We start from the raw sequence: 57671 nt of genomic DNA, 5'->3' as shown, positions 1-57671 counted from the left end.
CAGCCGTCCGGCGGCGTAGACGCCGGCCACGACGTAGCCGGCCGTCACGAGCATCGCCACCACGAAATGCCAGTACTGCGGGCCGAACATGGGGGTGAAGACCGCCTTCCAGATCTTCACGTCGACCGGGTCTCCCGCGGAGTCGAGGCGGAAGCCGCGCGGTGTGTTCATCCAGGAGTTGGCGGCCAGGATGCCGAAGGCGCCGAGCAGGGCCGCCGCCGGCAGGGGCAGGGCGAGCAGGAAGTGGGTCCGGGCGGGAAGCCGCCGCCAGCCGTAGAGGTAGATCGCGATCAGGACGGCCTCCAGGAAGAAGGCCCAGGCCTCGACGCCGAACCCGATCCCGAAGACGTCGCCCCATCTCCCCATCAGGCCCGGCCACAGGAGACCGAACTCGAAGGAGAGCACGGTGCCGGTGACCACCCCGATCGCGAACTGGACCGCCATCACCGCGGACCACCGGCGGGCGAGCAGCAGCGCCGTCCGGTCCCCGCGGCGCAGGCCGTAACCGTGCAGGACGAGCGTGATCAGCGGCAGCGCCACGCCCAGCGGTACGAGGATGATGTGGGAGGCGAGGGTGAAGGCCATCAGGGACCTCGCCGGGAGCAGTTGCGCGGGGGCGTCCGCCAGTGCCTGCAGCGTGCTGTGCATCGGATTCCGTTCGGAGGCGTCGCGCGCGCGGGGGTGGTGTCGGCCGGGTGTCAGCCGCCGGTGGCGAAGCCGGGGAAGAGGGTCATCCCGCCGTCCACGAAGAGCGTGGTGCCCACCACGTAGTCCATGAGGTCGGAGGCGAGGCCCACGACGGCGTGGGCGATGTCCTCGGGGTCGCCGACGCGGTCGTAGGGGATCAGCCGCAGAAGGTCCTCGCGGGCCTCGGGTGTCTCCCAGGCGCTGCGGTTGATGGGCGTCCTGACGGCTCCCGGGGCGACGGCGTTCACCCGGATCTTCTTCGGCGCGAGTTCCTGGGCGAGGGTCTCCATCATCATCTGCACACCGCCTTTGGAGGCGGCGTAGTTGACGTGCCCGGCCCACGGGATGACCTGGTGCACGGAGCTCATGCAGATGATCTTGCCGGCGGCACGCGACACCTCGGGGACGACTCCGCGGCGCAGGAACTCCTTCGTCGCCTCCCGCGCGCACAGGAACTGCCCGGTCAGGTTGACCTCGAGGACCTTCTGCCACTGGGCGAGCGTCATCTCGGTGAACGCGGCGTCCCGCTGCATCCCGGCGTTGGCGACCAGGATGTCGATCGTGCCGAACTCCTCGACCATCCGGTTCATCATGGCGACGACCTGGTCCTCGTCGGAGACGTCCGCCTGACAGGCCGCCGCCCGCACCCCGAAGGACCTGATCTTCTCCACCACCTTGTCGGCCTCTTCCCGGCCGGCCACGTAGTTCACGACCACGTCGGCCCCGGCCCGGCCCAGTGCGACCGCGGTCGCCAGGCCGATCCCGGAGTTCGCGCCGGTGACCAGGGCCTTCTGGCCCTGGAGCAGGTGGGCGGGGATCACGTCACGGGGCGCACCCTCGGTCGGACTCACGATGACTGTCTCCTCCACTGCGCGGCCGGGTCTCGCGGGGCTCACCTCACGGCCCCGGGGTCAGACATTCACCCAAGCACCGCGGTGGCCCGGGGGCGCGACACGGGGAGCGGTCTTGGGCCGACCGGGGGAGGAGGTTCGCCCACCGGAACGCGGGTGCCCGGGCTCGGTCCGCCCAGTCGTGTCACCAGGCCGCCCGCCCGCAGACCCTTCCCCGTGGCCGTCGACTCGTCCTGGAAGGCGCGCGGAGGCTTTCGACGGGGTCAGCCGAGGAGCTGACGCTTCTGTGCCGCGAACTCCTCCTCGGTGAGGACCCCTTGAGCCTTGAGGTCGGCGAGCTGCCTGAGCTGGTCGATCTTGGCGGTCATGTCGTCGGCGTGCGACTGCGCGGCGGGGGCAGGAGCGGGAGCGGGCGCGGTGGCCCGCTGGTCGACGTCCTGGCGGGCGGCGCTCTCCTGCTCGGCCCACCGGCCCGCCTGGCGCCTCGAGACCCGGTTGGACACGGCCGTGGCCGTGCCCGCGATCACGGCGGTGCGGGCCACACCGCGAAGAAGTCCTGGCATGTCACTCATCTCCCCAGTTCCGTGCTTCGTCGTGAGGACGCGCCGCGGGGGCGCGGGCGGTGTCAGCGGGCGGCCTCAGCGGGCGGTGACGGTTCCGCCGGGAGGACGCACCGCCTCGGTGGCGTCCAGCGACGCCAGCAGGGCGTCCACGGGGATGCGCCCCCCGGCCACCATCTCGGCGCCGCCGCGCCGTAGCGCACGTGCCAGCGGAGCGGCCCAGAGGTTCTCGTACACGATGACGGCCGCGGAGTTCCCGGGCTCCAGCGCGGCGCCGGCCTCGTCCAGGTCGCCCTGGTCGAGCAGACCGGAGGAGGCTCCCTCGAACACCGTCAGTTCGGCCCTGTCGCCGAGCTCCCTGAATTCCACTGCGGCGACCGATCCGTCGGTGCCCTTCTGGATGAAGACGAGGTCGAGGATGCGGATGACGCCGTCCTCGACCAGCTCGACGAGCAGGGGCATGCCCTCGCCCGTCATGCGGCTTCCGGGGAACTCGACGATCAGATAGTCGACGGGCCCCATGTCCGCGACGTCCTGTTGCATGGCCACTCCTCAGCGGTGGATCCGGCCCCGGCCGTGTCCCGCTGCGGTGTCGGTCGCCCGCGCTCGGGTCCGAGGGACGGTGCTCTTCCAGCCATTGCAGCACTCGGTCAGGGGCCCTGCATGTCCGGGACGCCCCGCATGCTCCGGACGCCCAAGATGGCCAGGACGCCGGGGACGCTGGGGGCGCCGCAGCCCTGTTCCTGATTCCGTTCCGAATCGTTTTGTGCGTTTAGTCCATGATCGCCCTATGCTGTTGTGCGGGAGAGCTCGAGCAGTCGACGTGCCGGCTCCTAGCCGGCGGGAAGCGGGCTTCCATGGCTGAGCGATTGAAAATGCACGGATTGGTCGGCGAACTGTCGGCCGAGTTCGTCGGCACCATGATTCTCATCCTCTTCGGCTGTGGCGTGGTGGCCCAGGTGGTCGCCGGCGGAGCGCTCACGACGCCGCCGGGAGGACTCGGAAACCACGACAGCATCGCCTGGGCCTGGGGCCTCGGCGTCACCCTGGGCGTCTACGTCGCGGCGCGACTGAGCGGCGCCCACCTCAATCCCGCGGTGACGGTCGCCCTGGCCACGTTCAAGGGCTTCCCGTGGCGCAAGGTCGCGCCGTACGCGGTGGCACAGACCGCCGGCGCCTTCGTGGCGGCCCTCATCGTGCGGTGGAACTACACCGAGGCACTGGCGAAGGCCGACCCGGGACACACCATCAAGACGCAGGGCGTGTTCTCCACGCTCCCCGCCAACGGCAATCCCAACCTGCCGGTCCACGAGTGGGGCGCGTTCCGCGACCAGATCATCGGCACTGCCATCCTGCTCCTGCTGATCCTCGCCGTCACGGACCTGCTGAACACGCCTCCTGGCGCCAACCTGGCCCCGTTCATCGTCGGTCTGATCGTCGTGGCCATCGGCATGGCGTGGGGCACCAACGCGGGGTACGCGATCAACCCGGCACGTGACTTCGGACCCAGACTGGCCAGCTTCTTCACGGGCTACGGCACAGCATGGCGAGATCAGTACGGGAACCTCTACTTCTGGGTGCCGATCGTCGGCCCCCTGATCGGCGGCCTGCTCGGCGCCGGGATCTACAAGACCTTCGTCGGCCGGTTCCTGCCGACGGCGGAGCCGGAGCCTCCCGGCCGTGTTCCGGCCCCCGAGGAATGACCCCCACAGCAGAGGCGGCAACTCATGGCTGACTTCGTGGGCGCGGTGGACCAAGGCACCACCAGCACCCGTTTCATGATCTTCGACCACTCCGGCAACGAGGTGGCGAAGCACCAGCTGGAGCACGCCCAGATCCTTCCGCGCTCGGGGTGGGTCGAACACGACCCGGTGGAGATCTGGGAGCGCACCAACTCCGTGATCCAGAACGCTCTGCGGCACGGCAACCTCTCACCCGAGGACCTGGCCGCGATCGGCATCACCAACCAGCGTGAGACCACAGTGGTGTGGGACCCGCGCAACGGGCGTCCCTACTACAACGCCATCGTGTGGCAGGACACCCGCACCGACTCCATCGCGGCTGCCCTGGAACGCTCCGGCAAGGGCGACGTCATTCGCCGCAAGGCGGGGCTGCCGCCGGCGACCTACTTCTCCGGCGGCAAGATCCAGTGGATTCTGGAGAACGTCGACGGCGTCCGCGAGGCGGCGGAGGCGGGCCACGCCCTCTTCGGCAACACCGACGCCTGGGTCCTGTGGAACCTCACCGGCGGCCCCGACGGCGGTGTCCACGCGACCGACGTGACCAACGCCAGCCGCACCATGCTGATGGACCTGGAGACCCTCGACTGGGACGACGAGCTGCTGGGCTTCTTCGGCGTCCCCCGCCAGATGCTGCCCACCATCAACCCGTCCTCCCACCGCGAGGCGTACGGGGTGACCCGCACCTCCCGGCCGCTTCGCGCCGCCATCCCCATCGCCGGAGTGCTGGGCGACCAGCAGGCGGCCACCGTGGGACAGGTCTGCTACGCGCCGGGCGAAGCCAAGAACACCTACGGCACGGGCAACTTCCTGGTCCTCAACACCGGTACCGAGCTGGTCCGTTCGCAGCACGGTCTGCTCACGACCGTGGCGTACCAGTTCGGCGACAGCCCGGCGATCTACGCCCTGGAGGGCTCCATCGCCGTCACCGGGTCGGCGGTGCAGTGGCTGCGCGACCAGATGAAGATCATCAAGGACGCGGCGGAGAGCGAGGCGCTGGCTCGCTCCGTCGAGGACAACGGCGGCATGTACTTCGTTCCCGCCTTCTCCGGCCTGTTCGCGCCGTACTGGCGCTCCGACGCACGCGGCGCGATCGTCGGTCTGGCCCGCTACAACGACAACGGCCACCTGGCCCGGGCGACCCTGGAGTCCATCTGCTATCAGAGCCGCGACGTCGTCGAGGCCATGGAGCAGGATTCCGGAGTCCATCTGGACGTGCTGAAGGTGGACGGCGGGGTCACGGCCAACGACCTGTGCATGCAGATCCAGGCCGACGTCCTAGGGGTGCCGGTCAGCCGTCCGGTCGTCGCCGAGACCACCGCGCTCGGCGCGGCCTACGCGGCGGGCCTGGCCACCGGATTCTGGCGCGACACCGACGAGCTGCGCACCCACTGGCAGGAGTCCAAGCGCTGGGAGCCCCAGTGGTCCGAAGACCAGCGCGCGGAAGGGTACGCGGGCTGGAAGAAGGCGGTGGAGCGCACGCTCGACTGGGCCAAGGTCGAGTAGCCCGACGAGAGCAGGCGCCGCCCGTGACAGCGGGCGGCGCCTGCGTGCATGCCCGGCCCCGGGGCACGCGGATCGCCGACGACCGCCCCCTCGCCGCCCGGGCGAAGTCAGCGGTGACTCGGCACACCTCCAGAGGGGAGCGGGGCGGTCCGCGCAGCCGTCCCGGGCGTGCTCACCCGCTCGGATGGATTCGTGCGTCCGGTGAGTGCAACGCCGCTCGTGGTGGCCGTCGCCGAGTGCGGGCGGCGGAAGGCTGTCGCGCATGTTCACACCACATGTACGACAGGCGCGACAGCGACACGGTGTCCGCCGGTCTTTTCCGGTCCGGGCTGGGACGGTCGTGGCGACCGTCCTGGCACTGGTCCTGACTCTTCCCGGCACCGCGGCCGCGGCCCCGGGCGGCCTGGACGTCACCTTCAGCGGTGACGGCAGGGTACTGACCGGCATCGCCGACGACGATCGTGCCGACGACGTGGCGGTACAGCCCGACGGGAAGATCGTCTCCGTCGGCGCCTCCGTCGATGAAGCGTCTGTGGAGAGCCGCTTCGCGCTGACCCGCCACAACCCCGACGGCACCCCGGACACCGGCTTCGGCGGTGACGGCACGGTGACGACCGCCATCAACAACATGGGCCCGAGCCTCCAGTGGAGCGAGGCGCACGCCGTGGCGCTGCAGGCCGACGGCAAGATCGTCGTGGCGGGCAGCAGCTGGCGGGACTACGAGGACTGCTGCTGGTTCGTGGTGGCCCGCTACAACCCGGACGGGACCCTGGACGACTCCTTCAGCGGCGACGGCCGGGTCTTCGCCGACTTCGACGGCCCGACCGAGGCCCTCGACGTGGCCGTCGACCCGGCAGGCAGGATCGTCGCGGCGGGCTATACCGGCGGACACATGGCGGTGCTCCGCCTCACGGGCAACGGCACCCCGGACACCACGTTCGGCGGCGACGGCACGGTGACCGCCAACCCGGCGGGCCCCGTTCCCCAGGAGGGCGGCGACGGCCGAGCCCTGGTGCTGCAGCCCGACGGCAAGATCGTCGTCGGCGGACAGGTCGGCTCGACCAGGTTCGACTTCGCGCTGATGCGCTTCAACGCGGACGGCAGCGTGGACACGGGTTTCGACGGCGACGGCATCGTCCGCACGGACTTCGGCGACTACGAGTCCGTGGAAGGACTCGCGCTCCAGCCCGACGGGAAGATCGTCGCCGCCGGTGCCAGCGGCACCAGGTACGCCCTGGCCCGCTATCTCCCCAACGGAGCCCTGGACACGAGCTTCGGCGGCAACGGCAGGGTGATCACTCCCGGCGGCGGAGCAGCGGACGTCAGGCTGCAGCCGAGCGACGGGCGGATCGTCGTCGCCGGGAGCAACGGACCCGGCGGCGATCTGTCCGTCCTGCGCTACAACCCCGACGGCAGCCAGGACACCGGCTTCGGCGTGGGCGGCCTGGCCACCGCGGACTTCGGCGGCAACGACTCCGCCCATGGGGTAGCCCTGCAGACGGACGGCAAGATCGTCGCCGCCGGCGGGGGCGGACCGGACAACGACTTCGCCCTGGCCCGCTTCGAGGGCGGCGGCTCCCCGCCGCCACCGGCCGGCGTGGACCTGTCGGTGACGAAGTCCGGTCCCACTACGGTCAGCATCGGTGACCGGGCCACCTACACGGTGCGGGTGACCAACAACAGCACCACTGTCTCCGCCACCGGCGTCTCCCTGTCCGACACGCTCAGCGGCGTCGCCGCCTCGGTCGTCTCGGCCACCACCGCTTCAGGCGCCTGCACCACCACCGCCACCACCGCGAACTGCTCCCTCGGCACCCTCGCCCCCGGCGCCGCTGCCACGGTGACGGTCGCCGCCGAGCCACGGGCCACCGGCATCCTCACCGACCGGGCCACGGTCGGCGCCTCCCAGACCGACCCGAGCACCGGCAACAACGCCGCCACGGCGACCACCACGGTCAACAACGCGCGCGGCTGCACCCGCATCGGCACCAGCGGAAACGACACCATCACCGGCACCTTCGGCAACGACGTGATCTGCGCCCTCGGCGGCGACGACACCGTCGACGCGGGCAGCGGCGACGACACCGTCCACGGCGGGTACGGCAATGACCGCCTCGACGGCGGCTTCGGCAACGACACCCTCACCGCAGGCCCCGGCAACGACAACCTCATCGGCAACTCCGGCACCGACAACCTGAACACCGTCGACAACGTGTCCGGCAACGACACCGCCAACGGCGGCCCCCAGACGGACACCTGCACCACGGACCCCGGCGACACACGCCTGAGCTGCCCCTGACCCGCACCACACCCCGCGACACGGGCCCCGCACACCGTGCGGAGCCCGTGCTCTGCCCGGGGCCCACGCTGAAGGCCAGGGATGCCCAGAGCGTGAGCGGAGCCGGTCGGCGGCAGCCGCCGCCGCGGAGCGGTATGTACGGCTCAGCACCTCGCAGATCGACAGACGCCGGTCATGAGTGTGAACACTCATAAGGATTCCAGGGCGGGCGAGCTGTCGAAGATCCCGTTCACTCCCTTGGGATTGCAAGGGAGTGAGCGGGATTGAGGGTGGCGGCGATTTCCTCTCGCCCGATCATCGTTCACATACTTGTCACCCGCAGGCGGTCGCCCTATCCTCCCGGAGGAGAAAGCGCTTTCCCGAAGCCACTGACCGTGTCGGGCGAGCGGCCCGCGGTATCGGCCGTGGGGCACGCCCGCGCGCCGCAATCGATCCGGCGCGGGGCTCAACCCCGGCCGACCGCACCGAGATGCCACCGCGCCGGAACTCAGGGGTGCACTCCGGGCTCGGTCTGCGCTCCGGGCAGTACTCCCAGCCGTACTCCGGAGCCCCGCCCCTTTCTCCGTGTGGGGCGGACGCGAGTCCCGCACCGAGCACCGGGCTCGAAGGGGTCTGCCGTCGCCAACATGGCATGCACACGACAGAACGACCGTGATCCCTACGGCCCGCGGCGCCGGGCGCGGACGCGTGCGTCACCACCGGCCCCCGATGACGAAAGACGAGGCGAGAATGAGAAAGCCAGTCGCTCTGCGACTCTCCGCGGCACTCGGCACGCTGGCCCTGGCGGCGGCGACAGGGATGGTCCTGTCGATGCCCACCGCGTCGGCGGCCGGCGCCGGCGCGACCGGGTTCGCCACCCAGAACGGCGGCACCACCGGCGGTGCCGGGGGGACGACGGTCAGGGCCACCACCGGCACCCAGATCCACCAGGCCCTGTGCGGCCGGGCCAGCAGCAGCACCCCGATCGTCATCCAGGTCGAGGGGACCGTCACCGTGGGCAACACGGCGAAGGTGTCGGGCGGCAGCTGCAACACCGCCGCCGGAGTGATCGAGTTGAAAGGCGTCAGCAACGTCACCCTCGTCGGCGTCGGCGGCGGGGCCGTGTTCGACCAGATCGGCATCCACCTCCGTCAGGCGAGCAACATCGTCGTGCAGAACGTGACCGTCCAGAACGTGAAGAAGTCCGGCTCGCCCACCTCCAACGGCGGCGATGCCATCGGCATGGAGAGCGACGTGCACAACGTCTGGGTCGACCACGCCACGCTGACCGCCTCCGGAGGTGAATCGGCGGGCTACGACGCTCTGTTCGACATGAAGGCCGGCACTCGTTACGTGACCCTGTCCTACAGCGTCCTGCGCAACTCAGGCCGCGGCGGCCTCGTCGGCTCCAGTGACGACGACCTGGGAAACGGCCCGGTCACCTTCCATCACAACCGGTACGAGAACATCGACTCCCGAACGCCCCTGCTGCGTGGCGCGACCGCGCACATCTACAACAACTACTACGTCGGCCTGAACGAATCGGGCATCAACCCACGGGCCGGCGGCAAGGCCAAGGTCGACAACAACTACTTCAAGAACTCCAAGGACGTCCTCGGCACCTTCTACACCGACCTGCCGGGCTACTGGCAGGTCAGCGGGAACGTCTTCGACAACGTGACCTGGACGCAGCCGGGCGAGGAGAACAACCCCGCAGGGCCGAACCCGACGTCGAACACGACCGTCAGCATCCCGTACGCCTACAGTCTCGACGCCGCGTCCTGCGTGCCGTCGATCGTGACGGCGACGGCGGGCGCCAACACCGGCCTCAAGGTGTCGGACGGCAACTGCGTCGCGACGACGCCCACCGCGACCGCGACCGCGACCGCCACCGCCAACCCCACGCCGACGTCCACGCCCACCGCGACGTCCACGCCCGCTGGCGTCAACCTGAGCCTCGCTGCCGCTGCCTCCGCCGATGGCTCCAGCAAGGCGTCCGGCACCAGCTACGGCAACGTCCGGGACGGCGACACGGGCACCTACTGGTCGCCGTCCGGCTCGACCGGATCCATCTCGATCAAGTGGGGCTCGGCGACCGCCATCTCCAAGGTCACCCTTCGGGAAGCCGCCGGAGCCACCGGCGACATCGGTTCCTGGCGGGTGCTCAACGGCGACACCGGGGCGGTGCTGACCTCGGGCAGCGGTGCGGGCGCGATCTCCTTCGCCTCCACCTCCCTGAAGAAGGTCACCTTCGAGATCACGGGCTCGAGCGCCACACCGAAGGTGGCGGAGTTCGAGACCTACGCCTGACCGAACGGCGACGCCGGTCCGGCCGCTCCGGCGGCCGGCCTGCCGACTCCTGGACCACGGCACCACGGCCCCCTCGGCTCACCCCGCCCGGACCCCGTGGCGTCCGGCCGGCGGGGCCGACTCCATGGCCGCTCTTCGGATGGCACGACGCTGAGCAGCAGTGGTGGCACCCCAGATCCCGTCGTCCTCGCCGTGCTCCAGGGCCCAGTCGCGGCAGGCGACGAGCACGGCGCAGCGGCGGCAGACCGCCCGGGCCAGGGACGCCTCCGCGCCGGGGGCCGCGACGTCCGCGAGGGGGAAGAAGATCTCGGGATCCTCTCCGACGCATGCGGCGCGGTCACGCCAGTCGGACGATTCCGGGTATTCGCAACATGAGCCGGTCACGGTGCACCTCTCAAGGCCGCCCGAGGGCAGGACGAGCGATGGTCACGGCACGCCACAGCGCCGCGACTCCGGCAGAGGTTCCGAGCATCTTAGGCTTTTATGTCTTGTTTGCGGTAGGGGGTGAAGAAGGGTGGCGGTGTGAACGGCGGCGCGTGAGGCCGACGGGGCCGCTCCGGGACCCGCCGTCCGCCGGTGATCACGGGGCACGGATCATTCGGCTTCACCCCCGGGCGCAGGGCCTTGCGTCTCCCGTAAGGGGAGGCGGGAGAGTGGTCACATGGACGGCATCACGCTCTGCCCGATCGGCGAACTCGCCCGCCGAACCGGTCTCACGGTCAAGACCATCCGGTTCTACTCCGATCGCGGGATCGTCACGCCGACGAACCGCACCCCGGCCGGCCACCGCCTGTACGGCACGGACGCCGTCGCACGCCTGCAGCTCGTGCGGACCTTGCGCGAGCTGGGAGTGGACCTTCCCACGATCCGCAAGGTCGTGGACGAGGAGCTCTCCCTCGCGGAGGTCGCCGCGGCGCACGCCGAAGCGCTCGCCGTACAGATCCGCGTGCTGCGACTGCGGCGAGCGGTGATGACGGCGGTGGCGACCCGCGGCTCGACACCTGAGGAGACGGAAATGATCCACCACCTCGCCCGACTCTCCGTGGACGAACGCCGCCGTCTGACCGGCGAATTCCTCGACGCCGTCTTCGGCGGTCCCGGCATCGCCGACGCCATGACCGGAGTGATGCGCTCGCTCACCCCCGAGCTGCCCGACGACCCGGGGGCCAACCAGGTCCGGGCGTGGGTGGAGCTGGCCGAACTCTCCCTGGACCCGGAATTCCGTTCCGTCATGCGGCGGTTGGTCGAGGACCTGGCATCGGACGTGGCCCGGAGCGACGTCACGACACCCCGCCGGGACCTCGTGGCAACCGTGCGTGACCACGTCGCGCCGGCCCTGACCGCAGGTGTCGACCCGGCCTCGCCCGAGGCCGAGCGCATCGTCGCGGCCTTCACAGCCGACTGTGCCCACCTCCTCGGCCGCCCCGACGATCCCGAACTCCGCCGCCTGTTGTCCGCTCGGCTGGCGAGTACGAACGACCCCCGCAGGGAGAGGTACGCCCGACTGCTCGCAGTGATCAACGGCTGGCCGGTTCCGGAGAGTCTGGCACCGGTTCTCGGCTGGGGCGTCGAGGCCCTGCGCACAGGGACACCGCGATGACGACACCGCCCCAAGTCCACCACCGCGCAACAGGTCTGACGTGTGGTGAGCACACTGTCGGATATGGTCGGCGGGTGATCACCCCTGTCGTCCTGCAGGTTGCCGCGACGCCGACGGCTCCCGCGCTCGTTCTTCGCCTCTGGAGCCTGGAGGACGCGGCGCCACTGGTCGAGGTGTTCCGCGACGCCGAACTGCGCCGCTGGACGAGCCATACCGTGGAGAACGAAGCAGACGGGACGCGGTGGGTGCGCTCCCAGCGGCAGAGCTGGTCGGCGGGGGACCGGTTCAGCTTCGCCGTCCTCGAGGCGCAACCCGACGGCCGTTGCGGGCGGTTGCTCGCAGGCGTGGTCCTCAAGGGCGTCGCTGCCGGGGAACCGGCTGCCGAGGTGGGCTACTGGACCGCCGCGCACGCCCGTGGGAAAGGCGTGGCCTCGCGCGCCGTGGAGGCACTCACCGAATGGGCCTTCGACGCCTTCGAAGCCGGCGGGCTGGAACGTCTCGAGCTCCTGCACCAGGAGGACAACCGGGCGTCGTGCCGGGTCGCGGAGAAGAGCCGGTACGACTTTCACCGGGTGCTGCCGGCCGCACCGCCCTCCTTCCCCCGAGCGGGTCACCTGCACGTACGGCGCACGAGCCACTGACACCCACTCCCTCGTCCGCAGGTGAGTCGGCGGACCCTCAGGTGGGCAGGTCGTGGTCGCCGATCGGATGGCGACAGCTGCCGCGCTTGCATGCTCCGAGCGGGCCGCCGGCCTGGAAGTCTGGGCACGGGCAGGACAGACAGCGGATGTGGTCGCCCGGGTCGTGTCCACCCAGCCCGCTGTCCGTCAGTCTCACCCGGGCGGTCTCCCGGACGCGGCCCAGGTGCTCGTCGAGGCTGCGGAAATCGGCCTCGTTCTCTGCAAAGGCCTTCTTCTGGGCCTCCGTTGGGTCGTACGGCATGGTGCCTCCAGGCGTGCAGGCGACGGCGACGGCGTTGCGCCCCTCCCCCCAAGATGACCCGGCGTGCTCCCGCTCGCATGTCGAGCGTGAGCGGGGTCACGGGCGCCCCACCCACTCCCCGCGGGTGACGGCCCATCTCCGCCGACGGCCGACCACGGAGCCGGGGTTCACTCCGCGTCGAGCCGGTGGTCGGCCCAGACGTAGGTTTCGGGCAGCAGCTCGGTGATGAGGACGGTTCGGACGCGGTCGGCATTGCCGACGATGACCTTGAGGGCGGGGAAGTAGTCGAGGAGGACCTGCCGGCACCGGCCGCACGGCGGGATCACTCCGCGCTCGCGGTCGCCCACGGCGACGATCGTGTCCAGTTCGTAGGCTCCCTGGCCGGCCGCCGTGCCGATGAGGACGAGTTCGGCGCAGGGGCCTCCCGTGAAGTGGTACGCGTTCACCGCGGTGATGATCCGGCCGTCCCGGTCGCGGGCCGCGGCTGCCACGGTGTGGTTGTCGCCCCGACAGTGACTGCGGGCGACCTGCGCTGCGGCCCGGATGAGCTCGTGGTCGACGGGACGGGTCTGCGTGGTCATCTACTTCGCCTTCGTCAGGTGCCAGGTGCCAGGTGCCAATTGTCAGTGGTCAGGTGACGTTGAACTGTGCGCGGAGCGTGCGCAAGCGGCGGCGGTGGCGCCAGATGGTCTATTCGATCGCATGTGCAGATCCTGCCGTGCACAATCGGCGGATGCCGAACACTGCGGAGCAACTGCTGTCCGCCCTCGAACCGCTGCCGTTCCCCGCACGCCTGACCCTGACGGCGCGGACCGCACGCGGGCTCGCGGACGACGGGACACTCGCCCCACTGGTGTCCGAGCTGGACGGCCGTGGGCCGTACGAGCGGCGGCTGGCGGCGTTGGCGGCCCTGGTCGGACGGGACGCCACGTTCCTCGCCGAGCGGTTGGCCGACCCTGACCCGATCGTCGCCGGCTACGCGCGGCGCGGCGTTCGGGACCTGCCCGTACCGGACGAGGCGGTGGAGGCGGCGTACGCCGACGCACCGGCCGCGCTGCGCAGTCGGCTGGCCCGTCTGATCGCCCGCGGTGACCGTCGTGCACTGGCCGAGCGGCTGGTGACGCGCATGCGTGAACAGTGGGGCGACGCCGAGGCCGCACGGCTGCTTCCGGCCTGCTCCGCCCCCTTCGTGGCACGGGAGTTGCCGGGGCTGGCCCATGCCGTCGCCGACTGGACACGACTGGCCTGCCGGCATCCCGACCCGGTACTGGATCACGCCGAGCGGACCCTGGCGGTCCGGGCCGGCGGAGAGCCGCGGGACGAGTGGTGGCGTCGGCACGCCACCATGGTCGCCGCACTCGCGCCGCTGCGCCCCGAGCGGGTGTTGACCCTGCTGGAGCGGCAAGGTCCCGGCAGTCTGCCGCCCGCGCTGAACCGGGGACTCGGCCCCCTGGTGACAGCCGACGCCGACCGCGTGATCCGCTGGATCACCTCTGCCGATCGCCGGCAGCAACGCTACGAGCCGATGCCGCCGCCCGGGGTGCTGCACCGGCTCGTGCGGGCGGCCTCCCCCTCGTCGCTGGCGGCGCTCGGCCGTCACTGGCTCGTCCGCGGCGATCACTTCACCGCGCTGGTGAAGGCGATCGCGCCCGGTCGGCGGGCCGCGCTCGTCGACGCGGTCGCCGACAGGGCGACCGGCCGGGACCCGGCGCTGAGCGTCCTGCGGCTGCTGCCGCGTGAGCGCCGCTGGGCCGAAGTCCGGCGGGCGGCGGCCGCGTTCGACGGCACCGACTACTGGTTCGAGGACCTGGACATCCTCGCCAACGGTCCGATCGACGAGGCCCGTCCCGCGCTGCTCGCCGGGATCGGGCGGTCCGACGCCGACGACCGGGCCGCCGCCTGGCCGATGTTCGTGGCCTGCGCCGCCCGGGACGGCGGCCGGGAGGCCGTCACCGAGCTGCTGACCACGGCGGCCCGGCGTCTGCGCAACGATCGGGACCCGGTGCGCGCCGAGGCGCTCGGCGCACTCGCCGAGACGCACCCAGGGCTCTTCCACTCCGACGACGTCCCGCTCCTGGACGCGATCGCCACCGGCGCGCTGGAGGCACGGGACACGTCGGCCGAGACCCTCACGGCCCTGCGCACCCTCGCCGTACGCGTCCTCGTCGAGCACGTCCAGGCTGCGGCGACGGACCTGCGGGACTGGGCGCTCGGCACCCTGGAGCGCATCACGGGCCGAGTCGGCGTCCCCGACTTCGGTCCGCTGCACCGTGTCCTGCGGCGGGGCCAGGAACACGAGGTGTTCGAGGCTCTGCGCCCCTGGCTCGACGCCGGGGCCGGGCGAGCCGACCACCGGCTCCTGCTGGGGCTGGCCACCGCACTGGGACCGCGCGCCCGGCGGATGCCCGAAGTGCAGGAGAGACTGGCCACGGCCCTGGAACGCGGTGACGACGCGACGTTCCGGGCGGCGGCCCGACTGTGGCTGGCCGCACCGACGACCCGCGACGAACGGGTCGCCAGGATCGTCGCGCTCGAACCGTCGTCGGTCGCCCTGCCGTCCGTGCGGCGAGCGCTCTCCCGGCGGCGCACGGACCTGCTGGACGTCCTGCTCGACGCGGCGCCGCCGTACGGCCGCTTCCTGGTGAACGGGGCCCGGCGCCCGCTGCCGGACCTCGGCGACAGCGACCGCTGGCTGCCGCGCCAGCAGCGGGCGGCGGTCGGGCTGGTACAGGCGGCGGTCGCGGACGCCTCGCTTCCGCTCGACGAACGAGCCGCCCTCATCCGGGCCGCTGCCCCGGTCCCCGAGTTCGGACGGGCTCTGGCGCTCGCGCACAAGGACGACCCGGAGGTGGTCGTCGCCGAGGCGGCGCTCGGCGCGCTGCCGTGGACCGACCGGCCCCATGCCGTCCTGCCGGCGCTGCTGGAGCAGGCGGGCGGTGACCGTGCCAGGGTCGCCGTGTACGCGGCCTCCCGCGCCGCCCGCTTCACCGCCCCGTCCGAACTCGCCCTGGCTCTCGACGCGTTGCTCACCGGAGAGCGGCCCGTGAAGGTCACCTCCCGCAAGGAGGCCGTACGGCTCGCCGCGAGGTTCCTGCCGCCCCGGCGCGCGGTGTCCCTGCTGACGAACGCCTTCCACGCCCCCGACCGCCACCCGGACGTGCGCGCAGCCGTCGTGCGCGCACTGCCGCCGCTGCTGGACGAGCCGGAGGCCTGGCGCCTGCTCGACGACGTCGCGCGCGGCGATTCCCACCCCGTGCACGAAGCTCTCGTGTTCGTCACTCCCTGGGAGCTGGCCGAGACGCACCGTCGTGCCTACGCCGCGGTGATCGTGGCGGTGTACGACGCAGCCTTGGGCCTCACAGAGGGCTTCGGGGGCGACTACTTCCTGCTGCGCGCCATGGAGGTATGGTGCCGCGCCTCGTCCGAACTGGCCGTACGCATATCCCGTACCGTCTGCGACCTCGGCGAGCGCGCGCACTGGCAGACGGCCGGGTCGGTGCTGCGCGATCTGGCGGTCTCCGGGCTGCCGCACCCCGTGGGCGGCACCGCGCCGGGAAGCATCTATCACGGCGCGGTGGCCGAGTTGCTGGCGGCGATGCGCACCGCGCAGGGCGGCTGTCAGGCCCAGGAAGGCCGGGACCTGCCGGCACTCCAGCGACTGCGGACCCTGACGTACCTGGGCCATGTCGGCCGCGTGCACGCCGAGTTGCTCGAACCGCTCGCCGAGCAGCTGGCGCCGGAGCCCTTGCTGGTCACTGAACGGGCTTATCTGCTGGTCGGGTTGGTCGATCAGGCCGCGGAGCCGGACGTTCTGCGCGAACGGCTGCAGAGCCTCGCGGACGCCCTCGAAGGCGCCGGCGTGACCGTCGCCGCGCACGTGTCCGAACAGTTGTGGACGTCCTCGGCGTCGCGTGTCCTGGCGTGGCGCGCCGACACCCTGCTGGCCACGGCCGACCGGTTCGCCCGCGACGGCGGCACCACCACGGGCCTGCTGGCGGTCGGCCTCGCCAGGGGAACCGGTCGTGAGCTCGGCTGGCCCGGGCCATGGCGCTCGCTGCTGCGCCGACTGCGCACGCACACGAGCGGGGACGTACGCCACGAAGCGCACAAAGTCATGACGGAGAACGAATGACCGCTCCGCGCCGCGGTTGAGCGGCGCCGGAACGCCGCCCTCCGCCGACGCCGCCACGCCGCCCCTCCGCCGACGGCGGCCCGGGTTCGGCGTCCCGTGAGGTCGGCGCCGGGCGGTTCAGGGCCGAGGACCGGCCAGGCGGCGGAGCAGGGACACCGCCTCGTCGACGGGCACCGGCTCGAAGAACCGTGCGTCGGCGAGCTCGACGGCGGCGATCGCGCGCGGGGCCAGTTCGGCCCCGGTGTCGGTGACGCGCAGGCGCTTGGCGCGGGTGTCGCCCGGGTCGGTCTCGCGCTCGACGAGCCCCTTGCGTTCCAGGGTGCGCAGGACCTGGGAGGTCATCTTGACGTCGGTCCCCGCCTGCCGGGCCAGGGCGAGCTGGTTGGGGTGCTCGCCCTGGGAGTTGAGCCACCAGGTGCAGGCCAGCAGCACGAACTGCACGTGGGTGAGCTCGAGGGGGGCCAGCGTGGCGGCGATGTCGCGCTGCCAGCGCAGTGTGGCGTGCCAGAGCAGCAGTCCTGGGCTGTCCTCGGGGCGCAGAGGCATCAGCGCAGCGCCAGTGCGACCAGCGAGGCCATGGTGTCGGGCCAGTCGGCGGTGATCCCCGGCCCGATGTGGGCGCCGGCCTCGTCGGCCCCGGGGCCGGTGATCTCCATCCGGTACACCACGCGGATCCGGTCGTGGTCGATGGGTTCGATCCGGTGGACGGTGCGCAACAGCAGGTCGCCGAAGCGGGCTTCGTCGACGAACAGCTCGTCCGGCCGGGCTTCGGCGATACGCAGCACGATCGGGTCGTCCCCGGGCGGTGTCATCGTGATCCGGGCGCCCGCCGTGAACGGGCCGCTGATCTCGATCTTCTCGATCTCCGCGTTCCAGGCGATCCAGTTGTCGACGTCGGCCCAGAGCCGCCAGATCGCCTCAGGGGTGGCGCCGGTCTCGATGCCGTGCTCGTACTCCCACATGCGTGCCTCCTCGGCAAGATGATGTGTCCACAGATTATCTGTGCGCAGACCATCTGTCGAGGGAGGCCGCCGGCCCGTTCACCAGTCGTCGTGCGCCGCCGCCGCCGGCGGCGGCGGTCAGGTCGGGGTGGGGATGCCGAGAGCGGTTCCGTACAGGCGGGACACCCGGATCACGATGGTCACGCGCCGGTCGGGGAGCGGCTGCTCGCCGGGGGCCGCGTCGTCGGCGGGGTCGACGATCCGGGCCTCGCCCTCCGCCACGGCGAACGACCACACGTCCGGGCCGCTCACGTGCAGTGAGGTGTGCGGGTCGCGGCGCAGTTGGCGGACCTTGAGCCGGTCGGCGGTCGAGGAGACGCGCAGCAGGCGCTCTTCGGCGTCCCAGTCGTACAGGACGGTCGACAGGTGTGGGTGGCCGGTGCTCCTGACGCTCGCGAGCACTCCGAACCGCTGCTGCGTCAGCAGCCGGGAGAGTTCCTCGCCGGAGAGGGCGCGGGGTGCGGGCCCGTCGTTCTCTGTGGTGCCGGTGTTCGCGTCGGTGACGCCGGTGGTGGTCCCGTCGGCGGCGTGGTCGCTCATGGGGATCGGCCTTTCGGTGGGCGGAGGTTCGGTGACGGGGCGAGCGGTCAGACGCCCGCTGCGTGCGTGGGTGCCGGCGGGCCGGCGACCGGCTCGACGGCGGGCCGGCCGCCGGGGCGGCGCAGCATCGTGAACGCGAGGGCGAAGGCGATGACCAGGAGCCCCGCTCCCACCGCGAAGGCGAGCCGGTAGCCGCCGGTCAGCGCCTCGGCCGTGGTGCGTCCGCTCGCTGCGAGACTCCGGGTGCGGGAGGCGGCCAGGGTCGACAGGACCGCGACGCCGAGGGCCATGCCGATCTGCTGGGTGGTGTTGAAGAGACCGGACGCGAGACCGGCGTCCTCCTCGTCGGCGCCGGACATGGCCAGTGCGGTCAACGCCGGCAGTGCGAGACCGAAGCCCGCGGCGAGCAGCATGGCGGGCAGGAGGTCGACGGCGTAACCGGCCTGCACGGGGAGACGACTGAGGAGGGCGAGGACGCCGACGAGGGCGACGATGCCCGCCAGCAGGATGTTGCGCTCGCCGAACCGGGCGCCCAGCCGGGCGGACACCCCCAGCGAGACGGCGCCGATGACGGCGGCCGCCGGGAGCATCGCGAGGCCGGTCTCGGCGGCTCCGTATCCGAGGACCTGCTGGAGATAGAGGGCGACGAGGATCTGGAAGGAGAAGAGCGCGGCGACCATCAGGATCTGGACCAGGTTGGCGGCCAGGACGCTGCGCGAGCGGAAGATCCGCAGGGGCATCAAGGGGTTCTTCGCGGTGGCCTGACGGACGAGGAACGCGGTGAGCAGCACGGCGGCGAGGGCGCCGAGGCCCAGGGTCCGCCCCGACGTCCAGCCGTGTTCCTCGACCTTGACGACGGCGTAGATGCCCAGCATCAGGCCGGCGGTGACCAGGGCGGCGCCCAGCGCGTCCGCGCCCGCTGCGAGACCCAGGCCTGCGTCGCGCGGCAGTACGCGTACGGCGGTCGAGAGGACGGCGACGCCGATCGGCAGGTTGATGAAGAAGATCCAGTGCCAGTCGAGCGCGTCGGTGAGTACGCCGCCCGCGACCTGGCCGATGGATGCGCCGGCCGCGCCGGTGAAGCTGAAGACGGCGATGGCCCTGGCGCGCTCCCGGGATTCGGTGAACAGCGTCACGAGGATGCCCAGGCTGACGGCGGAGGCCATCGCGCTGCCGATGCCCTGGAGGAAGCGGGCGGCGATCAGCGCCGCGGGCGAGGTGGCCAGGCCGGCCAGCAGCGAGGCGAGGGTGAAGACGGCGGTGCCGGCCAGGAACATACGCCTGCGGCCGATCAGGTCGCCGAGCCGGCCTGCCAGCAGGAGAAGGCTGCCGAACGCGATGAGGTAGGCGTTCACGACCCAGCTCAGACCGGCGGGGGTGAACCCCAGGTCGCCCTGGACGGCCGGCATCGCCACGGTGACGATCGAGCCGTCGAGGACGATCATCAGCATTCCGGTGGCGACGACGGCGAGCGCGAGTCGGCGCGAGTGCGCGGCGGCGGGTGAGCGGGCGGAGCTGAATGCGGTGGGCACGACATGTCTCCTGTCGGTCGGAAGGGACGACAGGAGAGACCGTAACAGATAGTTCCGTTGCAGACTATTTCTTTCGGTCTTACATTTGCCTCTGCTTCCTCACTTGGCCTGGCGCGCCCGCCGGGCGGCGCGAGGAGCCTCGACGGGATGCGCCAGACCGTCGCCGACCAGGTGCTTCAGGGCGCGCAGGAGGACATCCCGGTCGCCGCCGGGCAGCGTGGCCAGGGCGTCGCGGTGCACACGGTCGACGATCTCCTGGCTCTGCCGGGCGACGCGCGCGCCGTCGTCGGTCACCGCGATGATCCGGGCCCGCCGGTCCGTGCGGGAGGGGCGGCGTTCGGCCAGGCCCGCCGCCTCCAGAGCGTCCACCGTCACCACCATCGTCGTCTTGTCCATGTCGCCGATCTCGGCGAGCTGTGCCTGGGTCCGCTCCTCCTCCAGGGCGTGGACGAGCACGCAGTGCATGCGGGACGTCAGGCCGATCTCGGCGAGTGCGGCGGACATCTTGCTGCGCAGGACGTGACTGGTGTGGTCGAGGAGGAACGACAGGTCCGGTTCGGTGCGCGCGGGCGCCATGGCGGTCATGCCTGCCAGGGTAGGACAACTGGATCCGTGGCGGATTATCCGGAAGGGACCTTGCCGGCGGACGGTGGGCCCGGCGTCGTGCGGGCCACATAGACCGTGTTGGTCGACGTGCCGTCCCGCCGTGCGTTGTCGAAGTCGACGACCCGAGCCGCCGTGCGGGGGAAGACCTCCGAGAGCGCGGACATGAACTGCTCGTCGGGCGGATCGTTCGACCACAGGGCGAAGACCCCGTCGGGGCGCAGGTGCGCGGCGAGGGCGCGCAGCCCGGCGGGCCGGTACAGGGCCGCATGGCGTGGGTGGAGTACGTGACGCGGTGAGTGGTCGACGTCCAGCAGGATGGCGTCGAAGAGACGGCCCGGGGTCTCGGGGTCCAGGCCGACGGGGTCGGCGGCCAGCGCGAAGAAGTCGCCGTGCGTCAGGCGGCAGCGGGCGTCGGAGGTCAGCCGGGCTCCGAGGGGGACCAGGTGCCGCCGGTGCCAGTCGATGACCTCGGGGAGCGCTTCGACGACGGTCAGCGAGCGGACGCGGGGATCGTCCAGGGCCGCCTGGGCGGTGTAGCCGAGCCCGAGCCCGCCGACCGCCACGTCCAGTTCGGGCCCGTCGGTGTCCGGCAGCTCGGCCAGTCCGAGTTCCGTGAGCGCGATCTCGCCGGCGGTGAAGAGACTGGACATCAGGAACTCGTCGCCGAGCTTCACCTCGTACACGTCCTCGCCCGAGACCGGGTGGCGGCGGCGCCGCAGACTGATCTCGCCCATGGGCGTCGGCTGCCAGTCGATCTCCTCGAAGCGCAGGCCCATCCGTTCACCTTTCGGGGTCGTGACGTTCTGGTGTTTGACGAGGCTTCCGCGCCGCCGGCCACGCCGCCCCGGCCCGCAGCGTGGCCCAACTGCCGGGGCGGCGCGGCCGGTGTGGTGACGGCGTGGCGCCGGTGCGGTGATCGTTGCCTCGGCGGGCGAGCGGTGGAGCCGGAGCGACGGATGCCCCGCTCCGACGGGGGAGCGGGGGATCGGAGGATCGGCGGACCGGGGCGGCGGTCCCGATCAGGCGTCGATGATGACCGGGATGATCAGCGGCCTGCGCCGGTGCGTACGGAAGGCCCAGTTGGCGACGGCGCGGGCGATCAGCTGTTCGAGCTGGTGCGCGTCGCCGACGCCTTCCTGCGCCGCGTTGGCCAGCGTCTTCTCGATGACCGGAATGACCGGCTCGAAGGTCGCGTCGTCGTGGACGAAGCCGCGGGCCAGGAAGTCGGGAGCCTCGGCGAGCGCGCCGGTGTCGGCGTCGACGATGGCGACGACCGTGATGACGCCCTCCTGGGCGAGTGTGACCCGGTCCTTCAGGGACGCCTCGGTCGCGCCGCCGACCTCCATGCCGTCCACGTAGACGTTGCCGGCGGGCACCTTGCCGGTGATCGAGGCACGGCCGTCGACGAGGTCGACGACGACGCCGTCCTCCGCGATGACGACGCGGTCCGGGTCGACGCCGGTGCGGACGGCGAGGTCGGCGTTGGCCCGCAGGTGGCGGAACTCGCCGTGGACGGGCATGACGTTGCGGGGACGGACGATGTTGTAGCAGTAGACGAGTTCCCCGGCGCTGGCGTGACCGGAGACGTGCACCTTGGCGTTGCCCTTGTGGACGACGTTGGCGCCCCAGCGGGTCAGGCCGTTGATCACCCGGTAGATGGCGTTCTCGTTGCCGGGGATGAGGGAGCTGGCGAGCAGGACGGTGTCGCCCTTGCCGATGCGGATCGCGTGGTCGCGGTTGGCCATCCGCGACAGCGCGGCCATCGGCTCGCCCTGGGAGCCCGTGCACACCAGGGTGATCCGGTGGTCCGGCAGCTTCTCCAGCTCCTTGGCGTTCACGATCAGGCCCGACGGGACCTTGAGATAGCCGAGGTCGCGGGCGATGCCCATGTTGCGGACCATCGAACGGCCCACGAAGGCCACCTTGCGGCCGTGCTGGTGGGCGGCGTCCAGGACCTGCTGGATGCGGTGCACATGGCTGGCGAAGCTGGAGACGATGACCCGGCGGGGCGCGGTGCGCATGACCTGCTCGATCGCGGGGTTCAGTTCGCGTTCGGAGGTGGTGAAGCCGGGGACCTCGGCGTTGGTGGAGTCGGTGAGGAACAGGTCCACGCCCTCCTCGCCGAGGCGGGCGAAGGCGCGCAGGTCCGTGATCCGGTCGTCCAGGGGGAACTGGTCCATCTTGAAGTCGCCGGTGTGCAGCACCATCCCGGCGCCGGTGCGGATCGCGACGGCGAGACTGTCCGGGATGGAGTGGTTGACCGCGACGAACTCACAGTCGAACGGACCGAAGCGGCGCCGGTCGCCCTCGCGCACGCGCACCGTGCGGGGGCGGATGCCGTGCTCCTTGAGCTTGGCCTCCAGGAACGCGAGGGTGAGTTTCGAGCCGACGACCGGCATGTCCGTCCGCTCCCTCAGCAGATAGGGCACGCCGCCGATGTGGTCCTCATGGCCGTGGGTGAGCACGATGCCGACGATGTCGTCCAGACGGTGCCGGATCGAGGTGAAGTCCGGAAGGATCACGTCCACCCCGGGCTGGTTCTCCTCGGGGAACAGCACACCGCAGTCCACGATCAACAGCTTGCCGGCATGCTCGAAGACGGTCATGTTGCGACCGATTTCGCCCAAGCCGCCCAAGGCGGTGACCCTCAGCCCGCCTTCGGGCAACGGCGGGGCGGCTTTGAGTTCTGGGTGCGGATGGCTCATGACCTCACGTTACCGAAGAGTCCGCCGGTGTGATCCACCGCCCGCCCCGCGCCGACCGGCGCCGCCCGGTCCGGAGCGCGACCCGGTGCCACGCCCCGGCGCGTCACGGGTCACCGGATGGGTGGAGTGATCTTCCCAGGGTGGGTAGAACCCCTGTAAAAGGTGTGAAGCGGTCGGTCCGGGAGCGTCTCGGGCGGACCGTCTTCGACGGATCGCCGGGGATTGCCTGCGCAGGGCTACCTGAGCTGTCCCGTTTCGAGGTCCAATGGTGGGAGTCCGCCCAATCATGCCCGCACCGGTCAGAAGAGGCACGTCATGGATCCATGGCTGATCTGGTTGATCATCGCAGCGGTTCTGGCTGTGGTGGAGATCTTCACGCTGACCGCGGCGCTCGGGATGCTGAGTGCGGCCGCGCTGGTCACGGCGGGTTCCGCGGCGGTCGGGCTGCCCCTGCCCCTCCAGTTCGTGGTGTTCACCGTCGTCGCCGCGGCCACGGTGATGTTCGTACGCCCCATCGCGTTGCGCCACCTGCTGCAGCCGCAAGCGGCACGGTTCGGCGTGGACGCCCTGATCGGCAAGGGTGCCTTCGTCGTCTCGGAGGTGACGGGCCTGGGCGGCAGGGTCCGTATCGACGGCGACGAATGGACGGCCCGCGCCTACGACGAAACGCTGGTGATCCCTGCCGGACGAACCGTCGACGTCATAGAGATCAACGGAGCCACCGCGATCGTCTACCCCCGGGACTGAAACCATGGAAACCTCGGCGTTCTTGATTGCCGGCCTGCTCGTCGCCCTGTTCGCGGTCTTCACCGTGGTGCGGGCGGTGCGCATCGTGCCCCAGGCGCGCGCCCGCAACGTCGAACGGCTCGGCCGCTACCTCCGGACCCTGAATCCCGGCCTCAACTTCGTCATCCCGTACATCGACCGCGTGCACGGGGTGATCGACCTGCGGGAACAGGTCGTCTCCTTCAAACCGCAACCGGTCATCACCGAGGACAACCTGGTCGTCGAGATCGACACCGTCCTCTACTTCCAGGTCACGGATCCGCGAGCGGCCTTCTACGAGATCGCCAACTTCCTCCAGGCGGTCGAGCAGCTCACCGTCACCACCCTGCGCAATGTCGTGGGATCCATGGACCTGGAGAAGACGCTCACCTCACGGGACACCATCAACAGCCAGCTCCGGGGCGTGCTGGACGAGGCCACCGGGAAATGGGGGCTGCGGGTCAACCGGGTGGAGATCAAGGCCATCGACCCCCCGCAGAGCATCAAGGACGCGATGCAGAAGCAGATGCGCGCGGAACGGGACAAGCGGGCGGCGATTCTCGGGGCCGAGGGGCAGCGCCAGTCACAGATCCTCACCGCGGAAGGCGACAAACAGGCCGCCGTCCTGCGTGCGGAGGGCAACCGCACCGCTGCGATCCTCCAGGCCGAGGGCCAGTCCCGGGCCATCGACGAGGTGTTCCAGGCCGTCCATCGCAACGACCCCGACCCCAAGCTGCTCGCCTACCAGTACCTCCAGACGCTGCCCCAGCTCGCGCAGGGCTCGGGCAACAACTTCTGGGTGATCCCCAGCGAGATCACCTCCGCGCTCCAAGGTGTGTCCCGCGCCTTCAGCGAGGTGCTGCCGCCGTCTCCGGCCACCCGCGAGCGGCCCGCGGACGACATGGCCGCCCAGGCCGCCGACGACACGGCACAGGCTGCCGAAGCCGCCGCCGCGGCCCTCGCCGACGCGGCCAGGGCCGAACGCGGCACTCCGCCCCCCGACTCCCTCCCCGCCCAGCCCCCGCACTGACGCCCGGCCCGGGTCCACGGTGTCGTGCTCCGCGTCGTCGGCTCGGTCGGCTGTCGGCTCGGTCAGGCGTCGGATCCGTCAGGCGTCCCGTGCGGGAAAGCCGCTGACCGTCGGCGGATCCCGCCCTACGGTGGTGCCATGAGCGATCACCCGGAAGCGACTGTCGTGCCGGTCCAGGCCTATGAACCCCCCTACTACGTGGCCGTCTTCACCACGGTGCGAACCCAGGACCAGAGCGGATACAGCGAGACCAGCGCACGCATGGAAGAGCTCGTGAAGGACGTCCCGGGGTATCTGGGGATGGATCACGCGCAGACTCCGGGCGGGCTCGGCATCACCGTCGGGTACTTCCGCGACGGCGACGCCCTCACGCGGTGGCGCTCCCATGCCGAGCACCGCGCGGCGCAGGAGCGCGGGCGAGCCGAGTGGTACGAGAACTACACGCTGCACGTGGCGAAAGTGGAGCGGAGCCATGGGTTCACGCGGGCGTAGGCCCCGGGGAACCGTCAGAAGGACCGGAAGCCGTCCCAGTAGGTGTCCGCGCTCTCACCGAAGCGGTCGGGGTACCTGCGTCGCAGTCGGGTGTACCGCTCGCTGAGCAGTTCCACGGCCAGCTGAAGGCTCGTGCCGAACTCGGTGCGGACGGCCTGGACCGCGTGGATCCTGCGGCCGTCCATGATCAGGACATCGATTCCCGACCACCGCCGGTCGTCCGTCTCCTCCGCCGACGTGCATCGCGCCAACTCGTCCCGGAGGCGTCGGACTTCGCCGACGATCTCGGCGTCCGTGGCGACGCCGAGATCGGTGGACTCGTGCCGGCTCGGCTCCGCCCGGCCGATGCCGAGTTCGATGCACAGCCAGGCTCTCAGATCGCCGAGTTCTCGTCGTAGGGCGTCGCGCTCCGCGCGGGTCCCGGTGAGCTCGCGCTGCACCGTCTCGAGATCCTCTTCCGGCATGGCGACAGTCTGCCAGGGGCGGCGGGAACCCGCCACGCTCTTTTGCCCAGGCGGGACGGGGGGAGCGTCGGAGGTTCCCCGCACGCACGACGGGTTGGAGAACCCTGGATCAGGTGGCCGCCGTCGGCGGTTCGACCAGTTCGAGTTCGCCGCCGGGCAGGCGTCGACCCGACATTCCGGACCGCAGCAGCGGAGCCTCCTGCCAGGCCGGCAGAGCGCGCCCGGGGCGGCGGACGGTGTCGAAGGGGAGAGCGCGGCCGGCGGCGCACAGCTCACCGGTCTGCCCGTCCGCCAGCGGCCGGCCTCGGCCGTCCACCACGCTCACCTGCACCTGGGGCAGCGGGGCGCCGAGCGTACCCGTCCAGGAAGTCGCCCCGCCGGCCGCCGTGAACTCCCGGGAGATCCAGGGCAGGGCGCCGTCCGCAGGTGAGAAGTCGGCACGCAGCCGGGTGCCGGGCAGGGCGGTGAAGTGCCGGGCCACGAGATCGCTCGGCACGGGCCCGCCGACGAGCTGCACCAGCCGCGGCCGGACGGGCAGGACGTCCACGAGGGCGTCGTACTCCTCCGGGCTGAACACGGCGGCGGACACCGTCCCGTCGCGCTGCGCTGACGTTCCCGTACCCGGCAGGGTGCGCAGCGACCCTCCGCCGGCGAACGCCCACCACATCGCGGACAACGCGCGCGGGCCGGCCGGCGGCCCGGCCACGAAGACCCGCCGGGGTGCGGGGCCCGCCGTCCGGATCCGCTCGGCCACGGCGAGCCGCCAGGCGTGGTGGTCGACCAGATGCCCGGTGGGTCCTTGCCGGCCGCCGTCGTGGACCAGCAGGTAGGCGGCCTCCCTGGAGTGCGAAAGGGGCAGCGCCGGCTCCAGCCGCTGAGCGGTGATCCGCCGACGGGTGTCGTCGTCGTCGAGCGAGAGGGTGGTGTACCGCCGCGGCCAGGCCTCCTGGGTGGAACGGCTGCACAGCACGGTCGAGGCGCCGCTGACCGCGGCGATGCCGCGCAGTTCCGATCGGCCGAGGCCGTGCGGGGCGGGCACGCACACGCCTCCCGCCTTCAGGACTGCCAACTGCGCCGTCAGCGCCTGCCGGTGGTCGTCGCAGTGGATGATCACCGGATCGCCGAGTTGGACCCCGCGGTGCACCAGGACCGATGCCAGCCGTGCGGCCCACGACTCGGCTGCGGCGAAACGCAGTTCACCGCGGGCGTCCTGGACGGCGACGGCGTCCGGGTGGCGCTGGGCCACCTGGGCGAACAGGGCGTCCAGAGTGCTCGGCGACGCCGACGGCGACAGCGTCCGTGCTGCTGCGCCGGTGCGCGCACCGGGACTCGCCGGTCGTGCCGCGGCGAGGGCGGATGCGGCATGAGGCGTGCGCACGGCGTGCGCCCGGCGGGTGGCCAGGGCGGGATCGGTGATCACTGTGCTTCCTCCAGCTCAGGAATGAACCCACCCCTGACCTCCGCCGGTGACGCCCCTGGCGCATGCCCGTCCCGCCGCGCGGTGAACGCGAGGCGAGGACGGCGAGCGCGGGGACCGTGCGGGGCCGTGTGGTGGGGGGCTATGAATCGACTGCCCCGGGCCCGGACTTCGCCGACTGGACGAAGGCCAGGGTTTCCGCGAGGTTCTTCCAGATCTCTGCGGCGAGATCCATGTTGGACGCCTCGTGCGCCTTGCCGGCCAGCGCCTCGATGGCGCGCACCCCGGCCTCCACCTGCCCGGAGATGATGTCGAGCAGATGGACCAGCACCTCGAACCGGATCATGTCGCGGAACTCGAGCTGCTTCACGTCGGGGCGGATCTCCTCGCACAGGGCGCGTGCGGCGTCGAGCTCCCCCGCCTGGAAGTGCGCATGGGCGCGGATCGTGCGGAACTCCAGGTGCTGACCGGCGTCCCCCACCAGGGCGAGAGCGGGCTCGACCTCCTTGAGGATCTGCTGTGCGTCGGAGAGCCGGCAGGGGTGCATCTGCAGGTAGAGGGACGCGGCGGCGAAGCGCAGCCGCATCCACAGCCGGAGGTCGTCGGCGCTGCTGCTCAGTGCCAGCGCCTCGGCGAGCCGGGCCGCCGCGGCCGCGTGGTTCCCCTGCCGGACGTACACGCTGGCCGCGGTCCACAGGGCTTCGACCCGCATGGTCCGCGTGGTGTCCTTCGAGAGCACCTCCAGATCCGCCACGTACCTCAGCGCGTCGTGCAGCTGGCTCGCCTCGGCCTCCGTGGAGATCAGCATCATGAGCGCGCGGACCGTGTCGGCTCGCGGAACGTCATGCTCGATCGCGGTGGAATAGGCGTCGTCGGCACAGGCGTTGGCCGCCTTCATGTCACCGAGCGAGCGGTGGACGCGGGAGACCAGTACCAGGGAGCGGACCCGCAGTTCGGGGATGCCGCTCTCCTCGGCGGTCCGGAGCAGTTCCTGGCCCAGGGGCAGTTGAGCCTCGTGCGTGGCTCCCTCCGACCGGATCCCGGCCAGGGACCACAGGGCCATCCACCGCAACGGCAAGGACAGATCGGCCTGGTGGCGCGTCAGACGCTCCAGCAGTTCGTCGACCCGGCCGTCGCCGTCGGGTGTCGCGGTGACCGCTCTGACCAGGTCCGCGACCGGTGCCTCGTCCGCGACCGGCGGGGCGTCGAAGGCGGACGAGGGCACGTCGAGCCGTTCGGCGAGATAGGCGACGATCTTGGGCGTGGGCGGCCGCGCACCGGACTCCAGGCGGGAGAGGTAACCGGCGGACATCTCGTCGCCGGCCAACTGCGCCTGAGACATGCCGCGTTCCTGCCTGAGCGTTCGCAGTCGCTTACCGAAGTCCGACCGATCGACCACGGCTCAACCCTTCCTTGCCACGTATACGGGGGTGGGGGAAGCCATTGATCGCGGCTTCCCCCACCCCCATGTCACCGACAGTTTGGCAGTTGCCAGGGCGGTTGTCAATTTTTGGTAATGAATCTCGGGTCAGGTTGGCAACGCTCCGGCATCCGTCGCGGGACTCCGATGGGGCCGGCGGTTACGGCCAGTCGATCCTCGGTGTTCCGGGGCCTGCCATCGAAGCCGTCCCGGTCGAGTCGGTCGTCTCTGTCGCGGCACTGCCGTAACCGATGACGAAGACGACCGCGATCAGACCGAGAACGGCGCCGAGTCGGTGCAAACATCGCATGTCAGGAGATCCCCTCGTAAGGCTTGGAGAGAGTGTTGCAGCTGTGGTGTCCGAGCCGGACGTGACGTCACGCTAGCGTTCAGGCACAGCGTTTGACAAGTAGTTGCCAAAATTCTGATCACTATGGAAAGGTGATGTCATCAACGTGACAACGTGAAGCCCGCAAGGCGGTCCGCGATGGTGCGCCGCTGGAACGATCGGGCAACCCGAGGAGTGAACCGATGGTGAATGCGTTGGACGATCCCCGGAGCGCTCTGCTCGTGGTGGTGAACGGCGAAGGGCAGCACGCGCTCTGGCCGGCCCACTGCGCGGTGCCCGCAGGATGGACCGTCGTCCACGGCCCGGCGGACCGGTCGTCATGCACCGCCTACGTCGACACGCACTGGACGGACATGAGGCCGCTGAGCCTGCGCTTCTCCATGGAGTGACGGCTTCCGCGGCGTGAAGGCCGGCGCTCACACCGCCCCCTCCTCCTTTCCCCCTCCCATCCCACTCCCGCCGAAACCGGAGGCATGCCGTGCAGACACCGCATCCGCCCGGCTCCCTTTTCCAGAACAGGGCGTTCGCCGTGTTCTGGTCGAGCCAGTCGATCTCGTTCCTGGGCACACAGATCACCTATGTGGCCCTGCCCCTCACCGCGGTCGTGGTCCTGCACGCGTCGCCGATGGAAGCCGGTCTGCTGAGCGCCCTCGAGACGCTTCCCTTCCTGCTCTTCGGACTCTTCGTCGGTGTCCTGGTGGACCGCCGGGCCCGGCGGCCCATCCTGATCACGGCGAACGCGATCAGGTTCGCCGCGCTCGCCTGGGTCCCCGTGGCCTACTCGCTCGACGTGCTGACGGTCACCCAGCTCCTCGTCGTCACCTTCCTCGTAGGCGTGATGACCGTCTTCTTCGAGATCGCCTACATGTCCTATCTCCCAGGACTGGTCGGTCGGGAGCGGCTGATGGAGGCCAACGGCAAGCTGCAGGCGTCCGCCTCGACCGCCGAGGTCGCGGGCCCGGGCATCGCCGGTGGACTGATCGGCGTGATGAGCGCTCCCGCGGTGATCGCCATCGACGCCGTCAGCTATCTGATCTCGGCTCTCGCCCTGATCAGACTGCCCGCGGACGCCGCACCCAAGGCAGCGGGGGAGTCCGAGGGCAAGCAGTCGGTCGGGGCCTCGCTCCGCGAGGGGTTCGCCGTGGTCGGCCGCAGCCCCCTGCTCCGCTGGTGCACGGTCGCGGTCTTCTTCCTCAGCCTGTTCTTCAGCTCGATCATGGCCGTCTACTTCCTCTACCTCGTCCGAGAGGTGGGACTCGCCTCGACGGCGGTGGGACTGATCGTCGCCGTCGGCAGCGTCGGCGGGCTGGTCGGCGCCCTGCTGTCCGAACGGCTGAACGCCCTGCTGGGCGTCGGCCCGACCCTGGCGGCCGCCGTGGCCCTGCCCGGCGTCGGTTTTCTCCTGCTCGCCACCGTGCACGGGGACTCCCTGGGTTCGGCCGTGCTGGCCGGAGCCGCCACCTTCATCGGGTTCTTCGGCATCCCCGTGTGGGATGTGACCGTGATCAGCTTCCGTCAGTCGATCACCCCCGAGCATCTGCAGGGCCGGGTGAACGCGACCGTGCGCTCTCTCTCGTGGGGAACCCTGTCACTGGGCTCCCTCATGGGCGGTGCCCTGGCCACTTCCTGGGGCCTGCGCGAGACGGTCGTCGTGTCCGCGGTCGGACTGTTCCTGCCCTCCCTGGTCGTACTCCTGTCCCCGGTGCGCGCGATGCGGCAGCTGCCCGAGCAGGTGGACGGGCCGGCGCAGCCGAGCCCGGTCAGCTCCTCCTGAGAATCCCGTCCGGCGAACAGGCCGGATCCGCGTCCCCGGCTCCGCCCCCCAGTGAGCCATGCCCCTTTTGAAGGAGAAGCCCGACGTGGCGGACATCGCACACGAGCGGTACCGGTCCGGCGAAGCGCCCTCGTCGCCTTCGTCACCCTCGTCACCCTCGTCGCCCGCAATCCCCGCCGACCGCCTGCGGTCCTCTGTGCGCCGCGCACCGCGTGACGCGGTGACGGTCACACCCGCCGCCTCGGTCGCACGGCGCCTGGACCGGATCGCCGCCGCCCACGACACCGACCGGTTCACCACGCTGACGGCCGTGTTCACCCTGCTGGCCGGCCGTCGCGCGGGAGCGGCCGACGTCTGCGTCGGTGTCGCGGTCGGGCCCGACCCGCAGGACCCGCGGGCGCTGCGCTCCCGTCGGGAGGACACACGGACCTTCGGGGAGTTCCTGGCGGAGGTCCGGGACGGCCTCCGGGACCTCGCCGAGCGCCCGCACGAGCACGACGACTCCATCCGGGCGGCGCCGTTCCGGCTGATGACGGCGATGCGGGACGGGCGCCCCGCACAATCCCCCGTCCCCGTCCCCGTCCCCGTCCCCGTCCGGTCCGCGTCGCCCGATCCCACCGCCCCCACGTCCGACCCCACGGCCACCGCCACCGGCGACCTCGCCCCCACCCCCACCCCCGACCTCGCCCTGTTCTGGGACGGCGCGTCACCCGGCGACACCCTGCGCGGCACGATCGAGTACGACACCGTCCTCGTCGACCGGGCGACGGCGCAACGGTTCGCAGACCACTTCACGGCCCTGCTGGAGTCGGCCCTCGACGCACCCGCCTCGCCGCTGTACCGACTCGTGCACACGACCGCCGAGGAGCGGGCGCTGCTCACGTCGTGGGGGACGGAACCGGCACGGACGGCCGCCGTCAGCGTGGTCGAGGCCCTGCGCGACCGGTGCCGGACCGCCCCCGACGCCGTGGCGTCGGAGTTCTGGGACGCGACCCTGACCTACGGCGAGCTCCAGGCCCGGGCGGAGCGCATGGCGGGAGCCCTGGCCGCACGCGGCGTACGGGCGGAGAGCGCCGTAGGACTCGCCATGGAGCCGTCGGCCTCGCTGGTCGTCGCGATGCTCGCGGTGCTGCTGGCCGGCGCCGCGTACGTACCGCTCGACCCGGGCCATCCCGACGCGCGGCTGGCCCACATGGTGACGGACAGCGGTGCGTGCCTGGTGATCGCCGACCGGGACCTCTCCTTCGCGGGCGAGGTCCCCGTGGTACCGGTCGGCGAACTGGCCGCCGAGTCCGCCGGACCGGCGGAGCTCGCGCCGCCGCATCCCGACCAACAGGCCTGTGTGCTCTACACCTCGGGCTCGACCGGCCTGCCCAAGGGCGTCGCCATCACCCACCGCGGGATCGTGCGGCTGGTCCGCGACACCGACTACCTCGGCTGGGACTCCTCCGACGTGGTGGGCCAGGTCGCCAACACCTCGTTCGACGCGGCCACCTTCGAGATCTGGGGGGCTCTGCTGAACGGCGCGCGGCTGGTCGGCGTCCCCAAGGACGACGTCCTCTCGCCCCCGGCGCTCCGCCGGCGCATCGAGGCCGACGGCATCACCTCGATGCTGCTCACCACCGCCCTGTTCCACAAGTGCGCCGACGCGGACCCGGCGATGTTCCGGCCGCTGCGCACGCTCTTCTTCGGCGGCGAGGCCGCGGACGGGCGGAGGGTGCGGGCGGTACGGGACGCGGCCGAGGGCGTCCGGCTGGTGAACGCCTACGGCCCCACCGAGGGCACCACCATCGCGAGCTGCCACGACGTGGGCGCCCCGCGCGCCGACGCCCGGGTCCCGATCGGCCGGCCGATCGCCGGAACCGACCTGTACGTCCTCGACGCCCATGGCGCCCACGCCGGCGTCGGCGTGCCCGGTGAGCTCCACATCGGCGGTCCGGGCCTGGCCCGCGGATACGTCGGACGGCCCGGCCTGACCGCGGAGCGCTTCGTGCCGAGCCCGTTCGGGAAGGGCGAACGCCTCTACCGCACCGGGGACATCGTCCGCTGGCGAGCGGACGGCGTCCTCGACTACCTCGGTCGCGCCGACTCCCAGGTGAAGCTCCGTGGCGTCCGCATCGAGCCGGACGAGATCGCCGGCGTGCTCCGCACGTGTCCCGGCGTGCGCGAGGCGGTCGTGGCCGTCAAGGGGGAGGGCGAGCGGCGTGCGCCGGCCGCCTACGTGGTCATGGCGGACGGGGCACGGGCCGAGCCCCGCCTCCTGCGGTCGTTCCTCGCCGAGCGGCTTCCCGCGGCCATGGTCCCGACCTGGTACGTGCCCCTCGACGAACTGCCGGTCACTCCCAACGGCAAGGCGGACCTGCGAGCCCTCCCCGAGCCGGACGAGCGGCACGGCGTCCGGTCCGGGACCGGTGTCGCGCCGCGCGGGGCGACCGAGAAACTGGTCGCCAGGGTCTGGTCGGAGCTGCTGGGGACGGCGGAGATCTCCGCGCACGACGACTTCTTCGCCCTCGGCGGGAACTCGCTGCTCGCGGCCCAGGCGGTCACCCGCGTCGCCGCCGGACTCGGCACCGAACTCGGCATCCGGGACATGTTCGAGGCGTCCTCGGTGTCGGCGTTCGCGCGGCGCGCCGCGGCGGCCCGTTCGCTGCGCGTCGCCCCGCTCCTGGTCCCCGCCGGCCCGGGACCCCAGCCGCTGTCCTTCGCCCAGCGGCGCCTGTGGTTCCTCGACCGGCTCGACCCCGGCAGCGCCCTCTACAACGTCCCCCTGGCCGTGACGCTGACCGGCGTCCTCGACCTGACGGCCCTGCACCACGCCCTGCGGGCCCTGGTGCGGCGCCACGCCTCGCTGCGCACCCGGCTGGTGGGAAGCGCGGACGGCGAACCCGTCCAGACGGTCGACGAGGCCGATGACGTCCGGCTGGAGACCGAGGACCTCGGGCAGTTGCCCGAAGGCGCGCGGACCGCGACGGCCGCCGAGCGTGCCCGGGCGGAGTCCCTGCTCCCCTTCGACCTCTCCGAGGGCCCGCTCGTCCGCTTCCGCCTGCTGCGCCTGCACGAGCGGCGGTCCGTGCTGCTGGTGACGATGCACCACGCCGTCTGCGACGGATGGTCGGTCGGTGTCCTCCTGCGCGACCTGGTGTCGCTGTACCGGGCGGGCCTCGACGGCGCTGCCGAACCGCCGTCGGCGCTCCCGGTCCAGTACCCGGACTACGCCGTCTGGCAGCGCGCGCTCCTCGACCGCCCCGACCAGGACGGTCGGCTCGGCTACTGGGCCGACTGCCTGGCGGGCGCCCCGCCCCTGCTCGACCTGCCCACCGACCGCCCGCGTCCGGCCTCCCCCCGGCACGTCGGCGACACGGTCCCGGTGCTGCTGTCGGGTGAACTGACGGCCCGGCTGGGCGAGGTCGGCCGACGCTTCGGCGCCACCCGATTCATGACCCTCCTCGCCGTCTTCACGCTGCTCCTCGGCCGGTACGCGGGCGTCCGGGACGTGAGCGTCGGCACGCCGGTGTCCGGCCGGACCCGTCCGGAACTCGAGGACATGATCGGGTTCTTCGTCAACACGCTGGTGCTGCGCTCCCGCTGGGACGAGGAGCAGACGTTCGCGGAGTTCCTCGCGGTGGTCCGGGAGGGTGCGCTGAGCGCCTTCGAGCACCAGGATGTTCCCTTCGAGCAGGTGGTGGAGGCCGTCCGGCCGCCTCGGGACCCCAGCTGGACGCCCCTGTTCCAGGTGATGATGGCGATGCAGAACGTGCCGGGGGACACCGCCCTGGCGCCGGGGCTGTCCATGACGGTGGACGAGTCCGTCAGCCCGGTGGCGAAGTTCGACCTCACCCTGGTCTGGGAGGAGTCCTCGCTGGAGTCGGGGGCTCTGCGCGGCGCGATCGAGTACGACGTCGACCTGTTCGACCGGGCGACCGTGGAACGGTTCGCGGGTCACCTCACGGCCCTGCTGGAGTCCGCGCTGGCCGCACCCGAGGCACGGCTCGACGAGCTGTCCCTGCTCGGCGCGGCCGAACTGGAGGCCCTGGCGGCGGGCGCCGGCGCGACGTCCGGGGCGGACGCCGACACCCTGGTGCGCCTGCTGGACGAGTCCTGCGCCCGCTGGGGCGAGCACACGGCCGTCAGCCAGGACGGCCGGTCCCTGACCTACGCCGAACTGGCCGCCGGGGCCGACAGGATCTGCGCCCATCTGCGGGCCCACGGCGTCCGGCCGGGCAGCGCCGTCGTGGTGCGCATGGAGCGCGGACCCCTCTGGCCGGCCGCGCTGATCGGGGTCATGAAGGCAGGGGCCGCCTATGTGCCGGTCGACGTCGCCGCCCCGCAGGAGCGACTGGAGCAGGTGTTCGCGGACTCGCGGGCGGTTCTGGTCCTGGGCTCGGCGGCGACCGGCCGGCCCGCGAGCGGTGACCTCCCCTTCATCGCCGCGGACGACGCGCTGCGCGCCGACGGGCCCGTCCCGGACGGCGCGCCCGGTGTCACCTCCCCGGCGGCGACGGCCTACGTCCTCTACACCTCGGGAACCACCGGCGCCCCCAAGGGCGTGTGCGTGAGCCAGGGCAACCTCGCCCACACACTGCGCGCGGTCGCGGACCGCTACGGGCTGTGCCCCGACGACCGGGTGCTCCAGTTCGCCTCCACCGCCTTCGACGTGGCGGCGGAGGAGCTCTTCGCCACCCTCATCCGGGGCGGCCGGGTCGTCCTGCTCCCGGCGGGACCGGTGCCCGGCATCGCGGAGCTGACCGAGCTGGCCCGACGGGAACGGCTGAGCGTGCTCAACCTTCCGGCGTCGTACTGGCACGAATGGGTTGCCGTGCTCGACCGGTACCCGGCGGACGCCTGCCCCGCTCTGCGGCTCGTCGTGGTGGGCAGCGAACGGGTCGACGCCGGACGCCTCGCCCAGTGGCGGGCCACGACGCCGGCCTCAGTGCGCTGGCTGAACGCGTACGGCCCGACGGAGACCACCATCACGGCCACCCTGCACGAACCCGGGCCGGGCGAGTCGTGCGACGCGACGACCGTCCCCATCGGCAGGCCGCTGGCCGGGGTCCGCGCGTACGTGCTCGACGAGCGGCTCCGGCCGGTCCCGCCGGGCGTCCACGGGGACCTCCACCTCGCGGGACCCGGAGTGGCCCTCGGCTACCTGGGAGACCCCGGGCGGACGGCTGCGGCGTTCCTGCCCGACCCCTGGGGACCGCCGGGTGAGCGCATGTACGCCACGGGTGACCGGGTCCGCGCCGCCGCCGACGGGACGCTCGAGTTCCTCGGCCGCGACGACACCCAGGTCAAGCTGCGCGGATTCCGCATCGAACTCGGCGAGATCGAGGCGGCCCTGACCGCGCATCCACACGTCATGGACGCGGCGGCGGTACTGCGCGAGGACGTCCCCGGCAGACCCCTACTGGTCGGCTACGCCGCCCTCTCCGGCGTCGTCACGGCGGCCGAGCTGCGTGAGCACCTCGAACGGAAACTGCCGGAGTACATGGTGCCCGCCTCGATCGTCCTCCTGGACGCGCTGCCCCGGGGCGAACGCGGAAAGACCGACCGGCGCGCCCTGCCACCCCCCGCACGGGCGGGTGAGACCCCCGCACGGGCCCCGCTCAACGGCGCGACGGAACGCCTCGTCGCAGACGTGTGGAGCGAGGTCCTGGCGGTCGAACAGGTGGGCGCCGAGGACAACTTCTTCGAGGCCGGCGGGCACTCGCTGCTTCTGCTGCGGGTGCAGGCCCGGCTGACGGAGCGGCTCGGACGGCAGATCCCGGTGGTGGACCTGTTCACGTACCCCACCGTCCGCAGCCTGGCCCGGCATCTCGCCGACGAGGGGCGCGGCCCCTTTGCGACCGGCGACGCGGGACGCCGCCGGGCGGCCGCACGCAAGGCGCGTTCGCGCGCACAGGCACCGCGGAGGACCGCGCGGTGACTTCCGACATCTTGGAGAGAGCAATGACGAACGACATCCCGGACGACGACGGCGCGCCCGCCGGAGCCGTCGCCGTCGTGGGCATGGCCCTGCGATGTCCCGGCGCGGACACCCTGGACGCCTTCTGGCGGAACCTGAGCGACGGCATCGAGTCGCTCACCACGTTCACCGACGAGGAACTCCTCGCCGCCGGCGTCTCCCCGGACGAGGCCGCCCGGCCGGACTACGTGCGCCGGCTCGGTGTCCTCGGCGACATGGAGGGCTTCGACGCGTCCTTCTTCGGCTTCTCCCGCCGCGAGGCCGAGATGCTCGACCCGCAGCACCGGCTGCTGCTGGAGTGCGCCTGGGAGGCCCTGGAGCACGCGGCGAGCGCACCGGGCGCGACGGACAAGGTCACCGGCGTCTACGCGGGCGTCGGCGAGAGCGCCTACCTGCACCGCAACCTGCTGCCCAACGGCGACCTGGTCGCACGGGTGGGCGAGTTCCAGACGGCCCTCGGCAACGACAAGGACTTCGTGCCGACCCGCGTCTCCTTCAAGCTGGACCTGCGGGGGCCGAGCGTCAGCGTCCAGACGGGGTGCTCGACGTCCCTCGTCGCCGTGCACATGGCGTGCCAGTCCCTGAACAACGGCGAGTGCGACGTGGCGCTGGCCGGCGGCGCCACCGTGATCCCGCAGCGCCGGGGTCAGCGCCACGAGAAGGGCGGCATCAGGTCGTCCGACGGCCACTGCCGCGCGTTCGACGCCGCGGCGGACGGCACCGTCGCCGGCAGCGGCGCCGCCGTCGTCGCGCTCAAGCGCCTCGACGACGCCCTCGCCGACGGCGATGTGATCCACGCGGTGATCCGCGGGTCCGCCGTCAACAACGACGGCGCGCGCAAGGTCGGCTTCACCGCACCCAGCGTCGAGGGACAGGCGGACGTCATCGCGGAGGCGCTCGCCGTCGCCGACGTCGACCCGTCCACGGTCACGTACATCGAGGCACACGGCACCGGCACCCCGCTCGGCGACCCCGTCGAGGTGGCCGCCCTCAAGAGCGTCTTCGGCACGGGCCCCGCCGGCCGCTGCGCCCTCGGCTCGGTGAAGACGAACGTCGGGCACCTGGACACGGCGGCCGGTGTGGTCGGCCTCATCAAGGTGGTCCTCTCCCTCCGGGCCAGGCAGCTCCCGCCGTCCCTGCACTTCACCGAACCGAACCCGCAACTGGGCCTGGACGAAAGCCCGTTCCACGTCAACACGGCACTCATGCCGTGGGAGGGCGAGCGTCTGCGCGCGGGCGTCAGCTCGTTCGGCATCGGCGGCACCAACGCCCACGTCGTCCTCGAAGAGGCCCCCGCGCGGACCCCCGCCGTCACCGGCCCCCGTACCCGGCACGTGCTGCCGGTCTCCGCCGCGACCCCCACCGCGCTGGCGACGGCCGTCGACCGGCTCGCCGGGCACCTCCGGGCGCACCCGGACGAGCGCGTCGACGAGGTCGCGTACACCCTGCAGCGAGGCCGCCGCCGGCTCGCGCACCGCGGATTCGTCGTCGCCGGCGGCATCGGCGAGGCGGTCGAGGCGCTGGGCTCCGGCGTCCCCGCGCGGTCCGGCACGGCCGGCCCGGGCCAGGGCCGCGAGGTGGTCTTCGGCTTCCCCGGACAGGGCGCCCAGCGCGCGGGCATGGCCCGGGCGGCCTACGAACAGGAGCCGGTGTTCCGGGCGGAGGCCGACCGGGCCGCTGCCCTCCTGATGTCGCTCACCGAGGGGGCCGTGGACGTACGGCCGGTGCTCGGTCTCGACGGTCCCGTCTCCGGTGACGATCCGACGGTCCACCGCACCGCGGTCGCGCAACCCGCGCTCTTCGTCATGGAGTACGCGCTCGCCCGGCTCTGGGAGTCCTGGGGCGTGCACCCCGTCGCCATGGTCGGACACAGCCTCGGCGAACTCGTGGCGGCCTGTGTCGCCGACGTGATGTCCCTGGAGGACGCGCTGCGGCTGGTCGCCGTGCGCGGTCGGCTCATGCAGTCCGCGCCGGTCGGCGTGATGACAGCCGTGCCGCTGCCGGAGGCCGAGGTCTCGGCGCTGCTCGACGGCGTGGACCTGGCCGCGGTCAACGGACCGCGCGAGTGCGTGGTCTCCGGCCCGGCCGACGCGATCGCGGCCTTCGAGGCGCGGCTCACCGGTCTCGGCGTCGTCTCCAAGCGGCTGCGCACCTCCCACGCCTTCCACTCGCGCCTCATGGACGGCGCGGCGGCCGCGTTCGAGGAAGAGGCGGCCCGCGTGCGGCTGTCGCCCCCGCGCATCCCGTTCCTCTCCGACGTGACGGGTGACTGGATCACCGACGAGGACGCCACCAGCCCCGCGTACTGGGCCCGGCAGATCCGCGCCACGGTCCGCTTCGACGACGCCCTGACCGCCGTCCGCGACACCGGGGCGGTGCTCCTGGAGGTCGGCCCCGGCCAGGTGCTGACCCGGCTGGCCCGGGCCGCCGGCGCCGACGCGGTCGCGTGCCTGCCCACGGCGGCCGGCACGGACGAGCCGGAACTGCTGCCGGCCGTCGGCGAACTCTGGTGCGAAGGCGTCGACGTCGACTGGGAGGCACTCGCCGGCGGGGTCGTGCCGCACCGCACGGTGCTGCCGTCCTACCCGTTCGAACGCGAGCGCTGCTGGATCGACCCGCCGCCCGTCGACTCCCGGGCCGTGGGCGGCTGCGGCTGCCGGACCGGGCAGAGCCCGGCGGCGGAGAACTCGACGGAGGGGCAGACGGCGGCGGGGGAGACGGCGGAATCCGCCGCACCCGGCTACCAGGACCCGACCGAACGGGAGGTCGCCGCCGTGTTCGTCGACCTCCTCGGCGCCCGGGCCATCGGCCCGGAGGACGGCTTCTTCGAGCTGGGCGGGCACTCGCTGCTCGCCACCCAGCTCGTCTCCCGGGTACGGGCCCTCTTCGGCGTCGACGTCTCGCTGCGCACCTTCATCGAGTCGCCGACGATCCGCGGCCTGGCGCGCGCGGTGGCCGCCGCCCGCGACGAGTCCGGGGACGCCGACCCCGCAGTGCTGCCGGTCGCCGTGCCCGACCCGGCCGCCGTCGCGGAGCCCTTCCCGCTGACCGATGTGCAGCAGGCCTACTGGATCGGCCGCACCGGAGTCTTCGACATCGGCAACGTCGGCATGCACGGCTACGAGGAGTTCGAGGTCACCGGCCTCGACCTGCCGCGGCTCCAGGACGCGTTCCGGCGGCTCATCCAGCGGCACGGCATGCTCCGCGCGATCGTGCTGCCCACCGGCGAGCAGCGGATCCTCACCGACGTGCCCGACTACGTCGTCGCCGCCCAGGACGTGCGCGGGCGACCGGACGACGAGGCGCGCAAGGCGCTGGAGGCCACCCGCGACGCCATGTCCCACCAGGTGTTCGCCCCCGAGCACTGGCCGCTGTTCGAGCTGCGCGCCACCCTCCTGGACGGTGACCGCACCCGCCTGCACTACAGCATCGACGGCCTGATCACCGACGCCCGCAGCTCCAACGTCCTGCTCCGCGAACTCGCCGACCTGTACCGGGACCCGGGCCTCGACCTGCCCGGCATCCAGCTCTCCTTCCGGGACTACGTCCTGGCCGAGCAGAGCCTCGAGGAGAGCGACCTGTACCGCCGTGCGCAGGCGTACTGGTGCGAGCGGGTGCCGGACTTCGCCCCCGCCCCCGAGCTGCCGCTGGCCCGCGAGCCGCGCACCATCGACACACCCCGCTTCAGCCGGGTGAGCGGAACGCTGGACGAGGAGCGCTGGAGCCGGCTCAAGGCGGTCGCGGCCCGCCGCGGAATCACCCCCACCGCGCTCACCATCGCGGCCTACAGCGAGGCGATGGCGACCTGGGCCACGCACCGCAGGTTCACGCTCAACCTGCCCATGGCCAACCGGCTTCCGCTGCACCCGGGCGTGGACGCCGTGGTCGGCGACTTCACCTCGGTGACGCTGCTGGAGGTCGACGCGGCCGACGCCGGCTCGTTCGGCGAGCGGGCGCGTGCGGTGCGCGATCAGCTGCTCACCGACATCGACCACCGCCTGTTCAGCGGTGTCAGGGTCCTGCGCGAGATCAAGAAGGTGCGGCCGGACGCCGTGATGCCTGCGGTGTTCACCAGCCTCTTCCTCGACCACGGCCAGGACATCGGCCTGGGCCGTGAGGTGTTCAGCATCTCCCAGACGCCCCAGGTGTGGATCGACGCCCAGGTCTTCGAGTCGGAGGGCTCCCTGACCCTGGACATCGACGCGGTCGACGAGCTCTTCCCCGACGGGCTGGTCGCCTCGATCCACGGCGCCACCCTGGACCTGCTGCGGTGGCTGTCCGACGACGAGGCGCGGTGGAACCTGCCCCTGCCGTCGCTGCTGCCGGCCGCGGACGCGGCGGCGCGCGAGGACTACAACCGGACGGCGGGCCACCTGCCGTCGGGCCTGCTCCACGAGCCGTTCTTCGCCGTGGCCGAGCGCGCGCCGGACCGGCCGGCCGTGATCACCCGGACCCGGACACTGGACTACGGCGAACTCGCCGGCCGCGCACGGGTGATCGCCGCCCGGCTCACCGCACTGGACGTCCGGCCGAACGACCTGGTCGCCGTCGTCATGGAGAAGGGCTGGGAACAGAGCGCCGCGGTGCTCGGCATCCTCGCCTCGGGCGCGGCCTACCTGCCGGTGGACGCGGAGCTGCCCGAGGAACGGATCCACTTCCTGCTCGCACAGGGCCGGGTCCGGGCCGCGTTGACCCAGTCGTGGATCGCGGAGCGGCTGACCGGGCCGCTGGGACCGGACGGCACGGTGTTCGCCGTGGACACGCTGGACTGCGACCCGGGCACCACGCACGCCGCCCGGCCGGCCACGGACGCCGACGACCTCGCCTACGTCATCTTCACCTCGGGCTCGACCGGCGTCCCCAAGGGCGTGATGATCAGTCACCGCGGCGCCCTGAACACGGTCGTCGACGTCAACGACCGCTTCGGCGTCGGGGAGGACGACCGGACGCTCGCCCTGTCGTCCCTGAGCTTCGACCTGTCGGTCTACGACATCTTCGGTCCCCTGGCCGTCGGCGGCGCGGTCGTCGTCCCCGACCCGGCCTCGCACCGCGACCCGGCGGTCTGGCTCGACCTGGCCGAACGGGCCGGCGTCACCGTGTGGAACTCCGTACCGGCGCTGATGGAGCTGCTGGTCGAGCACATGACGGTGGGCGGCGCGCAGAGCGACGCGCTGCGGCTGGTGATGCTCAGCGGTGACTGGTTCCCCGTCACCCTGCCCGAACGCATCCGGCGGGTCCTCGGCACGCCGCAGATCGTGAGCCTCGGCGGCGCCACGGAGGCATCCATCTGGTCCATCCTCCACCCCGTGGGCGAGGTGCCGGCCGACTGGCCGTCGATCCCCTACGGCCGCCCGATGCGCAACCAGGCCTTCCACGTCCTCGACGAGGCGTTCCGGCCGCGCCCGACCGGTGTTCCGGGGCAGCTCTGCATCGGCGGCGCCGGCCTCGCGGAGGGCTATCTGCGCGACGAGGCGAAGACCGCCGCGAGTTTCGTGCGCCACCCCGTGACCGGCGAACGCCTGTACCGGACGGGCGATCTGGGACGGTTCCTGCCGAGCGGCGAGATCGAGTTCCTCGGCCGCGAGGACTTCCAGGTCAAGCTGCAGGGATACCGGATCGAGCTGGGCGAGATCGAGACGGCGCTGCTCCAGCATCCCGCCGTGCGCGGCGCGGTGGCCGTCGTCCACGGCCGCCCCCAGGGGGCCAAGCGGCTGATCGCCTTCGTCGTCCCCGAGGAGGGCCACCAGGTCCCGTCGGACGTACGGGAGTTCCTCGGCACCAAACTGCCCGGCTACATGGTGCCCGAGACCGTCCTCGGGATCTCCGAGCTGCCGCTCACGGCCAACGGCAAGGTCGACCGGAAGGCCCTCGTGGTGCCGGACGAGCCGGACGAGCCGACGGTGTACGAGGCGCCGGCCACGGAGGTCGAGAAGATCGTCGCGGCGGTCTGGGGGAGCATGCTCGACGTCGAACGCGTCGGCCGGCGGGACCACTTCTTCGAGCTCGGCGGCGACTCGCTCACCGCCATGCGCACGGTCGTACGGCTGCGCAAGGCCCTCGACGTCGAGATCCCCATCCGGGTCATCTTCGACAACCCGACGCTGGAGCGCATCGCGGCCGCGATCGACTCCGCGGACGGCGGCGGCACCCCGGCCCCGGCGTCCGGGCCCACCCGCACGGACCACGGCGGGGCCCCGGTTCCGCTGACGGCCGCCCAGGCCCGCCTCTGGTTCCACGACCAGCTCGTCCCGGGCAACACCACGTACAACCTGGTCCAGCCGTTCCGCCTCACGGGTCCCCTCGACGTCACCGCCCTGCGCGGCGCCTTCGAGACGTTCGTCGACCGGCACGACGTCCTGTCGCTGTCGTTCGAGGCGGCCGGGGACGTCCCGCACCAGGTGCCGGGCACCGGCAAACCGCTGGACTTCCAGGTCATCGACGTGAGCGACGACCCGCTGAGGCTCGCCCCCGAGCGGGTGATCGCCGAGGAGGCGCGCACCCCCTTCGACCTCGCGAGCGGACCCCACTTCCGGGTGCGGCTGCTGCTGGTCGGGCCGGGGGAGCACGTCCTGGTCGTGTCCGTGCACCACATCGTCTGGGACGCCTGGTCGACCTCGATCATGGTCCGTGAGATCAGCGCGCTGTACCGCGGTGCCAACGCGTCCGTCCTCCCCGAACCCGGCGTGGGGTACGCCGACGTGGCCCTGTGGGAGGCCGAGCAGGCCGAATCGGGCGAGTTCCGGCGGCAGATCGACTTCTGGCGCCGCGAACTGGCCGCTCCGCTGCCCGTGCTGGCCCTCCCCACCGAGGGGACGATCGACGACTCCGAGGTGATCGAAGGGGCCCGTGCGCCGCTCGCGGTCGACGCCGCGGTGGCCTCCGGCTTCAGAGACGTCTGCACGGCCGAACGCGCGACCACGTTCATGGGATACCTCGCCGCGTGGAAGGTGCTGCTCCAGTGGTGGTGCCGTCAGCAGGACGTCGTCGTGGGCGTCCCCGCCGGCCACCGCGCGCACCCGCAGCTGGAGAACACGATCGGGTTCCTGGTCAACAGCCTCGCCATCCGGACGCGGTTCACCGGCGACCCGACCTTCACGGACGTCCTCAGGGAGGTCCGGGAGAAGGCGCTGGAGGCGTACGCGAACCAGGACGTGCCCTTCGACCACGTAGTCCAGGCCGTCCGGCCGGAACGCCGCTCGGGCGAGTCGGCGCCGGTGTACCGCACCTGGTTCCTGCTGGAGGACGTCCCGCTGCCCGACTGGGACATCCCCGACGTCGGCGTCGAGGAGATCGACGCGGAGTTCCTGCTGTCGGTGCACGACATCAAGCTCACGCTCGTGGCCGACGCCGACGGCGGAATGCAGGGCGGAATCGACTACCGCGTCGGCCTCTTCTCCGATTCCACCGTCCGCCGTCTGACGCACTGTCTGACCGGACTGGTGAAACTCCTGTCCACCGAACCGGACGCGAGGCTCAGCCTCGTCAACCGCACTCTGGAAAACCTGTGGGAAGGAAAGGAAGAGGCGCGGAAAAAGCGGTCATGGAACGACATCCGGTCGCAGCGGCGACCGCAGGACAACCGAGGAATGCTGAATGCTTGACGCAGAACGATATCGAGGCGAACTGGTGCAGCTGGGCCTGCACAAGATCGCGCACCAGGACGAGACCCTCCTGGACCACATGTTCCGGGCCTGCGCCATCCTCCAGGACATGAAGGCGGGGGAGCACGTCTGCCTCGCGGGACTGTTCCACGGCGTGTACGGAACGGAGGGCCTGCACAACGACAACGTCGAGTCCATTCCCGAGGAAAGACGTGTCGAGGTCCGAGCCGTCGTCGGAACCCAGGTGGAGGAGCTGATCCACACCTTCTCCGTCATGAACTACGCGTCGCTCGGCAAGAGCTTCCGCAACATCATGCGCCCGAAGGGGGAGCCGGCCCTGAAGGACCGGCGGACCGGCGAGGACATCCCGATGGACCGGGACGAATTCGAAGACCTCCTCCGCATGAAACTCGGCGACGTCCTGGCGCACATGCCCCAGCAGGTCAGCCACTCCCATCTCAACCTCCCGGCCGAATACGCGGGTTTCTGGCAGATCGCCGCCGAATACCTCGGTCCGGACGCAGTCAACACATGGAACACGTTCACGAAGGGGCAGTTGTGGATCGAGCCGGAGCAGAACTGATGTCGCAGGCCTGGGAAGGCTTCCGTCTGTCGAAGCAGCAGGAGCACGTCCTCGCGCTCGTGGCGGGCGGACGGGCCGGCCGTACGGTGGCCCGGGTGGGCCTCGGCACGTCGCTCGACCGCGAGGTGCTGGAACACGCGGTGCACGACGTGGCAGCGGCGCACGAGAGCCTGCGCACCGTCTACCGCAAGGTGCTCGGCGAGAACAGCACCGCGCTGATGGTGATCGAGGACCGTCCGCGGGTCCTCGTGTCGGAGCGGTCCGGCGACGACGCCGCACTCACCGCCCTCGTACAGGAGGAGGCGCGTGCGCAGACCACCGAAGAGGACGCGGAGCCTCTGCGCCTGACCCTGTTCACCCACACCGGCGGACAGCGGTCGCTCGTCGTCTCGGCGCCGCGGATGAGCATGGACGCCCTCTCGGCCGAGGTGTTCCTCCGGGACCTCCGGCAGGCCTGCGCCGCGCGGCTGCAGGGCGCCCCGTGGAGCCGCGACGGCATCGTCCAGTACGCCGACTACGCCCAGTGGCAGGTCGACGAGGGGGCGGCGAGCCCGCGCCAGAAGGAGCTCGCGGCCGACCGCGCGGCCCGGCTGGCGGAGCTGCCCCCGCTGAACCTGCCGCTCGAACTCCTCTCCGACGACGCCTCTCTCGCCGACCTGCGGTGGACCGTCCCCGCGCCCCTGGCACAGCGGCTGCGAAGCCTCGGCGACGACTGCGACGGCGGTCTGCGCAGCGTGCTGCTGACCGCCTGGTTCGTCGCCCTGTGGCACGCCGCCGGACGGCCGGAACGCCTTGCGGTCAACGCCCGGCTCACCCGACGGCCCTTCCCGGAGCTCCTCACCTCGATCGGCCTGTTCGAGACCCCCGTGCCGGTGTTCGCCGCGGTCTCCGACGAGACGACGCTCACCGATCTGCTGCGCTCGGTGGACCTGGAGCTGGACGGCTTCGAGCAGGCGGACGAGAGCTCCATGGACCCGGCCGGCCAGCACGTCGCCGGCATACCGGGGTTCGCCTTCCACGACGTCACCGGGTTCGACTCGCCCCAGGAGCCGGCCTTCAGCGACCTGTGGATCGAACCGTCCGACGACACGCGCAAGGTCGCGCTCTGCGCGCAGGTCCTGGAAGGGGAGATCCGTCTCACCCTGCGCCACCAGGCCCTCGGCATGGCGGACGGCGGCATCGAGGCGCTGCTCGCCTGTCTGCGCGCCGCCCTGTCGGCGCTGGGCGGCGATCCGGGGATCGCCGTGCCCGACCTGGCCATGCTGGACGAGGACGCCGCGCGGGAGCTCGTCGCGGCCGTGAACCCGGCGCAGCAGCCGGAGCGCCCCGGGGAGCACTGGCACCGCCAGGTCGAGCGGACCGCGCGGTTCGCCCCCGACGCCCCCGCGCTCAGGACGGCCACGCGCTCCTGGACGTACCGGCAGCTCGACGAGGCCTCGAGCCGGCTGGCCAACGAGCTGGTCGGGCGCGGGGTGCACGCCGGCGAGCTGGTCGGGCTGTGCCTCGAACGCTCAGACCTGGCCGTCGTCGCCATGCTGGCGATCGCCAAGGCCGGGGCCGGGTACGTGCCCGTCGACCCGAGCCTGCCCGCCAAGCGCCGGTCCGCGGTCATCGAGGCGGTCGGTCTGCGCCACGCCGTGGCGACCGAGGAGACGGCCGCGACCCTTCCGCAGGACTGCGACACCGTCCTGCTGGACGCGGACCTCACGGTCTGCGCCCACCGGGCGAGCGACAGCCCGCAGGTGGCGACCACCGACGACGATCCCGCCTACGTGATCTTCACCTCGGGCTCCACCGGCGCCCCGAAGGGCGTCCTCGTCGGACACGGGCACCTCGCGGCCTACCTCGACGGCGTGCTCGACCGGCTGCGCCTGACCGGCCCGGTCGACTCGGTCGCCCTGAGCACCCTGGGCACCGACCTCGGCAACACCGCGCTGTTCCCGCCCCTCGTCACCGGGGGCGAGCTGCTGGTCGTCGCGCCGGAGGTCTCCGCGGACGCGCAGGCGCTCGCCGAACTGCTCTCCCGCGAGAGCTACGACCTCCTCAAGATCACCCCCTCGCACCTGGAGGCCGTCTTCACCGTGGCCGAGGCGCCGGAGCGGCTGATGCCGCACCAGGCCCTGGTCGCGGGCGGCGAGCCGTTCGGCTGGGGCTGGTACAACCTGTTCAAGGACTACCTCGGCGACTGCCGGCTCTACAACCACTACGGCCCGACCGAGACGACCGTCGGCGTGCTCTGCGGAGAGGCCACCGCCTCCCACGACCTGGCCGCCCTGGCATCCAGCGTCCCGCTGGGCACACCGATGCGACACGCGCGCGCCTACGTCCTGGACCCCCTGCGCCGGCCGTTGCCGGTCGGCGTGCCGGGCGAGCTGTGGATCGGCGGATCGTCCGTGTCGCACGGCTATCTGTCCCCGACCGAGGACCAGAGCGCCCGGTTCGTCGCCGACCCGTTCAGCCCGGACCCGTCGGGGCGGATGTACCGCACCGGTGACAAGGCACGCCTCCTGCCCGACCACACCGTCGAGTTCCTCGGCCGGGTCGACCGGCAGATCAAGCTGCGCGGCTTCCGCGTGGAGCTGGGCGAGATCGAAGCGGTCATGCGCCAGCACCCCCGGGTGACCGGCAGCCTGGTCGTGGAGGCCGGTGAGAGCACGGGCGCCCACCTCGTGGGCTACCTCATCGACGCCGAGGGCGGCCGGGGCGGCGCGGAGTGGCTCCGCGAGTTCCTGGCCGAACGCCTCCCGGACTTCATGCTGCCCGCCCACCTGGTGGCCCTGGACGCCTTCCCGCTCACCAGCACCGGGAAGATCGACGCCTCGATGCTTCCCGAACCGGGCTTCTACACCCAGGGATCCACCACCTACGTCGCACCCCGGACCGAGACCGAGCGCCGGGTCGCCGACATCGTCGCGCAGCTCCTGCTGCTGCGTCAGGTCGGCGCCGACGACGACTTCTTCGAGGTGGGCGGGCACTCGCTGCTCGCGACCCAGCTGGTCGCCCGGCTGCGGGACGACTTCAAGGTGAGTTTCAAGCTGCGCAACCTCTTCGAGTTCCCCGTCGTGTCGGAGCTCGCCGAGTTCATCGACCAGCTCCTCGAGAAGAAAGCGGCAGACGCATGTTGACCCAGACGACCGACACCGGCACGAACGGGCGCTTCGGCAGGGCCCGGAGGTCCGTCGCGGTCACCAGCGAGACGCTGGTCCGCGTCGCCCCGCTGATCGACGGATCGCGCGCGGTGTCCTGCACACCCACCCTCACCGGCCTCGACGCACGAGAGTGGCTCGCGGGCTCGGGGAACGCCCTCGCCCGGCTGCGCGACGAGCACGGCGCCGTCCTGCTGCGCGGCTTCGCACCGCTGGACGCCGCGGGCCTCGCCGAACTCGCCACCGGGCTCGACGGCGAGCTGCGCGACTACGACAACCGCTCCACGCCGCGCCGACGGGTCGACGGCAACGTCTTCACGTCCACGGAGTACCCGGCCGACCAGACCATCCCGCAGCACAACGAGATGTCGTACACGGACTCGTGGCCGGCCACCCTGTTCCTCACCTGCGTCGTCCCGGCGGCCACGGGCGGCGAGACGCCCATCGCGGACAGCGCCCGCGTCCACGCCCGGCTGCCACAGGCCACGCGTGAGCGCTTCGAGCGGCACGGCGTGATGTACGTGCGCAACTTCGGCCATGGAATGGACCTGAGCTGGCAGGAGGCCTTCCAGACCGAGGACCGCGCCCAGGTCGACGCCTACTGCGCACAGCACGGCATCCAGGCGGAGTGGCTGGGCGGCGAGCGGCTGCGCACCCGGCACGTGGTGCAGGCCACCGTCGAGGCGAGGGCGACGGGGGAGCGGGTCTGGTTCAACCAGGCGAACCTGTTCCACGTCAGTTCGCTTCCCGAGCACGTCGAGCGCGAGCTGCGCGAGAGCTTCGCCGAGGACGAACTGCCCCGCAACGCGCTCCACGGTGACGGCACGCCCCTCGACCCGGAGGATCTGGCGCAGATCCGCGCCGCCTACGCGGCGGAGGAGATCGCCCTGCCCTGGCAGGCCGGCGACATCATGATCGTCGACAACGAGCAGTTCTCGCACGGCAGGAACCCCTACACCGGGTCCCGTACCGTCCTGGTGGCCATGGCATGAGCGACTCGACGACCTTCGAAGCCGTACGCGAAGAGATCGCCTACGCGTTCGACAACACCGTCTTCTTCCGCAAGCACATGGAAGCCAGCGGTCTGCGGCCGGAGGACATCCGGGGCCTGGCGGACTTCCATCGGCTGCCGCCCACCTCCAAGTCCCACTACCGGCGGAACTTCCCCGCCGGGGTGCTGGCCAAGGGCTACACCCTCAACTCGCCGCACGTCATGCGCTTCCAGAGCTCCGGAACCTCCGGCGAGCGGCTGAACAGCGCCATCCTCGCCTACGACCTGGCCAGGCGGCAGGCGACCGCACTCGGCGTGAACCGCCGCTTCGACGAGCTGTGGCGTCCCGGCAGCCGTCCCAGGATCTGCCGCTTCGCCCCGCCGAACTGCTCGGACGTGGAATGCGCCACGGGCTTCTCGACCATGGAGGACCGCACGCTCGCGGACGGCACCCTGGTGCTGACCGTGGCCCACGACCTCCTGGCCACACCGGAGTGGCAGATCGTCAAGGCCCTCGACGAGATCGAGCTCTACGAACCCGATCTCCTGGTGGTGGACTCGACGCACTTCGCGTTCCTGACGAGGTGGGCGCGCCGGCTCGGCCGCCGGATCACCTCGCCGCGCCGGCTGCACCTGGTGAGCGGATACACCCTCATGACCCGGGTGGCGCGACGCCAGATCGAGGAGTTCATGGGGCCGGACCTGGCGATCGGCGACATGATCGGCATGTCCGAGCTCGGCTACCTCGGGTTCGAGTGCCACGACGGGATGCGGCACATCAACGACCAGGACTTCCACGTGGAGTTCGTCCGCGACGGCGAGCCCGTCGCGGACGGCGAGACGGGCGAGCTGTACGTCACCACCAAGGACGACGCGCTCGTCCCCCGCATCCGGTACGCCACAGGGGACCACTTCACCCCCGTGGGCGGCGCCTGCGGCTGCGGCAGCGAACTGCCCCTCGTGCGGATCGAGGGCCGTGCCACCCACATGATCCAGCTGTCGGACGGCCGTGTCGTCTCGCCGGGCGCCGTCGACGCCGTGGTCGGCGACGCACCCGGCATCGAGGTCTACAAGCTGGAGCAGGACCGCACCGGAGCGTGCACCTTCCGGTACATCCCCGAGACCGACGCGCGGACCGACGGCATCGCCGCGCTCACCGACCGACTGACCGAAGCCCTGGCGCCGAATCCGGTGCGGGTCGAGGCCGTCGACTACATCGCCGGCGAACGCAGCGGCAAGTTCCAGCCCTGCGTCTCACAGATCTCCGCGGAAGGTGCGCGATGACCCTTCGAGACAACCTCCGGGACGACTTTCCGGCCCTGCGGCGGAAGATCGACGGTCAGACGATCTCCTACCTGGACAACGCGGCCACGACCCTGAAGCCGCGGCCCGTCATCGAGGCGATCACCGAGTACTACGAGACCAACGGCGCGAACATCCACCGCGGCAAGCACCGGCTGTCCGAGGAGGCCTCCGACGCGTACGAGGCCTCCCGGGTGGCGATCGCCGCTCACCTCGGCGCCGCGGCCAACGAGGTGGTACTGACCCGGAACACGACCGAGGCCCTGAACCTGGTCGCCCACGGACTGGGCCTGGAACCGGACGCCTACGTCGTGGGGTGCATGGACGCGCACCACTCGCAGACGCTGCCGTGGCGGCGGGCCGGCCGCCTCGCGCTGACCCGGGTCGACGCCTGCGGCAGGCTCGACCGCGACCACTTCCGCGAACTGCTGCGCGGCCGGCCGAAGGTGGTCGCGCTCACCCACTGCTCCAACGTCACCGGCGTCGTCCACCCGGTGGCGGAGCTGATCGCCGAGATCCGTTCGGCCACCGACGCGGTCATCGTCCTCGACGCCGCGCAGTCACTGCCCCACGAGCGCATCAACGTGCGCGACCTGGACGTCGACTTCCTGGCCTTCTCGATGCACAAGATGCTCGGCCCCACCGGGGTCGGCGTCCTCTTCGGTCGCAGCCGGCTCCTCGCCGGGCTGCGCCCCCTGTCCGTCGGCGGGGGCATGGTCGACTGGGTCGATCTGGACGGCAGCGTGGACCGGCGCACCCCCTTCAAGTTCGAAGCGGGCACACCCGCCATCGCCTCCGCCATCGGGTCCGGCGCGGCGATCCGCTACCTGGAGTCCCTGGACGCACCGGCGCTGCGGCGCCGCGAACGCGAACTCGCCGCGGCCCTGGTCGGCGGGGCGCTCACCCGCCCCGGCGTGCGTCTGATCGGGCCGCCGGACCTGACCGACCGGATCGCGCTCGTGAGCCTGCGCCTCGAGCAGGGCGTCCCCACCGGCGACGTCGCCCGCATGCTGAGCGACTCCTACGGCTTCATGGTGCGCAGCGGCCACATGTGCTCACAGCCGCTGGTCACCGACCTGGCCGGCGGAGAGATCCTCCGCGTCTCCGCGTACCTCTACAACGAGGTCTCCGAGATCGAGGCCCTCTACGAGGCGCTGGACGAACTGCTGACCTGGATAGGCCCGGCCGCGGTCGTCGCCTCACGCCGCTGAGAACCACCGATCGACAGGAGGTGTGCACATGTCCGGCCTGCGGACCCTGACCCTGGTGTGCTTCCCGCACGCCGGCGGTGGGCTGGGACGTTACCGGAGCTGGCGGGAAGACCTGCCGGACGATGTCGAGGTGGTCCTGCCCGACCTGCCGGGCCGGGAGGGACGCCTCTTCGACGAGCCCCTCCCGGACGTCGCCTCCGTGAGCGCGTACGCGATGCGCACGCTGTCCGCGGAGATCACGCGCGCGGAGCGACTGGCGTTCGTCGGGATCAGCTACGGGGCGCTCGTGGCGTACGACATGGCCGCGCGACTGGAGGCGTCCGGGAAGCGGGTGGAGGCCGTGTTCGCGGCGAGCCAGCGGGCGCCGTCCACCCCCCTGCCGCCGATCGACTGGCGCTCGCTGGGCGACACGGAACTGCTCTCCGAGCTTGCCGGCATCGGCGGGCTCAGCGCGGACCTGACGGACGAGGAGGAACTTCTCGAACTGTTCCTCCCCACCATCCGGGCGGAACTCCACGCGAGCGAGAGCTACCGCAGACCCGAGACCCACGACCGTCTGCGCTGCCCGGTCTTCCTCTACCACGGCACCGAGGACGCCGTGATCCCGGCGTCCTCGGCGCTCGCCTGGCGTGACGAGACCGACCGCCTCTCGTGGCGAAGCCTGCGGGCCGCGCACTTCCTGACCGGACCCGACGGCGCGGACCTGTGGTACGAGGCGCTGCTCCAGGACCTGTCGTCGTGCCGCACGCCCCGGCCCGCTCTCGACCGCACCCCGTGAAGCGGTCGCACTCCCCGAAGTAAGGATCAGCGATGAACGCATCACAGACCCCCGGCGTGCCGTTGCCCCGGTGCTGCGCCCACCTCGTGACCTGGCGGGACGGTCCGCCCACCGCTCGCACTCCCGCCGTCGCCGGCCGGCCGGGCAGCACCGCCGAGACCCCGGCGCCGGAGTCCGCGGCAACTGCCGGATCCCCCGTGCGCCGGCTCTCCGGAAGCCGGGTGGTCTGTACGTGAGCGACAGCGACCTCCAGATCGCCGGCGACATCCTGGAAGTCCCGCATCTCCTGCAGCGCCCACGTGAACACCCGGCCACCGTCGCCGAGTTCGCGGGCCTGGCCCGCTCCGTCGCCGCCGACCGCCCGCAGTGGGAGCACCTCGTCCGGTACGACGCCACGACGCGCTGGTACCACCGGCTGTGCACCGGCCCCGGCTACGAGGTGTGGCTGCTGTCCTGGGTTGCGGGGCAGGGCAGCGAGCTGCACGACCACGGCCGTTCGTCCGGAGTTCTGACGATCCTGGAGGGCACGCTCACCGAGCGGACGCGGAGAAGAAAGCATGTGCTGGAGCCGGGCGCCCAGCGGGTCTTCGCGCCCGGGTACGTCCACCAGGTCGTCAACGACGCGCTGACGCCGGCGGTGAGCCTGCACGTCTACCACCCGGGTCTGACCGAGATGTCGGCGCACACCGCCCCCCACTGCGAAACGCGCACCCGGCCGCGCCCGGTGACCGCCTGACCCCTTGCCGTGAACAACGTCCTTGCGGGGCACGCCACATGACCGGCGCGCCCCGCAAGGTCTGCTGTGCGGACATCAGGCCGTCCAGGACACGTACCGTCCGCCTGCCCGCTCGCTCGTCCGGACCGGCGTCCCGGTCCGGCGTCCTCAGCCGCCCGGGGGCCCGACTGCGTCGAGCACCTCGAAGCCCCCACGACGTAACCGCTCACCGCCCCAGGCGCCGAGCGGCTCGAGCGCTGTGTTGAGGGTGTGGCCGTGTTCGGTCAGGGAGTACTCCACCCTCGGTGGGACCTCGGCGTAGACCTCTCGATGCACGAGTCCGTCATGCTCCATCTCCCGCAGGTGCTGCGTCAGCATCTTCTCGCTCACTCCGTGCAGAGCGCGGCGGAGTTCGGAGAAACGCCGTACGCCATGGGTGTCGAGTTCCCACAGGATCAGTCCCTTCCACTTGCCGCTGACCACATCGAGCGCGGCGTCGATACCGCAGACATAGGGCCCGGATCTCGGCGTTCTGGCCATCGCTGATCACCCTTACGAAAAGGTAAGTACCGCAGAAAATAGTGGGTACTTCCGACCCTAGTACTGCTGTCCGAGCATGGAGGGGTGAACGCACAACAGCACCACCCCACCAGGCAGAACAGCGCTGTCACCGTGATCGGACTGGGCCCGATGGGCCAGGCCATGACCCGCGCCCTCCTCGCCGCCGGCCACCCGGTCACCGTCTGGAACCGCACTCCCGGCCGGGCCGACGGCGTCGTCGCCGACGGCGCGAGACCCGCCACGACACCCGGCGAGGCGCTCGAAGCGAGTGACCTCGTGATCCTCAGTCTCACCGACTACCGGGCGATGTACGACATCCTCGACGACGCCGCCGCGTCACTCGCCGGCAGGACACTCGTCAACCTGAGCTCGGACACACCGGACCGCACCCGCAAGGCGGCGACCTGGGCTGCGGGTCACCACGCCGACTTCCTCACCGGCGGTGTCATGGTCCCCGCACCGATGGTCGGCACCGCCGCGGCCACGGTCTTCTACAGCGGGTCCGGCGAAGTGATGGAGCGTCACAGGGCGGCGTTGGCCCCGCTCGGCGCGGCGAGGTACCTGGGTGCGGACCCGGGACTCGCCCAGATGATGTACCAAGCCCAACTCGCGGTGTTCCTCACCACGTTGTCCGCGTTGATGCACGCCACCGCCATGCTGGGCACCGCAGGAACGAAGGCCGCGGAAGCACTGCCGGAGCTGTTGTCGTTCACCGACACGATCGGCGCCGTTCTCAGGGCCGGCGAAGCGGCGCCCGGAGCCGCGCTGGACGCCGGGGAGCATCCCGGTGACCTGAGCACGGTCACCATGATGGGCGCGACATCGGACCACATCGTCGAGACCAGCAGGGCGCTCGGCCTCGACCTCGCGCTTCCCCTGGCGGTCCAGGCTCACTACCGGCGAGCGATCGAGGACGGCCACGGCGGTGACAACTGGACCCGCGTCATCGACGCCATCCGCGATCCGCACCACCAGGTGCGGGACTGACGAAGGCGGCCCGTGCTCCTCGGCCGGCGGCCTGACGACGCCGGCCTGTTGCGCGGCAGTGACGGTCGGCCCGGCGGACGGGAGCCCGGTGTGTGGTCGAAGGTGCGACGGAAGACGTCGATGAAGGCGCTGGCCGAGGACCAGCCGCACCGGTGCGCCACCGCGGTCACCGGTTCCTTCCCGGCGAGCAGGACCAGCGCGTGCTGAAGCCGCAACTGGGTGCGCCACTGGGGGAACGTCATGCCGGGGTCGCCGCGGAAGAGCCGGGACAGCGTGCGGTCGCTCGCGCCGACCTGGCTGCCCGGCTCGGCGAGAGTGCGGGGGTCGGCCGGGTCGCCGGCAGGATGTCGCACAGCGCGCGCAGCAGGGGTGCGGCAGGTGTGGGCAGATGCAGGGGCGCCTGCGGGGAGGCCCGTACCTGGTCGAGCAGCACCGCGCGCAACCGGGTCCGTTCGGGGCTGTCGTCGTCGGGCGCGTGGGTGTAGGCGATGATCAGTTCACGCAGCAGCGGGCCGACGGCCGGCACGGTCGGGGTGTCGAGACCGAGCGGGTTGTCGGCGGCGGGCAGCCCCCGTGACGTCGGAGCGCGCAGACCGTCAGCGGTGCGGGCATGCCTGTGGGCCCCGGGTGTTCCCGGAGCCCACAGGTCGACGGTGGTGCGGTGGACTACCAGCGATACCAGCGGCCCTTGCGGCCGCCGGTGTCGGCGCTGCGCATGACGAAGCCGAGCAGCCAGACCGCCAGCACGATGACGGCGATCCACCACAGTGCCTTCAGGGCGAAACCCGCACCGAAGAGGACCAGAGCCAGCAGAAGAACGAGAAGCAGGGGAACCATAGTTATCAACCTCCGTTGGTCCTCGTGCCCGGTGAATCGAAGAACACGCAGCCGATTCACCTGGTTTCTTCAGCGCTCTCACGGGAACCAGGTGAAGTTTCACGGACCTCGTGCCATCAGCGTAGGGGTCGTCGGCGGGGCGCATCACCTGCCCCTGTCAGGCGACCAGTTCGGCGATGCTCCTGGCCGTCAGCCACAGGCCCGTCAGCAGGGCGAGTGTGACGACCAGCTGCTCCTGGTGTTGCGCGAGCCAGCTCCGCAGGGCGTTCAACCGGGCGTTCGCGACCGCGGGAGCCCAGAGCGCGTACATCTCCATGGCGATGAGGCTGAGTGTGGCGAGCAGGCAGTAGGCGGTGAGCGCGAGCCAGTCGGCGAGGGTGGAGAGATTCGCGTCGACGGCCGTCGCGGCGCCGGCGCCGACCAGTGCCCAGGGCTGCAGCAGCCATGCCAGGCCGGCTGCCGTGGCCGGCGACGCGTTGTCGATCCGGGCGGTCCAGCGTGGCGGGCCGTGCGGGCGGGGTGGTCGGCGGTGCCGGTGTGCGCCGTAGACCACCAGTGCCAGGCCGAGGGCGACCTTCGCAGCGAGCACGGCGGTCGAGGGCGCGCTGTGCCGGGCCGGGGGCTTGCCGCCGGTCAGCAGCAGCACACAGGCGATCACCGCGACCAGGTTGGCCAGCCACGACAACAGGAACGCGAGCCCCTGACGGACGCCACGCCGCGAGGAGAGCAGCAGGATGAAGGCGCTGTTGTGCAGCGGCCCAAGGGTGACGGCCGTCCCGATCACCACCAGGTCGAGGACCATCGGTTCAACCGCTCCCGGATGTCAGGGCCGCCCGGCGCCCCTGGCTGGGCGGCCGGTCGGCAGAGTGTGGCGGTGCTGCGGTGCCGCATTTTCGACTCTGCGGGCGACGACCCGGCTGGTCAAGCAAGCCGCACCCGGATGGGGCGGCATCGGTCGGCCCGGGGAGCTGTCGACGAACGGTCGACCGCCTTCCGCGCCGCGGTCGCCGCCGCGCCCGGCCTCGACGTGCGGGCGCCGACCTGCCCCGAGTGGACGCTGCCCGATCCGGTTCAGCCCCTGGGCAGGGGCTGGTGCAGCACCTGGGCAGCGGTTCAGGACGCCCGACGGGCGGTGACGGCCCGGCGTGTTCCGTAGGCGGCGATGCCTGCGGCGAGGACCGTGCTGCCCCACGCGACGGACGCGGCGGGCAGGGTGAAGGCCAGCAGCAGACAGCCCGCCAGGCCGGCCGCGGGGACGATGCGGGGAGGGCGGTTCTCGTCCGGTGTGAGCGTCCAGGCGGAGGCGTTGGCGACGGCGTAGTACACGAGGACGCCGAAGGAGGAGAAGCCGATCGCGCCGCGTACGTCGGTGGTGGCGGCCAGCGTCACGACGACGGCGCCCACCACCAGTTCGGCGCGGTGCGGCACCTGGAAGCGGGGATGAACCGCGGCCAGGACATGGGGCAGGTGCCGGTCGCGGGCCATCGCCAGAGTGGTGCGGGAGACACCCAGGATCAGGGCGAGCAGGGAGCCGAGCGCGGCGACGGCCGCCCCGCCCCGGACGACGGGCGCCAGCCGGTCCGTCCCGGCCGTCCGCACCGCGTCCGAGAGCGGCGCGGCCGCCTCGCCCAGCCCGCGGGGGCCGAGCACCGTCAGGACGGCGACCGCCACGACCGCGTAGACGACCAGTGTGATGCCGAGAGCGAGCGGGACGGCGCGGGGGATGGTGCGCGCGGGATCGCGGACCTCCTCGCCGAGCGTGGCGATGCGGGCGTACCCGGCGAAGGCGAAGAACAGCAGGCCCGCGGCCTGCAGTACGCCGGTGACAGTGACGTCGGAGCCTACGTCCAGCCGGCCCGCGTCCGCCGCAGACGAGGTGAGGCAGGCGACCACGACCGCCGCCAGCACCGCCAGCACGACGGCGACGACGGCCCGGGTCAGCCATGCGGACTTCTGGATCCCGGCGTAGTTCACGGCGGTGAGCGCCACCACCGCGGCGACCGCCACCGCGTGGGCGTGATCGGGCCACACGTACGAGCCGACGGTCAGCGCCATCGCCGCACACGAGGCGGTCTTGCCGACCACGAAGGCCCAGCCCGCCAGGTAGCCCCAGACGTCGCCCAGGCGCTCGCGGCCGTAGACGTACGTGCCGCCGGAGGCCGGGTAGCGGGCGGCCAGCCGGGCGGAGGACGTGGCGTTGCAGTACGCCACCACCGCGGCCACCGCCAGAGCGACCAGCAGCCCGGAACCGGCCGCGCGGGCGGCCGGGGCAAGCGCCGCGAAGATGCCCGCGCCGA

The 57671-nt window shown here is 71.8% G+C and carries 43 protein-coding genes and 1 pseudogene (2 of these 44 only partly in view); 22 read left to right on the top strand and 22 right to left on the bottom strand.

Features of this window, described 5'->3' with window-relative positions:
* From OHS82_RS03985 to OHS82_RS03970, 4 genes are all read right to left on the bottom strand, one after another.
* On the bottom strand, positions 1 to 648 hold the 5' end (the start) of the coding sequence (locus OHS82_RS03985) for a cytochrome ubiquinol oxidase subunit I (RefSeq protein WP_328433284.1). 846 nt of this gene lie to the left of the window's left edge; the window shows 648 of its 1494 coding nt (coding positions 1-648); its start codon is at positions 646 to 648; the stop codon falls past the left edge of the window.
* 50 nt (positions 649 to 698) lie between these two features.
* Positions 699 to 1538, bottom strand: a complete 840-nt coding sequence (locus tag OHS82_RS03980; RefSeq protein ID WP_242433311.1) for an SDR family oxidoreductase — start codon at positions 1536 to 1538, stop codon at positions 699 to 701.
* Positions 1539 to 1801: 263 nt separating this feature from the next.
* Positions 1802 to 2101, bottom strand: coding sequence for an SHOCT domain-containing protein (locus OHS82_RS03975; protein WP_057582061.1), 300 nt, complete (start codon positions 2099 to 2101; stop codon positions 1802 to 1804).
* Positions 2102 to 2176: 75 nt separating this feature from the next.
* Positions 2177 to 2641, bottom strand: a complete 465-nt coding sequence (locus OHS82_RS03970) for a DUF6325 family protein (protein ID WP_242433310.1) — start codon at positions 2639 to 2641, stop codon at positions 2177 to 2179.
* A gap of 314 nt (positions 2642 to 2955) precedes the next feature.
* Between OHS82_RS03970 and OHS82_RS03965 the strand changes: the two genes are divergently transcribed.
* From OHS82_RS03965 to OHS82_RS03950, 4 genes are all read left to right on the top strand, one after another.
* Positions 2956 to 3801: an MIP/aquaporin family protein gene (locus OHS82_RS03965; protein ID WP_328433283.1), complete on the top strand. Its 846-nt coding sequence runs from the start codon at positions 2956 to 2958 to the stop codon at positions 3799 to 3801.
* A gap of 24 nt (positions 3802 to 3825) precedes the next feature.
* Positions 3826 to 5343: a glycerol kinase GlpK gene (glpK, locus tag OHS82_RS03960; protein WP_057581999.1), complete on the top strand. Its 1518-nt coding sequence runs from the start codon at positions 3826 to 3828 to the stop codon at positions 5341 to 5343.
* Positions 5344 to 5683: 340 nt separating this feature from the next.
* Positions 5684 to 7642, top strand: a complete 1959-nt coding sequence (locus OHS82_RS03955) for a calcium-binding protein (RefSeq protein WP_328433282.1) — start codon at positions 5684 to 5686, stop codon at positions 7640 to 7642.
* A 729-nt stretch (positions 7643 to 8371) separates the two neighbouring features.
* The gene (locus OHS82_RS03950; protein ID WP_328433281.1) at positions 8372 to 9931 is read left to right on the top strand and encodes a pectate lyase family protein; all 1560 of its coding nucleotides are present in this window, start codon (positions 8372 to 8374) and stop codon (positions 9929 to 9931) included.
* 78 nt (positions 9932 to 10009) lie between these two features.
* Here OHS82_RS03950 and OHS82_RS03945 read toward each other — a convergent pair whose 3' ends face one another.
* Positions 10010 to 10315 carry a WhiB family transcriptional regulator gene (locus OHS82_RS03945; protein WP_057581996.1) on the bottom strand — a complete coding sequence of 102 codons (306 nt, stop codon included), beginning with the start codon at positions 10313 to 10315 and terminating at the stop codon, positions 10010 to 10012.
* Between the two features lie 277 nt (positions 10316 to 10592).
* Here OHS82_RS03945 and OHS82_RS03940 point away from each other — a divergent pair, with 277 nt between their 5' ends.
* Together OHS82_RS03940 and OHS82_RS03935 are read left to right on the top strand one after the other, a co-directional pair.
* Positions 10593 to 11531 (top strand): MerR family transcriptional regulator, encoded by a 939-nt coding sequence (locus OHS82_RS03940; RefSeq protein ID WP_057581995.1) that lies wholly within the window; start codon positions 10593 to 10595, stop codon positions 11529 to 11531.
* A gap of 74 nt (positions 11532 to 11605) precedes the next feature.
* Complete coding sequence (locus tag OHS82_RS03935) at positions 11606 to 12172, top strand: GNAT family N-acetyltransferase (RefSeq protein WP_328433280.1); 567 nt, start codon at positions 11606 to 11608, stop codon at positions 12170 to 12172.
* Between the two features lie 37 nt (positions 12173 to 12209).
* Here the strand turns inward: OHS82_RS03935 and OHS82_RS03930 are convergent, their stop codons facing one another.
* Together OHS82_RS03930 and OHS82_RS03925 are read right to left on the bottom strand one after the other, a co-directional pair.
* Positions 12210 to 12473 carry a hypothetical protein gene (locus OHS82_RS03930; RefSeq protein WP_057581994.1) on the bottom strand — a complete coding sequence of 88 codons (264 nt, stop codon included), beginning with the start codon at positions 12471 to 12473 and terminating at the stop codon, positions 12210 to 12212.
* 167 nt (positions 12474 to 12640) lie between these two features.
* On the bottom strand, positions 12641 to 13054 hold the full coding sequence (locus tag OHS82_RS03925) for a cytidine deaminase family protein (RefSeq protein WP_057581993.1): 414 nt from the start codon (positions 13052 to 13054) through the stop codon (positions 12641 to 12643).
* Between the two features lie 152 nt (positions 13055 to 13206).
* On the opposite strand from OHS82_RS03925, the gene OHS82_RS03920 reads away from it, so the two are divergent.
* Entirely contained in the window at positions 13207 to 16605 is a 3399-nt protein-coding gene (locus OHS82_RS03920) for a hypothetical protein (RefSeq protein WP_328433279.1), read from the top strand.
* 117 nt (positions 16606 to 16722) lie between these two features.
* On the opposite strand, the gene OHS82_RS03915 is transcribed toward OHS82_RS03920, so the two are convergent.
* From OHS82_RS03915 to OHS82_RS03885, 7 genes are all read right to left on the bottom strand, one after another.
* Positions 16723 to 17151, bottom strand: a complete 429-nt coding sequence (locus OHS82_RS03915; RefSeq protein WP_328433278.1) for a MarR family winged helix-turn-helix transcriptional regulator — start codon at positions 17149 to 17151, stop codon at positions 16723 to 16725.
* Positions 17151 to 17567 (bottom strand): polyketide cyclase, encoded by a 417-nt coding sequence (locus tag OHS82_RS03910; protein WP_328433277.1) that lies wholly within the window; start codon positions 17565 to 17567, stop codon positions 17151 to 17153. Before OHS82_RS03910 ends, OHS82_RS03915 begins: the two co-directional genes overlap by 1 nt.
* Positions 17568 to 17684: 117 nt before the next feature.
* The gene (locus OHS82_RS03905) at positions 17685 to 18146 is read right to left on the bottom strand and encodes a pyridoxamine 5'-phosphate oxidase family protein (RefSeq protein ID WP_328433276.1); all 462 of its coding nucleotides are present in this window, start codon (positions 18144 to 18146) and stop codon (positions 17685 to 17687) included.
* A gap of 47 nt (positions 18147 to 18193) precedes the next feature.
* Positions 18194 to 19597, bottom strand: a complete 1404-nt coding sequence (locus OHS82_RS03900) for an MFS transporter (protein ID WP_443041974.1) — start codon at positions 19595 to 19597, stop codon at positions 18194 to 18196.
* A gap of 180 nt (positions 19598 to 19777) precedes the next feature.
* Positions 19778 to 20263: a MarR family winged helix-turn-helix transcriptional regulator gene (locus OHS82_RS03895; RefSeq protein WP_057581988.1), complete on the bottom strand. Its 486-nt coding sequence runs from the start codon at positions 20261 to 20263 to the stop codon at positions 19778 to 19780.
* Positions 20264 to 20298: 35 nt separating this feature from the next.
* Positions 20299 to 21060 (bottom strand): spermidine synthase, encoded by a 762-nt coding sequence (locus OHS82_RS03890; RefSeq protein WP_328433274.1) that lies wholly within the window; start codon positions 21058 to 21060, stop codon positions 20299 to 20301.
* A 243-nt stretch (positions 21061 to 21303) separates the two neighbouring features.
* Positions 21304 to 22989, bottom strand: coding sequence for a ribonuclease J (locus OHS82_RS03885; protein WP_057581986.1), 1686 nt, complete (start codon positions 22987 to 22989; stop codon positions 21304 to 21306).
* Positions 22990 to 23304: 315 nt separating this feature from the next.
* Between OHS82_RS03885 and OHS82_RS03880 the strand changes: the two genes are divergently transcribed.
* From OHS82_RS03880 to OHS82_RS03870, 3 genes are all read left to right on the top strand, one after another.
* On the top strand, positions 23305 to 23736 hold the full coding sequence (locus tag OHS82_RS03880; RefSeq protein ID WP_057581985.1) for an NfeD family protein: 432 nt from the start codon (positions 23305 to 23307) through the stop codon (positions 23734 to 23736).
* A 4-nt stretch (positions 23737 to 23740) separates the two neighbouring features.
* Positions 23741 to 24784 carry an SPFH domain-containing protein gene (locus tag OHS82_RS03875; RefSeq protein ID WP_057581984.1) on the top strand — a complete coding sequence of 348 codons (1044 nt, stop codon included), beginning with the start codon at positions 23741 to 23743 and terminating at the stop codon, positions 24782 to 24784.
* A gap of 138 nt (positions 24785 to 24922) precedes the next feature.
* Complete coding sequence (locus OHS82_RS03870) at positions 24923 to 25276, top strand: antibiotic biosynthesis monooxygenase family protein (protein ID WP_057581983.1); 354 nt, start codon at positions 24923 to 24925, stop codon at positions 25274 to 25276.
* Between the two features lie 14 nt (positions 25277 to 25290).
* Here the strand turns inward: OHS82_RS03870 and OHS82_RS03865 are convergent, their stop codons facing one another.
* The 3 genes from OHS82_RS03865 to OHS82_RS03855 form a co-directional block, all read right to left on the bottom strand.
* The gene (locus tag OHS82_RS03865) at positions 25291 to 25740 is read right to left on the bottom strand and encodes a hypothetical protein (protein ID WP_328433273.1); all 450 of its coding nucleotides are present in this window, start codon (positions 25738 to 25740) and stop codon (positions 25291 to 25293) included.
* 109 nt (positions 25741 to 25849) lie between these two features.
* Positions 25850 to 27160, bottom strand: coding sequence for an AMP-binding protein (locus OHS82_RS03860; protein ID WP_328433272.1), 1311 nt, complete (start codon positions 27158 to 27160; stop codon positions 25850 to 25852).
* A 139-nt stretch (positions 27161 to 27299) separates the two neighbouring features.
* Positions 27300 to 28499, bottom strand: coding sequence for a helix-turn-helix domain-containing protein (locus OHS82_RS03855; RefSeq protein ID WP_057581980.1), 1200 nt, complete (start codon positions 28497 to 28499; stop codon positions 27300 to 27302).
* Positions 28500 to 29108: 609 nt separating this feature from the next.
* Between OHS82_RS03855 and OHS82_RS03850 the strand changes: the two genes are divergently transcribed.
* The 11 genes from OHS82_RS03850 (at position 29109) to OHS82_RS03800 (ending at position 53010) form a co-directional block, all read left to right on the top strand.
* A complete protein-coding gene (locus OHS82_RS03850) occupies positions 29109 to 29315 on the top strand; it encodes an MbtH family protein (RefSeq protein WP_057581979.1) in 207 nt (68 codons plus the stop codon).
* 89 nt (positions 29316 to 29404) lie between these two features.
* Positions 29405 to 30700 (top strand): MFS transporter, encoded by a 1296-nt coding sequence (locus OHS82_RS03845; RefSeq protein WP_057581978.1) that lies wholly within the window; start codon positions 29405 to 29407, stop codon positions 30698 to 30700.
* A 220-nt stretch (positions 30701 to 30920) separates the two neighbouring features.
* The gene (locus OHS82_RS03840; protein ID WP_328433271.1) at positions 30921 to 36623 is read left to right on the top strand and encodes a non-ribosomal peptide synthetase; all 5703 of its coding nucleotides are present in this window, start codon (positions 30921 to 30923) and stop codon (positions 36621 to 36623) included.
* A gap of 23 nt (positions 36624 to 36646) precedes the next feature.
* The gene (locus tag OHS82_RS03835) at positions 36647 to 44263 is read left to right on the top strand and encodes a non-ribosomal peptide synthetase/type I polyketide synthase (protein ID WP_328433270.1); all 7617 of its coding nucleotides are present in this window, start codon (positions 36647 to 36649) and stop codon (positions 44261 to 44263) included.
* Positions 44256 to 44846 (top strand): DUF6817 domain-containing protein, encoded by a 591-nt coding sequence (locus OHS82_RS03830; RefSeq protein ID WP_057581975.1) that lies wholly within the window; start codon positions 44256 to 44258, stop codon positions 44844 to 44846. Before OHS82_RS03835 ends, OHS82_RS03830 begins: the two co-directional genes overlap by 8 nt.
* Positions 44846 to 47971: a non-ribosomal peptide synthetase gene (locus tag OHS82_RS03825; RefSeq protein ID WP_328433269.1), complete on the top strand. Its 3126-nt coding sequence runs from the start codon at positions 44846 to 44848 to the stop codon at positions 47969 to 47971. The genes OHS82_RS03830 and OHS82_RS03825 overlap by 1 nt, the downstream gene beginning before the upstream one ends.
* Complete coding sequence (locus OHS82_RS03820) at positions 47965 to 48984, top strand: TauD/TfdA family dioxygenase (protein WP_079041473.1); 1020 nt, start codon at positions 47965 to 47967, stop codon at positions 48982 to 48984. The genes OHS82_RS03825 and OHS82_RS03820 overlap by 7 nt, the downstream gene beginning before the upstream one ends.
* The gene (locus tag OHS82_RS03815) at positions 48981 to 50267 is read left to right on the top strand and encodes a phenylacetate--CoA ligase family protein (protein ID WP_057581974.1); all 1287 of its coding nucleotides are present in this window, start codon (positions 48981 to 48983) and stop codon (positions 50265 to 50267) included. The genes OHS82_RS03820 and OHS82_RS03815 overlap by 4 nt, the downstream gene beginning before the upstream one ends.
* Positions 50264 to 51496, top strand: coding sequence for an aminotransferase class V-fold PLP-dependent enzyme (locus OHS82_RS03810; protein WP_328433268.1), 1233 nt, complete (start codon positions 50264 to 50266; stop codon positions 51494 to 51496). Before OHS82_RS03815 ends, OHS82_RS03810 begins: the two co-directional genes overlap by 4 nt.
* A 28-nt stretch (positions 51497 to 51524) precedes the next feature.
* A complete protein-coding gene (locus OHS82_RS03805; protein ID WP_057581972.1) occupies positions 51525 to 52274 on the top strand; it encodes a thioesterase II family protein in 750 nt (249 codons plus the stop codon).
* Between the two features lie 232 nt (positions 52275 to 52506).
* Positions 52507 to 53010: a cysteine dioxygenase gene (locus OHS82_RS03800; RefSeq protein WP_057581971.1), complete on the top strand. Its 504-nt coding sequence runs from the start codon at positions 52507 to 52509 to the stop codon at positions 53008 to 53010.
* A 147-nt stretch (positions 53011 to 53157) separates the two neighbouring features.
* Here OHS82_RS03800 and OHS82_RS03795 read toward each other — a convergent pair whose 3' ends face one another.
* On the bottom strand, positions 53158 to 53529 hold the full coding sequence (locus OHS82_RS03795) for a winged helix-turn-helix transcriptional regulator (RefSeq protein ID WP_328433267.1): 372 nt from the start codon (positions 53527 to 53529) through the stop codon (positions 53158 to 53160).
* Positions 53530 to 53613: 84 nt separating this feature from the next.
* On the opposite strand from OHS82_RS03795, the gene OHS82_RS03790 reads away from it, so the two are divergent.
* Positions 53614 to 54537 carry an NAD(P)-dependent oxidoreductase gene (locus OHS82_RS03790; RefSeq protein WP_328433266.1) on the top strand — a complete coding sequence of 308 codons (924 nt, stop codon included), beginning with the start codon at positions 53614 to 53616 and terminating at the stop codon, positions 54535 to 54537.
* A gap of 68 nt (positions 54538 to 54605) precedes the next feature.
* Here the strand turns inward: OHS82_RS03790 and OHS82_RS03785 are convergent.
* The 4 genes and pseudogenes from OHS82_RS03785 to OHS82_RS03770 form a co-directional block, all read right to left on the bottom strand.
* Positions 54606 to 55273 (bottom strand): annotated as a pseudogene (locus OHS82_RS03785) (helix-turn-helix transcriptional regulator); the annotation flags it as partial.
* Positions 55204 to 55374 carry a hypothetical protein gene (locus OHS82_RS03780; protein WP_057577173.1) on the bottom strand — a complete coding sequence of 57 codons (171 nt, stop codon included), beginning with the start codon at positions 55372 to 55374 and terminating at the stop codon, positions 55204 to 55206. The pseudogene OHS82_RS03785 and the gene OHS82_RS03780, both read right to left, overlap by 70 nt.
* 157 nt (positions 55375 to 55531) lie before the next feature.
* Positions 55532 to 56176 carry a GAP family protein gene (locus tag OHS82_RS03775; protein ID WP_057581968.1) on the bottom strand — a complete coding sequence of 215 codons (645 nt, stop codon included), beginning with the start codon at positions 56174 to 56176 and terminating at the stop codon, positions 55532 to 55534.
* Positions 56177 to 56487: 311 nt separating this feature from the next.
* Positions 56488 to 57671 carry the 3' portion of an APC family permease gene (locus tag OHS82_RS03770; protein ID WP_328433265.1) on the bottom strand. It continues 88 nt past the right edge of the window, so only the last 1184 of its 1272 coding nucleotides appear in the window; its start codon lies off the right edge, out of view; its stop codon occupies positions 56488 to 56490.

This window comes from Streptomyces sp. NBC_00425, from assembly GCF_036030735.1.
Classification (GTDB): domain Bacteria; phylum Actinomycetota; class Actinomycetes; order Streptomycetales; family Streptomycetaceae; genus Streptomyces.
This window is presented reverse-complemented; position numbering and strand designations above follow the sequence as displayed.

Excerpts from the sequence above, each read along its gene's own strand:
- OHS82_RS03975 (WP_057582061.1), bottom strand. The coding sequence starts at position 2,101 with ATGCCAGGACTTCTTCGCGGTGTGGCCCGCACCGCCGTGATCGCGGGC.
- OHS82_RS03970 (WP_242433310.1), bottom strand. The coding sequence starts at position 2,641 with ATGCAACAGGACGTCGCGGACATGGGGCCCGTCGACTATCTGATCGTC.
- OHS82_RS03965 (WP_328433283.1), top strand. The coding sequence starts at position 2,956 with ATGGCTGAGCGATTGAAAATGCACGGATTGGTCGGCGAACTGTCGGCC.
- glpK (WP_057581999.1), top strand. The coding sequence starts at position 3,826 with ATGGCTGACTTCGTGGGCGCGGTGGACCAAGGCACCACCAGCACCCGT.
- OHS82_RS03950 (WP_328433281.1), top strand. The coding sequence starts at position 8,372 with ATGAGAAAGCCAGTCGCTCTGCGACTCTCCGCGGCACTCGGCACGCTG.
- OHS82_RS03940 (WP_057581995.1), top strand. The coding sequence starts at position 10,593 with ATGGACGGCATCACGCTCTGCCCGATCGGCGAACTCGCCCGCCGAACC.
- OHS82_RS03930 (WP_057581994.1), bottom strand. The coding sequence starts at position 12,473 with ATGCCGTACGACCCAACGGAGGCCCAGAAGAAGGCCTTTGCAGAGAAC.
- OHS82_RS03925 (WP_057581993.1), bottom strand. The coding sequence starts at position 13,054 with ATGACCACGCAGACCCGTCCCGTCGACCACGAGCTCATCCGGGCCGCA.
- OHS82_RS03920 (WP_328433279.1), top strand. The coding sequence starts at position 13,207 with ATGCCGAACACTGCGGAGCAACTGCTGTCCGCCCTCGAACCGCTGCCG.
- OHS82_RS03915 (WP_328433278.1), bottom strand. The coding sequence starts at position 17,151 with ATGCCTCTGCGCCCCGAGGACAGCCCAGGACTGCTGCTCTGGCACGCC.
- OHS82_RS03910 (WP_328433277.1), bottom strand. The coding sequence starts at position 17,567 with ATGTGGGAGTACGAGCACGGCATCGAGACCGGCGCCACCCCTGAGGCG.
- OHS82_RS03905 (WP_328433276.1), bottom strand. The coding sequence starts at position 18,146 with ATGAGCGACCACGCCGCCGACGGGACCACCACCGGCGTCACCGACGCG.
- OHS82_RS03900 (WP_443041974.1), bottom strand. The coding sequence starts at position 19,597 with ATGCTGATGATCGTCCTCGACGGCTCGATCGTCACCGTGGCGATGCCG.
- OHS82_RS03895 (WP_057581988.1), bottom strand. The coding sequence starts at position 20,263 with ATGACCGCCATGGCGCCCGCGCGCACCGAACCGGACCTGTCGTTCCTC.
- OHS82_RS03890 (WP_328433274.1), bottom strand. The coding sequence starts at position 21,060 with ATGGGCCTGCGCTTCGAGGAGATCGACTGGCAGCCGACGCCCATGGGC.
- OHS82_RS03885 (WP_057581986.1), bottom strand. The coding sequence starts at position 22,989 with ATGAGCCATCCGCACCCAGAACTCAAAGCCGCCCCGCCGTTGCCCGAA.
- OHS82_RS03880 (WP_057581985.1), top strand. The coding sequence starts at position 23,305 with ATGGATCCATGGCTGATCTGGTTGATCATCGCAGCGGTTCTGGCTGTG.
- OHS82_RS03875 (WP_057581984.1), top strand. The coding sequence starts at position 23,741 with ATGGAAACCTCGGCGTTCTTGATTGCCGGCCTGCTCGTCGCCCTGTTC.
- OHS82_RS03870 (WP_057581983.1), top strand. The coding sequence starts at position 24,923 with ATGAGCGATCACCCGGAAGCGACTGTCGTGCCGGTCCAGGCCTATGAA.
- OHS82_RS03865 (WP_328433273.1), bottom strand. The coding sequence starts at position 25,740 with ATGCCGGAAGAGGATCTCGAGACGGTGCAGCGCGAGCTCACCGGGACC.
- OHS82_RS03855 (WP_057581980.1), bottom strand. The coding sequence starts at position 28,499 with ATGTCTCAGGCGCAGTTGGCCGGCGACGAGATGTCCGCCGGTTACCTC.
- OHS82_RS03850 (WP_057581979.1), top strand. The coding sequence starts at position 29,109 with ATGGTGAATGCGTTGGACGATCCCCGGAGCGCTCTGCTCGTGGTGGTG.
- OHS82_RS03835 (WP_328433270.1), top strand. The coding sequence starts at position 36,647 with ATGACGAACGACATCCCGGACGACGACGGCGCGCCCGCCGGAGCCGTC.
- OHS82_RS03830 (WP_057581975.1), top strand. The coding sequence starts at position 44,256 with ATGCTTGACGCAGAACGATATCGAGGCGAACTGGTGCAGCTGGGCCTG.
- OHS82_RS03825 (WP_328433269.1), top strand. The coding sequence starts at position 44,846 with ATGTCGCAGGCCTGGGAAGGCTTCCGTCTGTCGAAGCAGCAGGAGCAC.
- OHS82_RS03820 (WP_079041473.1), top strand. The coding sequence starts at position 47,965 with ATGTTGACCCAGACGACCGACACCGGCACGAACGGGCGCTTCGGCAGG.
- OHS82_RS03815 (WP_057581974.1), top strand. The coding sequence starts at position 48,981 with ATGAGCGACTCGACGACCTTCGAAGCCGTACGCGAAGAGATCGCCTAC.
- OHS82_RS03810 (WP_328433268.1), top strand. The coding sequence starts at position 50,264 with ATGACCCTTCGAGACAACCTCCGGGACGACTTTCCGGCCCTGCGGCGG.
- OHS82_RS03805 (WP_057581972.1), top strand. The coding sequence starts at position 51,525 with ATGTCCGGCCTGCGGACCCTGACCCTGGTGTGCTTCCCGCACGCCGGC.
- OHS82_RS03795 (WP_328433267.1), bottom strand. The coding sequence starts at position 53,529 with ATGGCCAGAACGCCGAGATCCGGGCCCTATGTCTGCGGTATCGACGCC.
- OHS82_RS03780 (WP_057577173.1), bottom strand. The coding sequence starts at position 55,374 with ATGGTTCCCCTGCTTCTCGTTCTTCTGCTGGCTCTGGTCCTCTTCGGT.
- OHS82_RS03775 (WP_057581968.1), bottom strand. The coding sequence starts at position 56,176 with ATGGTCCTCGACCTGGTGGTGATCGGGACGGCCGTCACCCTTGGGCCG.